The sequence below is a fragment of the Pedobacter anseongensis genome, assembly GCF_037482965.1.
GTDB classification, from domain to species: Bacteria; Bacteroidota; Bacteroidia; order Sphingobacteriales; family Sphingobacteriaceae; genus Pedobacter; species Pedobacter anseongensis.
In genome coordinates this window covers 518,888-576,558 of sequence record NZ_JBBHKB010000004.1, presented here as the reverse complement: position 1 = coordinate 576,558, position 57,671 = coordinate 518,888, and the positions used below count along the sequence as shown (strand labels likewise).

Annotated in this window: 46 protein-coding genes (2 of these 46 running past the window's edge); 21 read left to right on the top strand and 25 right to left on the bottom strand. The window is 37.4% G+C overall.

Annotation, left to right across the window (positions count from 1 at the left end; all coding sequences use genetic code 11):
• The 3 genes from WG904_RS16560 to WG904_RS16550 form a co-directional block, all read left to right on the top strand.
• On the top strand, positions 1-227 hold the end of the coding sequence (locus WG904_RS16560; RefSeq protein ID WP_339580450.1) for an alpha-amylase family protein. 1,549 nt of this gene lie to the left of the window's left edge; only the last 227 of its 1,776 coding nucleotides appear in the window; its start codon lies off the left edge, out of view; it ends in the stop codon at positions 225-227.
• Positions 228-341: 114 nt separating this feature from the next.
• Complete coding sequence (locus WG904_RS16555) at positions 342-1,712, top strand: MFS transporter (RefSeq protein ID WP_339580449.1); 1,371 nt, start codon at positions 342-344, stop codon at positions 1,710-1,712.
• Positions 1,713-1,745: 33 nt separating this feature from the next.
• Positions 1,746-3,632 carry an alpha-amylase family glycosyl hydrolase gene (locus WG904_RS16550; protein ID WP_339580448.1) on the top strand — a complete coding sequence of 629 codons (1,887 nt, stop codon included), beginning with the start codon at positions 1,746-1,748 and terminating at the stop codon, positions 3,630-3,632.
• Between the two features lies 1 nt (position 3,633).
• Here the strand turns inward: WG904_RS16550 and WG904_RS16545 are convergent, their stop codons facing one another.
• Together WG904_RS16545 and WG904_RS16540 are read right to left on the bottom strand one after the other, a co-directional pair.
• Positions 3,634-4,044, bottom strand: a complete 411-nt coding sequence (locus tag WG904_RS16545) for an organic hydroperoxide resistance protein (protein WP_339580447.1) — start codon at positions 4,042-4,044, stop codon at positions 3,634-3,636.
• A gap of 48 nt (positions 4,045-4,092) precedes the next feature.
• Positions 4,093-6,276, bottom strand: coding sequence for an FUSC family protein (locus WG904_RS16540; protein ID WP_339580446.1), 2,184 nt, complete (start codon positions 6,274-6,276; stop codon positions 4,093-4,095).
• An 807-nt stretch (positions 6,277-7,083) separates the two neighbouring features.
• On the opposite strand from WG904_RS16540, the gene WG904_RS16535 reads away from it, so the two are divergent.
• A complete protein-coding gene (locus tag WG904_RS16535) occupies positions 7,084-8,418 on the top strand; it encodes a PhoH family protein (protein ID WP_339580445.1) in 1,335 nt (444 codons plus the stop codon).
• Here WG904_RS16535 and WG904_RS16530 read toward each other — a convergent pair.
• The 8 genes from WG904_RS16530 to WG904_RS16495 all read right to left on the bottom strand — a co-directional run bounded on the left by WG904_RS16530 (position 8,415) and on the right by WG904_RS16495 (position 20,752).
• Entirely contained in the window at positions 8,415-9,623 is a 1,209-nt protein-coding gene (locus WG904_RS16530; protein ID WP_339580444.1) for a TCR/Tet family MFS transporter, read from the bottom strand. The two genes, WG904_RS16535 and WG904_RS16530, sit on opposite strands and share 4 nt — an antisense overlap.
• Before the next feature lie 145 nt (positions 9,624-9,768).
• The gene (locus WG904_RS16525) at positions 9,769-10,908 is read right to left on the bottom strand and encodes a tetratricopeptide repeat protein (RefSeq protein WP_339580443.1); all 1,140 of its coding nucleotides are present in this window, start codon (positions 10,906-10,908) and stop codon (positions 9,769-9,771) included.
• A gap of 90 nt (positions 10,909-10,998) precedes the next feature.
• Positions 10,999-12,270 carry a tetratricopeptide repeat protein gene (locus WG904_RS16520; protein ID WP_339580442.1) on the bottom strand — a complete coding sequence of 424 codons (1,272 nt, stop codon included), beginning with the start codon at positions 12,268-12,270 and terminating at the stop codon, positions 10,999-11,001.
• Between the two features lie 28 nt (positions 12,271-12,298).
• Positions 12,299-14,869: a DNA gyrase subunit A gene (gene gyrA / locus WG904_RS16515; protein WP_339580441.1), complete on the bottom strand. Its 2,571-nt coding sequence runs from the start codon at positions 14,867-14,869 to the stop codon at positions 12,299-12,301.
• Between the two features lie 86 nt (positions 14,870-14,955).
• Positions 14,956-17,952, bottom strand: coding sequence for a DNA polymerase III subunit alpha (dnaE, locus tag WG904_RS16510; RefSeq protein WP_339580440.1), 2,997 nt, complete (start codon positions 17,950-17,952; stop codon positions 14,956-14,958).
• 81 nt (positions 17,953-18,033) lie between these two features.
• Positions 18,034-19,200, bottom strand: a complete 1,167-nt coding sequence (gene dinB, locus WG904_RS16505; protein ID WP_339580439.1) for a DNA polymerase IV — start codon at positions 19,198-19,200, stop codon at positions 18,034-18,036.
• A 196-nt stretch (positions 19,201-19,396) separates the two neighbouring features.
• On the bottom strand, positions 19,397-20,167 hold the full coding sequence (locus tag WG904_RS16500; RefSeq protein WP_339580438.1) for a M90 family metallopeptidase: 771 nt from the start codon (positions 20,165-20,167) through the stop codon (positions 19,397-19,399).
• 66 nt (positions 20,168-20,233) lie between these two features.
• Positions 20,234-20,752, bottom strand: coding sequence for a glutathione peroxidase (locus WG904_RS16495; RefSeq protein WP_339580437.1), 519 nt, complete (start codon positions 20,750-20,752; stop codon positions 20,234-20,236).
• A gap of 305 nt (positions 20,753-21,057) precedes the next feature.
• Between WG904_RS16495 and topA the strand changes: the two genes are divergently transcribed.
• On the top strand, positions 21,058-23,607 hold the full coding sequence (gene topA / locus WG904_RS16490) for a type I DNA topoisomerase (protein ID WP_339580436.1): 2,550 nt from the start codon (positions 21,058-21,060) through the stop codon (positions 23,605-23,607).
• Between the two features lie 7 nt (positions 23,608-23,614).
• The gene (locus WG904_RS16485; RefSeq protein ID WP_339580435.1) at positions 23,615-24,019 is read left to right on the top strand and encodes a hypothetical protein; all 405 of its coding nucleotides are present in this window, start codon (positions 23,615-23,617) and stop codon (positions 24,017-24,019) included.
• Between the two features lie 7 nt (positions 24,020-24,026).
• Here WG904_RS16485 and WG904_RS16480 read toward each other — a convergent pair whose 3' ends face one another.
• The 4 genes from WG904_RS16480 to WG904_RS16465 all read right to left on the bottom strand — a co-directional run bounded on the left by WG904_RS16480 (position 24,027) and on the right by WG904_RS16465 (position 27,394).
• Positions 24,027-24,743, bottom strand: coding sequence for a lysoplasmalogenase (locus WG904_RS16480; RefSeq protein WP_339580434.1), 717 nt, complete (start codon positions 24,741-24,743; stop codon positions 24,027-24,029).
• Positions 24,718-25,953 carry a sterol desaturase family protein gene (locus tag WG904_RS16475; RefSeq protein WP_339580433.1) on the bottom strand — a complete coding sequence of 412 codons (1,236 nt, stop codon included), beginning with the start codon at positions 25,951-25,953 and terminating at the stop codon, positions 24,718-24,720. Before WG904_RS16475 ends, WG904_RS16480 begins: the two co-directional genes overlap by 26 nt.
• A gap of 276 nt (positions 25,954-26,229) precedes the next feature.
• Positions 26,230-26,535: an RNA recognition motif domain-containing protein gene (locus WG904_RS16470; RefSeq protein ID WP_339580432.1), complete on the bottom strand. Its 306-nt coding sequence runs from the start codon at positions 26,533-26,535 to the stop codon at positions 26,230-26,232.
• 88 nt (positions 26,536-26,623) lie between these two features.
• Complete coding sequence (locus tag WG904_RS16465) at positions 26,624-27,394, bottom strand: queuosine precursor transporter (RefSeq protein WP_339580431.1); 771 nt, start codon at positions 27,392-27,394, stop codon at positions 26,624-26,626.
• 64 nt (positions 27,395-27,458) lie between these two features.
• Here WG904_RS16465 and WG904_RS16460 point away from each other — a divergent pair, with 64 nt between their 5' ends.
• From WG904_RS16460 to WG904_RS16430, 8 genes are all read left to right on the top strand, one after another.
• Positions 27,459-28,604, top strand: a complete 1,146-nt coding sequence (locus WG904_RS16460; RefSeq protein WP_339580430.1) for a methionine aminotransferase — start codon at positions 27,459-27,461, stop codon at positions 28,602-28,604.
• A 16-nt stretch (positions 28,605-28,620) separates the two neighbouring features.
• Entirely contained in the window at positions 28,621-29,427 is an 807-nt protein-coding gene (locus WG904_RS16455; protein ID WP_339580429.1) for a nitrilase family protein, read from the top strand.
• 16 nt (positions 29,428-29,443) lie between these two features.
• The gene (locus WG904_RS16450) at positions 29,444-30,466 is read left to right on the top strand and encodes a glycosylasparaginase (protein ID WP_339580428.1); all 1,023 of its coding nucleotides are present in this window, start codon (positions 29,444-29,446) and stop codon (positions 30,464-30,466) included.
• Positions 30,467-30,482: 16 nt separating this feature from the next.
• Positions 30,483-31,214 carry a copper homeostasis protein CutC gene (locus WG904_RS16445; RefSeq protein ID WP_339580427.1) on the top strand — a complete coding sequence of 244 codons (732 nt, stop codon included), beginning with the start codon at positions 30,483-30,485 and terminating at the stop codon, positions 31,212-31,214.
• Position 31,215: 1 nt separating this feature from the next.
• Positions 31,216-31,647, top strand: coding sequence for a hypothetical protein (locus WG904_RS16440; protein WP_339580426.1), 432 nt, complete (start codon positions 31,216-31,218; stop codon positions 31,645-31,647).
• Positions 31,644-34,565, top strand: coding sequence for a GH92 family glycosyl hydrolase (locus WG904_RS16435; RefSeq protein ID WP_339580425.1), 2,922 nt, complete (start codon positions 31,644-31,646; stop codon positions 34,563-34,565). Before WG904_RS16440 ends, WG904_RS16435 begins: the two co-directional genes overlap by 4 nt.
• A gap of 345 nt (positions 34,566-34,910) precedes the next feature.
• Positions 34,911-35,078 (top strand): IS3 family transposase, encoded by a 168-nt coding sequence (locus WG904_RS19665; protein ID WP_431844433.1) that lies wholly within the window; start codon positions 34,911-34,913, stop codon positions 35,076-35,078.
• A 3-nt stretch (positions 35,079-35,081) separates the two neighbouring features.
• Positions 35,082-35,321: a SymE family type I addiction module toxin gene (locus WG904_RS16430; protein ID WP_339580424.1), complete on the top strand. Its 240-nt coding sequence runs from the start codon at positions 35,082-35,084 to the stop codon at positions 35,319-35,321.
• Between the two features lie 60 nt (positions 35,322-35,381).
• On the opposite strand, the gene WG904_RS16425 is transcribed toward WG904_RS16430, so the two are convergent.
• Together WG904_RS16425 and WG904_RS16420 are read right to left on the bottom strand one after the other, a co-directional pair.
• Positions 35,382-35,606, bottom strand: coding sequence for a hypothetical protein (locus tag WG904_RS16425; protein ID WP_339580423.1), 225 nt, complete (start codon positions 35,604-35,606; stop codon positions 35,382-35,384).
• Between the two features lie 2 nt (positions 35,607-35,608).
• Positions 35,609-37,429 carry an RHS repeat domain-containing protein gene (locus WG904_RS16420; RefSeq protein WP_339580422.1) on the bottom strand — a complete coding sequence of 607 codons (1,821 nt, stop codon included), beginning with the start codon at positions 37,427-37,429 and terminating at the stop codon, positions 35,609-35,611.
• A gap of 343 nt (positions 37,430-37,772) precedes the next feature.
• On the opposite strand from WG904_RS16420, the gene WG904_RS16415 reads away from it, so the two are divergent.
• Complete coding sequence (locus tag WG904_RS16415; protein WP_339580421.1) at positions 37,773-37,895, top strand: hypothetical protein; 123 nt, start codon at positions 37,773-37,775, stop codon at positions 37,893-37,895.
• Positions 37,896-38,106: 211 nt separating this feature from the next.
• Here the strand turns inward: WG904_RS16415 and WG904_RS16410 are convergent, their stop codons facing one another.
• From WG904_RS16410 to WG904_RS16390, 5 genes are read right to left on the bottom strand one after another with little or no spacing between them, the layout of a single operon-like run.
• On the bottom strand, positions 38,107-38,484 hold the full coding sequence (locus WG904_RS16410; protein ID WP_339580420.1) for a hypothetical protein: 378 nt from the start codon (positions 38,482-38,484) through the stop codon (positions 38,107-38,109).
• Positions 38,485-38,494: 10 nt separating this feature from the next.
• A complete protein-coding gene (locus WG904_RS16405) occupies positions 38,495-39,151 on the bottom strand; it encodes a hypothetical protein (RefSeq protein WP_339580419.1) in 657 nt (218 codons plus the stop codon).
• A gap of 22 nt (positions 39,152-39,173) precedes the next feature.
• Positions 39,174-39,638, bottom strand: a complete 465-nt coding sequence (locus WG904_RS16400; RefSeq protein WP_339580418.1) for a DUF6843 domain-containing protein — start codon at positions 39,636-39,638, stop codon at positions 39,174-39,176.
• Positions 39,635-42,889 carry a DUF6443 domain-containing protein gene (locus WG904_RS16395; RefSeq protein WP_339580417.1) on the bottom strand — a complete coding sequence of 1,085 codons (3,255 nt, stop codon included), beginning with the start codon at positions 42,887-42,889 and terminating at the stop codon, positions 39,635-39,637. Before WG904_RS16395 ends, WG904_RS16400 begins: the two co-directional genes overlap by 4 nt.
• Positions 42,890-42,900: 11 nt before the next feature.
• The gene (locus WG904_RS16390) at positions 42,901-46,425 is read right to left on the bottom strand and encodes an RHS repeat domain-containing protein (RefSeq protein WP_339580416.1); all 3,525 of its coding nucleotides are present in this window, start codon (positions 46,423-46,425) and stop codon (positions 42,901-42,903) included.
• 473 nt (positions 46,426-46,898) lie between these two features.
• Between WG904_RS16390 and lepA the strand changes: the two genes are divergently transcribed.
• On the top strand, positions 46,899-48,686 hold the full coding sequence (gene lepA / locus WG904_RS16385) for a translation elongation factor 4 (protein ID WP_339580415.1): 1,788 nt from the start codon (positions 46,899-46,901) through the stop codon (positions 48,684-48,686).
• Between the two features lie 6 nt (positions 48,687-48,692).
• A complete protein-coding gene (locus WG904_RS16380; protein ID WP_339580414.1) occupies positions 48,693-49,574 on the top strand; it encodes a bifunctional 5,10-methylenetetrahydrofolate dehydrogenase/5,10-methenyltetrahydrofolate cyclohydrolase in 882 nt (293 codons plus the stop codon).
• A gap of 37 nt (positions 49,575-49,611) precedes the next feature.
• Here the strand turns inward: WG904_RS16380 and WG904_RS16375 are convergent, their stop codons facing one another.
• Entirely contained in the window at positions 49,612-49,941 is a 330-nt protein-coding gene (locus tag WG904_RS16375; RefSeq protein WP_339580413.1) for a Rieske (2Fe-2S) protein, read from the bottom strand.
• A gap of 85 nt (positions 49,942-50,026) precedes the next feature.
• Between WG904_RS16375 and WG904_RS16370 the strand changes: the two genes are divergently transcribed.
• Genes WG904_RS16370 through WG904_RS16360 form a run of 3 tightly spaced genes read left to right on the top strand, consistent with a single transcriptional unit; the run spans position 50,027 to position 53,007 of the window.
• Positions 50,027-50,650 (top strand): 7-carboxy-7-deazaguanine synthase QueE, encoded by a 624-nt coding sequence (locus tag WG904_RS16370; RefSeq protein WP_339580412.1) that lies wholly within the window; start codon positions 50,027-50,029, stop codon positions 50,648-50,650.
• Between the two features lie 43 nt (positions 50,651-50,693).
• On the top strand, positions 50,694-52,589 hold the full coding sequence (locus WG904_RS16365; protein ID WP_339580411.1) for an OmpA family protein: 1,896 nt from the start codon (positions 50,694-50,696) through the stop codon (positions 52,587-52,589).
• Position 52,590: 1 nt separating this feature from the next.
• Positions 52,591-53,007 (top strand): DUF6526 family protein, encoded by a 417-nt coding sequence (locus WG904_RS16360; protein ID WP_339580410.1) that lies wholly within the window; start codon positions 52,591-52,593, stop codon positions 53,005-53,007.
• 164 nt (positions 53,008-53,171) lie between these two features.
• On the opposite strand, the gene WG904_RS16355 is transcribed toward WG904_RS16360, so the two are convergent.
• From WG904_RS16355 to recQ, 3 genes are read right to left on the bottom strand one after another with little or no spacing between them, the layout of a single operon-like run.
• Positions 53,172-53,726: a YqjF family protein gene (locus tag WG904_RS16355; protein WP_339580409.1), complete on the bottom strand. Its 555-nt coding sequence runs from the start codon at positions 53,724-53,726 to the stop codon at positions 53,172-53,174.
• Positions 53,727-54,536 carry a 3-deoxy-8-phosphooctulonate synthase gene (gene kdsA / locus WG904_RS16350; RefSeq protein ID WP_339580408.1) on the bottom strand — a complete coding sequence of 270 codons (810 nt, stop codon included), beginning with the start codon at positions 54,534-54,536 and terminating at the stop codon, positions 53,727-53,729.
• A gap of 12 nt (positions 54,537-54,548) precedes the next feature.
• The gene (gene recQ / locus WG904_RS16345) at positions 54,549-56,738 is read right to left on the bottom strand and encodes a DNA helicase RecQ (protein WP_339580513.1); all 2,190 of its coding nucleotides are present in this window, start codon (positions 56,736-56,738) and stop codon (positions 54,549-54,551) included.
• Positions 56,739-56,826: 88 nt separating this feature from the next.
• Here recQ and WG904_RS16340 point away from each other — a divergent pair, with 88 nt between their 5' ends.
• On the top strand, positions 56,827-57,671 hold the 5' portion of the coding sequence (locus WG904_RS16340; RefSeq protein ID WP_339580407.1) for a KpsF/GutQ family sugar-phosphate isomerase. The gene runs 121 nt beyond the window's last position; the window shows 845 of its 966 coding nt (coding positions 1-845); the start codon lies at positions 56,827-56,829; its stop codon lies off the right edge, out of view.

Genomic DNA, 57,671 nt, shown 5'->3' with positions numbered 1-57,671 from the left:
TGTATGCCTATATCCGCTATACAGCAAATCAAAGGTTATTAATCATTGCTAATTTTGATAGACATAAGGCAATAACCACAGACCTTATTATTCCCAAAGAAATTTTAAGTATAAAGCAATCTAGGCTTACCGAAGACTTATTGACGAATAAAAAGATAGAAGGCGCAACTAAACATAAAATACCGGTAAACGTTTTACCAGCTTCTGCACAAATCATCCAGTTCTAAACCAATGCAACACACATGAACCGCCCATAATTAAATTATCATTAAACACACAAGGGAATGATAATTTACTCATGGTAAGGAACATCTGACAACTAAAAACAAAATTATAAACAGATGAAATCAATAACAGAAAACCCTAAATTATCGCTCGTCCAAATTATCAATATGAGCGTAGGCTTTTTTGGTATACAATTTGGCTGGGATTTACAACGCGCTAACATGGGCAGAATCTACGAGAATTTAGGGGCCAATGCAGATCAAGTGCCTTTATTATTCTTGGCTGCGCCATTGACAGGCTTATTGGTTCAACCTATAGTTGGCTATATGAGCGATCGTACTTGGCATCCAAGATGGGGTAGAAGAAGGCCTTATTTTATGATTGGTGCAATTATAAGCAGTATTGCGCTGTTATTTATGCCACATAGTAGTGTGATATGGATGGCTGCAGGCCTTTTGTGGATTTTAGATGTTTTTGGAAACATTGCAATGGAACCTTTTCGTGCATTTGTGACCGATAAATTACCGGATAGCCAAGTAAATAGAGGCTTCATTATGCAAAGTTTGATGATTGGTTTGGGTGGAAGTGTAGCCTCGTCACTCCCATGGTTGATGAAAAATATTTTCCATTTGGAAAATACAGCCGTGCAGGGCAGTATTCCCGAAAACGTAAAATTCTCCTTTTACATTGGTGCTTTTTTCTTTTTTGCTGCCGTTCTATATACCGTTTTTACAACCAAAGAATATCCGCCTTCGGATGTAAACTTTAAAGAGAAAGTTCGAGAAAGCAATAAAGGTTTTTTTGGGGGAGCGAAAGAAATTATGCATGCCTTAGTTCATATGCCCAAAAGAATGAAAATTGTATCGTTGGTTCAATTTTTTACTTGGCCGGGCTTATTTCTTATGTGGTTCTATTATACCACTGCGGTAGCGATCAACGTTTTTGGAGGTAAAGATGCAAGCGATCCTGTATATGCTCAAGGAGCTGATTTTGGTAGCTTAACGCTTGCTTTCTATAGTGTGATTACCTTTCTATTTGCTTTGGTTTTACCTAAAATTGCCGATTCGTTAGGTAGAAAAAATACACACGCACTCTGTTTAATTTGTGGTGCGATTGGATTGATTAGTGTAGCCTGGGTGCATGATAAAAATATGTTGTATTTATGTATGACTGGGGTTGGAATTGCTTGGGCAAGCATCCTATCCATGCCATACGCCATGTTAAGTGGCTCGCTACCAAAGAATAAAATTGGTATTTATATGGGTATTTTTAATTTTTTTATCGTATTACCTGAAATTATGGCCTCATTGGGTTTTGGTTGGTTAATGCGCAATGTCTTAAATAACGATCGCCTTTTAGCCGTTCAAATAGGTGGTGCATTGATGATTTTAGCCGCAATGATCTGCTTTGTATTTATCAAAGAACCAAAGCGAGTAAATGATATTTTAACAGCTCAGCTCGAAGTAGAAGAAAATAGATCAGTTTAAAGTAGTTTATCACCTTTAAATACAAGTATACGCATGAAAAAAATAATATATATTTTACTTCTTTTTACGTTAATAGTTGCCTGTAAAAAAAGTTCAACACCCCCAATAGCTATTCCTACAAACCCAACAAACCCAGCTACAGACCTTCCTTCTGGTGCTAAAGATGGGGTTACATTTATTAACAATGGAACTTCAGCGATCTTTACCTTATATGCTCCTGGAAAGACATCGGTAGCGGTAATTGGAGATTTTAACAATTGGTCTTCCACAGCCTCACCTATGAAGAAAGCAAACGACGATCAAACATGGTGGGTTCAAATAGATAATCTGAACGCCAATACTGAATATGGTTATCAATTTTTAGTGAATGGAAATTTAAAGGTTGCTGATCCATATTGTGAGAAAATATTAGATGAAGCAAATGATAAATATATTTCAGCTACAGTGTACCCAAATTTAATGAGCTACCCAACGGGTAAAACTACAGGAATTGTAAGTGTGCTACAGGCTAACCAACCAACCTATACGTGGAAAAATAATTCGTTTACCAGACCAGAAAAAAATAATCTAGTAATATATGAGTTGTTAATTAGGGATTTTACAACCGAACATACGTATGCATCCACGTTGCAAAAATTAGATTATTTAGTAGGCCTTGGTATAAATGCAATCGAATTAATGCCGGTTAACGAATTTGAAGGTAATCTAAGCTGGGGTTATAATCCATCGTTTTATTTTGCGCCGGATAAATATTATGGAACTAAAATAGCATTGAAAAATTTTATTGATGAATGCCATGGTAAGGGTATTGCAGTTATATTAGATATGGTATTAAATCATTCCTTTGGTCAATCCCCAATGGTACAACTGTATTTTGATGGCAGCAAACCCACCTCAAATAGTCCTTGGTTTAATGTAGATCCCAAGCATCCTTATAATGTTGGTTACGACTTTAACCATGAAAGTGCGGCGACAAAATATTTTGCGAAGAATGTGATTAAATTTTGGATGCAGAACTATAAAATTGATGGTTTTCGTTTCGATCTTTCAAAAGGATTTACACAAAATTCTTCCAATAACGATGCAACATTTAGTGCGATGGATGCGAGTCGGATAGCCATTTGGAAAGAGTATAATAACTATATAAAGAGTATAGATCCGAACAACTTCTATGTTATCTTAGAGCATTTTGCAGATGTTGCAGAGGAAAAGATTTTAGCCGATGAAGGCATGATGCTTTGGGCAAATCTGAATTACAACATAAACGAAGCGACAATGGGCTGGCTTGCCAGTTCTGATTTTTCTTGGGGATTTTTTACACGTCACAATTTTAGCAAATCCGAAAATTTGATAAGTTTTGGCGAGAGCCACGATGAAGAGAGGCTAAATTATAAGAACATTTCTTTTGGAAATGCAGCTGGTAATTATGTTATCAAAGGAAATCTTGTTACTTCGCTAAAACGTGAAGAGTTAGCTGCTGCATTTTTGTTTAGTATACCTGGCCCAAAAATGGTATGGCAATTTGGAGAATTAGGATATGATGTTAATATAGATTATAATGGTAGAACGGGCGATAAGCCAATTAAATGGGAATATTATACCGATGTTAATCGCAAAGCATTATATGATGCTTATGCAAAATTTATCAAGCTAAAAAGGAACAATTCTATTTTTAATACTGCCAATGTTAACTATAACTTGGCTAATGCCATTAAATACATTAAGCTAACGGAAGGAACCAACACCGTTGTGGTAGTGGGGAACTTTGATGTAGTCAGTCAGACTGCCAGCATAGATTTTGGATCTTCCGGTGCTTGGGTAGATGCCGTTGGAAATTCCATAAATCTAGCTAGCGCTACTTATGCTGCCACATTAGCACCAGGAGAATATCATATTTTTAGCAGAAGTACATTAAAATAAGCTATACTGCGGTAACTCTAACTTCAATATTTCCTCGTGTTGCTTTTGAATAGGGGCAGGTCTTGTGTGCTTTCTCAGCAAGTTGTTGCACCTCATCATGTGCTATTCCAGGAACATGAACATCAAGATCGGCCGACAATGCAAAAGCACTTCCGTCTTTATTAAAAGAAATTTGAACATTTACGTTTGCATCGGTTATATCGATTCCATCGCGTGCCGCAACACTACCTAAAGCCCCTAAATAACATGCGCCCCATGCGGCCGCAAATAATTGTTCAGGGTTGGTTGTACCTCCTTGACCCTCGAGTTCTTTTGGTTTTCTTAATTCTAAATCTAGAACGCCATCACTTGATTTAACGTGACCATCTCTTCCGCCGGTAGCGATTACTGATGCGGTATATAACTTTTCCATGATAATACAACAAAACGGGGGGCGAGAAGTTTTAAGAAATGCGATTAACTACGCTTTTATCTTCTCTGTTAATTTAAATATATCATAGGCCACTTTCTGGATGAGTTCAAATTGCTCCGCAATCATCATATTCTCATTAGCTGCATCTAATTCAGGAGAAATTTTTCGTCGGATTAAAGGAACGTTACTGATTTCCTCTTTATTAACGATTAAATTTTCCTCCGATTGAGAAAGTAGATAAATGGTATTGGTTGATACTGGTTTTAATTCCTCAAAATTAATATGTGTATAATCATGTTCTCGGTAGAAAAGTGACAGTGTTGCTACGTACGATGAAAGCAAATGATTGAGTACCGTAAATTGATGCAGCTCTTTAATATATAATTGCTTACTTTTTGGTTCAGAGAACATCCGTTGAAACAAGGAAGCCAGATTGGCCGTATTTACATAAACTTCTTTTCGTGCAACTTTATATTTTGTTAAGCTATTATGTTTTTCAAAATATAATAGGGTAACCTGTTCGAAATAATTCATGTTCGCTTTTATGATACCCACCATTGCCACTTTAAGTTTCTCATGTTCCCAGTTAGGGAACAAAGAATAGCTTGCTAATACGGCTATTCCAGATCCGATCAACGTATCGTATATTCGTTCTCTGGCAAGGGAAAGACTCCCCATTCCCAAAAAATCGAATAGCACTAATATATAAGGTGTCATAAATAGTACGCTAACAACATAATTTTTGCGTTGAAAACTATAACTCCCAATCATGCAAATTAGCAAGATTACAAATAAAGCATTTTTATCGTTAACGTAAACTAAAATGCCCATTCCGATAAAAGCACCTGCTATAGTACCGATTAAACGCTCATAATTTCGTTGTTTGGTTAGGGTATAACCTGGTTTTGATATTACTAAAATAGTGAGCAAAATCCAGTAACTATGTGCGAAATCAAAGCTTTTGGCTACTACAAAGCCAATCAACATTGCAATGGCTACACGCAAAGAATGCCTAAATGTTGAAGAACTAAAAGTTAAATTCTCACGAAACAATTTAATATCAAAATTTTGCCTAGTCACAAATTTATTTATATCAATATCGTTCCTTTTTAGCTTTTTCTTTTCTTTCTCGTTAAAATAACTGTTAATGGTTTTAACTCTTGCTAAAATATTTTCAATATTAACTTCAATGTTTTTAAGTGCAATTAAGCCTAAAGTATTATAGTCGTGGTTTATTTTGTTTTTCTCCAATACTAAAATTTCTTGTTTAAGCTGTTCAATATCTTCGGCTAAGCCTATTGATAGGTTAGGAATGCCACCAGTTTTTAAGGCAAAGGCAATATCTTCTAAAGAATCGGCAAGTTTATAAATTACTTTTTCATAATGGGTCAGAATTCCCACTTCATCAAACTGTTGATGTAATTGTTTGTAATTATAATAGGTCGACATAATTTGTTCGAATAAATCGACCATATCTATAAAAACAAGTAATAAAAATCGTCCTTCTGGGGTCGATTCATTTACTATTTCTCTTGTTTTGAAGAGAACTTCTCTAACTTCCTCTTGTTTTTCGTGTACGATTACTTGTAATTGCAATAATTCGGCATAATTTTTTTCATAATTTATACCTTGGTGATAAAATTTTGCCTTTGCCCTTAAAAATATGCTTACCTCATATATAGAATCGCTTAAAGTTTGCTGAACTAGTCGGTAGGGGCGAATTCTGTATATGAAATAGCTGAGCATTGTATACCAAATGCTTCCGCAGAAAATGAGCATTGCATACAAAATTACTTCTTTCCAAGGTCTAATGTCGTCTATACTTAGCACCATAATTAGGAGAACTGATGTTCCGATCGATGCAGCACGTGCTCCGTATAAAAAAAGCATGGAAAATACAAAACTGCAAATCACTAGTAGTGTGCCCGTAACGTAGATATTTTTGTTGGTTATGCCCACTAAAATAGAAATGATTACGATAAGCCCAGTGGTGATGAGCATGGCATTTCTACGGTGAACAATTGGTCCAGGGGAATCGACAACACTAACGCATAATGCTCCTAAAGATAAGGTCATACCATATTGAAGCATTCCAAATTGCGCCATAATTAAAGAGGGGCACAGTACACCGAATGTGATCCTTAACCCATCAGCAAAATAGGTGCTTAATAGAAAGTCATGGATATTTCGAATTGGCCTGTTAAGCATATACAAATCTACAGTATTGCGCACCAATTTTATTGTTAATTTCGAGATGAATTATTAATTTTTTAGCAGGAGAGGTGAAAAATAGGCAGAATTTATAAGTATAAGATTGGGTAAAAAATAGAGAAATGTGAATAATGTGACCAATTCTTAATGTTAATAACCTTTCACTATATTCGAATAATGGTAATTTAAGCTAAAGATCTTATGCATTTTTAATGTTGATAAGGCTGAATTAAAAGTGCAAAACTTGTTAATAAAATAATTCGATTTTTCTTGTCAATTATCGATTTGCACCCTAAATTAGATGATATCAATAACGAAGTACTTTGACAGTTTGATAGAACAATCCAAAACAAAAATGAAGTCGCAAGACTAAAATTTTTGGGATCGTTCAACAGTTATTCAAATCTGATACGCATTGCAAGATGCAAAATCGGTTTTACATTAAGAAGCCGCAAGGTAGATAGCATGTAAAAGAATGGAGTAATATAAACTCGATCACTCGCAAGGGCAGATAGGTTTAGAAGGACTAACCGGTTGCAAAACCGATGGTTCATTTGGTAACTAATATCGAACATGATTGTAGATTGTGGCATTTTACGGAGTAAAGCAAACATCAATCATAAGTAAACGAGTAGTAGGATTCGCAAGAAAACTACAACCACGAACGGGTTAAGTAAATCGTATTGGTGCCTTCTAATTAACTACGGTTAACTAAAAGGTTAAAACGGAGAACCAAATCGAAAGACGCGGATCTCCGTTTTGCTTTTAAGCCTTTTATTCTCAAATAAACTATAATCTTTAAATGCTAAATGGTAATTTTAAATCACCATGTCAAAAAAAGATTTTCCAAAAAAAATATTCGTTTTAGATACTTCGGTTATTCTCTATGATCACGATGCTATAAATAATTTTCAAGAACATTATGTTGCTATTCCCGTATTGGTTTTAGAAGAACTAGATAATTTTAAAAGTGGAAATGATACGCGAAATTTTGAAGCTAGAAGTTTTATTCGCCTAATCGATATCGCAGCAAAAAACAACTCGATAAATGATTGGTTTCCAATCCATAAAAAAAGTCTAGGTAGAATTAAGATTATTTTGAACGAAAATCCGAAAGTCTTAAATGCCGAGACCTTATTTGGGAAAGGAAAGTTTGATCACCGAATTTTAAATTCTGCCTTAGTCTTAAAAGAAGAAAATCCAGAGAGCAAGGTTATTTTAGTTTCAAAAGATATTTGTTTACGTTTAAAAGCAAAATCGCTAGATCTATATGCGGAGGATTATGAAACAGGAAAAATTAAAAATCTAGATGAACTTTATACCGGAAAAACAGATTTTTTATGTGATTCGGAACTAATTGATGAGTTAAGAAGAGAGGGTTCAATTCGCTCAACAGGAGTTAATTTGAATTATACCGATCGAAATCATTTCTATACCTTAAAGCATAAGAAAAAAAATTCAATTGCTTTTTTTGATGTAACGACAAAGCGTTTACGAAAAATAAATCAAGAAAAAGTTTTTAATATCATTCCTAAGAATGCTGAGCAATCGTTCGCAATCGATGCTTTGCTAAATCCCGAGATAAAATTAGTTACCATACAAGGAAATGCGGGTACCGGTAAAACCTTATTGGCTTTAGCGAGCGCTTTAGAACAACGAAAAAATTTTAGACAAATTTACATTACACGACCAATTGTTCCGCTCAGTAATAAAGATATTGGTTACTTACCTGGTGATGTAAAAGCTAAAGTAGACCCTTATATGGCTCCAATTTGGGATAACTTAAAATTTATAAAAGAACAATTTGCGCAGGATGAAAAAATGTTATTTCGGATTGATGAATTGATCAGAACTGAAAAGATTGCCATTGCGCCACTAGCATTTATCAGAGGGCGTACCATTACGAAGATATTTTTCATTGTGGATGAGGCCCAAAATTTAACACCCCATGAAATAAAAACCATTATTTCGAGGGCAGGGGAGCATACTAAAATTGTATTTACAGGAGACATTTATCAGATTGACACGCCTTATCTTGATTCGGAGAGCAATGGTTTATCGTATCTCATTGAAAACGCGAAACATCATCCCCTGTATGCGCACATTACGCTTCAGAAAGGGGAGAGGAGCGAACTGGCAAATTTGGCCACGGAATTACTCTAGTGATGCTTTATTAACGCAGCAATAGCTATAAACAAAGCAATTAATGTAAGTAAAACACTAAATATAAATGGTGCACCAGGAAAATATATCACATTACTTTTATCAATAAAGTACGCAAAGATATATGCCATGGAGAATGGGCCTAAAATTGCTCCAGCGCTTTGCATACTTGTAACAATACCTTGAATTTCGCCCTGAGCATTATTGGGTACTTGATTTGAAATAATACTTTGCATTGCCGGATTTCCAATTCCAGCTAAACAATAAGGAATAATAAAAATCATCATCATAAGGCCATTTGGTGCAAAAGCAAAACAGGTGAAACCTATGATGTATAAAATTAAACCCAAAATAATGGCTTTCTTATTTCCGATTTTTGGGATAATAATTCGAATTAAACCCCCTTGTACAACAGCTACCGCAACGCCTACAATGCTTAATGAATAGCCAATCATTGAAGAATCCCAATTGAATTTTTCAATTACATAGTAGCCCCAATTTGATTGCACAGAATGGCTTGCTATAAATAGCAATAACAAAGCTAATACCAATCCTATAATTGCAGGGAATTTAGCTACGCTCATAATTGCGCCTATTGGATTGGCTCTTTTCCATGAAAATTCTCTACGATTTTCTTTTTTTAATGATTCTGGCAAAATAAAATAACCATATAACCAGTTCAATAAAGCCAACCCTGCAGAAATCATGAATGGAACCCTAAGTCCCATATGGCTAAATAAGCCACCAATTAATGGCCCTATGATGAAACCAATTCCAAATGCAACTCCGATCATTCCAAAATTTTGAGCTTTTTTTTCTGGGGTACTAATATCTGCGATGTAGGCCATTGCAGTGGTAAAACTAGCACCTGTAATTCCAGCAATAACTCTTCCAACAAATAACCAACCTAAAGTAGGCGCAAATGATAAAAATATGTAATCTATACCTAGACCCAAAAGTGATATTAATAAAATCGGTCTTCTTCCATATTTATCGCTTAAACCGCCTACAATTGGAGAGAAAATGAATTGAGCTATTGAATAAGCAACTAATAATAAGCCTCCGTACTCAGATGCATCAGCCAAAGATTTACCAGAAATCTCCTTTATTAGATTTGGTAGAACCGGGATAATGATTCCAAAACCGATACAGTCGATTAATATGGTAATAAATATGAAACCTAGGGCTGATTTTTTTGTGCTCATTTTAATGTTTACTGTAAAAATATAATTTTAAACAATATCCTTACGGATTTTTGTAGAAATAAATAATGATATTTTGTCATATAATTAATATTATGTTAAGTTCAAATTTAAATATACCTCACTCACCTGTAGTATTGATTAAAATCTAAAATTCGTTTAGTTTTCTTTTTAGTTCTTGAACCTTATCTAGCCTATTCTTTCGAGTGTAAACTTCAATTAAAAGATGAATAGTGTTTAAATCGTTTATATTAATCTCGTGTGCGCGCAATAACGTAAATTCTGCTCGGTTAGCAAAACTAGTGAATTTTGGTTTGTTGTTTTGTTTTAGTGCCTCATTGGCATTGCTAACATAAACTAGTGCTAGTTGGTACATGGCATCGAAATAGTTTTGATCGAGTGCTAATGCTTTTTTATACGCGGTTTCAGCTTCTGTGTAATTTTTAAGTTGAGATTGCTGCAAATAACCAAAAAGAAAATAGAGCAATTTACTACTACGGCGCTCTGTTCCTAATGTGCCGTTAATTGCTTTAATTGCCTTTTCATATTTCTCATTATCCAACAATAGATTAATATAATCATTTGTTAAAAGAGGATTTTCTGGGTTAAGTTTTAAGCCATCTTCAAGTGATTTAATGGCTAATTCATTTTCGAAACTTGAGACATACAAATTGGCAATGGTTTGATGAACAATCGGATTTCTTACCCCATTCTCTTTTGCTCGTAAAAAATAAGTTAAGGCTTTATTGTAGTTTTGGATTTTCTGTGCACAAAGCCCAACATTTGTGGCAAGAATTGTATCTTTTGGTAAATAATCGCTTACATCTTTTAAGATGGTATAAGCCATTAAGAAATCATTTTGGGAATAAGCCTTGTTCCCCTCAGTTAATTTTTTTACGTTAATGTTATACGTAGAGGCCTTGATTAATTCGGAGTTTGCTTGAAATTTATCTAAAATTTTTGCTGTATCTAGTGCTTTTACTGCTAAATCATAATATCGATCGCTATTTGCTTCGTTTGCATCAATAACCGCAACGTAAGAACTCAAATACGATTTGATGGCCCATGTTTCTGGCCAATTTTTTGTTTTTTTATCTTTTTGTGCAGCTTCAATTGCTTTAATTCCCTCTCCTAATATAGAAAGTTGCTTTTTTGCATCTTCTTTTTTTGCAATGCTAGCTTTTAGTTTACCAACACTATTTTGAGCTAATAAAACTTGGGTTTTTTGGGCATTCGCTGATAAAAAAAATACAAATATGATAAAGAGGAAAGGCAATAATCTGTTCATTATAAATATCCTATTTAGGTGTAAAATAATAAAAAAAGAGGGATAAAATTAATCGTCCCTCTTTAGGTTTAGCTAAAATTGTAATGAACCTTAGTTTTGAGGAAGGGCATCCAATTTTTTCTTGACGTCTGTGAAATTTGCTGTATCATTTTTGAAACCATAAATCTGCTTTAAAGATTCAAGTGGTGCAACAAATTTTGGGTCTAATTCGTGTGATTTTTTATAAAATGGCAAGCTTTGATCAATTAAAACCATCATTTTAGCGGAGATCGCGTCGTATTCTTTCTCATTCTCCTTCTTTTTCTTAGGATCGGTGCTCTTCAGGTCAATTTTATTTCGCACTTCCTGCATTCCTAACGCCTGCTTGTAATAAGTTTCTCCCATTAGATATTGATACAGCGATTTATTAGGCTCTTTAGCGATCAGTTTTTGAAGCGATGCTTGAGATTTGGCGATATCTCCTCTAAGGATATAAATATCCGTTTCAGTACCAATTAACTGAGGGTCGTCTGGAAACTTAGCACTTGCCTCACTAATTAATGCTAATGCTGAGGTAGTATCTTTAAGTTGCTCTAAGGTAATGTTAATCATTTCTAAGTAATAGTTCTTAGATTCAGGAACGTTAAAGTTTACCAGCTTTTTGAAATTTTGAACTGATTCTTGATATTTTCCAGCCAATTTTGCAATCACGCCTGCATTTAGGTACATCGAAGTGTCTTGAGGGTTCCTCTTAAGTACGTCTATGAAGTAATTATAAGATGTATTATAATCCTTATCATTGTAAGCTCTTAATCCCCTACCCACCATGGTATTACGGATATTTACTTGTGCAACAGATAGATCTTCTTTAAATTCACCCTTAGTATCTAAGGCCAAGGTTTTTTCAATGGCTTCTTCGGCATCTTTTTGATATTTAAGCGAATTATCCATATTAAGCGTATCTACATACGCAATAGCAGAAGAAAATAAGGCTTTATAAAGCCATGACTCGGCTAAGTTTTTTGTTTTTTCATGCTCCAACGCTTTATTAACGTGTACTAGACCCTCTTTTAAGCTAACAATTTGTTTATCAACAAAAGAAAGTTTAGGTGCTTCACCAGTAGGACGAGGTGCACTGCCTCTGGCCGCTATGGTTTTACCAACTTTTGTATCACCTTTTCCATCAACGCCGAAACCACCTGTACTTGCTGGGCCTGCTTGAATTCGTTTTTTTGGAGCCGATATTTTAGGAGCATTCGGATCTTGACTCATCGAGAACTGAAAAATCCCCCATAGTCTTTTTGCTTCAGCTACTTCACTCTTTTGTGCATTAGCATAGGTTGCAACCCCCATGAATAATATACTAAAAATTATTTTCTTCATCTTTATTTTAATTTTATTCTAAATTATATTAATTCTCTTCTATTTTTTCCTCAGTATCAGGATTGTTATTATTTTTAGGCTGATTTTCCGCTTCCGCTGTATTTTCAACAATCTCGGCATCGTCAATTTCCTCTATTTCTTCGTCTTCGTGCTCAATCTTAGCTACTGATGCAATCTCATCGCTTCCTTTTAGGGTAATTAATCGTACGCCTTGTGTAGCTCTACCCATTACCCTTAACTCACTAACGACAATTCGTATTACAATACCCGATTTGTTGATAATCATTAAATCATCTGCATCGGTTACATTTTTAATAGCAACAAGTGCGCCAGTTTTGTCGGTTACATTTATCGTCTTAACCCCTTTTCCTCCTCTATTAGTAACGCGATAATCGTCGATATCAGTACGTTTGCCATATCCTTTTTCTGATACTACCAATACTGTAGCCGATGGATCATCAATGGCAATCATCCCTACAACCTCGTCTTTATCATGCGCAAGCGTAACCCCTCTTACTCCAGTAGCGGTTCTGCCCATTGGTCTAACCGTACTTTCGTTAAAGCGAATTGCTCGACCTGAGCGTAATGCCATCACAATTTCACTGGTTCCTGTAGTTAAACTTGCCTCTAACAGTTGATCGCCCTCGTTAATGTTTATAGCATTAATACCATTTACACGTGGACGAGAATACGCTTCTAAAGAAGTTTTTTTAATGGTACCTTTTTTGGTACACATAATGATAAAGTTGTTCTCAAGATACTCTTGATCTTTAAGATTTTTAACTTTAATATAGGCTTTAACTTTTTCTTCTTTTGGTATGTTGATGATATTTTGTAGGGCTCTTCCTTTGCTTAGACGACTTCCTTCTGGAATTTCATACACTCTTAACCAGAAACAGCGCCCTGCTTCGGTGAAGAACAACATATAATTATGGTTAGAAGCAATTAGTAAATGTTCAATAAAATCTTCATTTCTCGAATCGCTACCTTTCGAACCCTTTCCTCCCCTTCCTTGTGTACGATATTCTGATGCTGGAGTACGCTTGATGTAACCTTCATGTGAAATAGTGATGACAACTTCTTCGTCTTCGATAAAATCTTCCATGCTCATGTCTTCTGCTGAATGAACAATGGTTGTTCTACGCTCATCACCATATTTTTCAATCATTTCGGCCAATTCATCCTTAATAATTTGCATACGTAAAGATTCATCTGCTAAAATAGATTTTAAGTACTCAATGGTCTTCATCAATTCTGCATACTCGTCTTTGATTTTATCACGCTCGAGACCAGTTAATCGACGTAAAGTCATATCTAAAATCGCTCTTGCTTGAATATCGCTTAAACCGAATGATTCCATTAAGCCTAATCTTGCTTCTTCTGGAGTATTCGAAGCACGTATCAATTTGATAACTTCCTCAATATGATCCAACGCAATAAGTAATCCTTCTAAAATATGAGCACGTTTTTCTGCCTCTAATAGTTCGAATTTTGTTCTACGAACAATTACCTCATGTCTGTGATCAACAAAATGACGGATAAGGTCTTTTAGGTTTAACATTTGCGGGCGACCATGCACCAATGCAATGTTGTTAACACTAAAAGAGGTTTGTAATGCAGTTTGCTTAAATAAATTGTTTAATACGATACTTGCATTTGCATCACGTTTAATTTCATATACAATCCGAATTCCGTCTTTATTCGACTCATCCTTAATATTCGAAATGCCTTCTAATTTTTTCTCTCCAACCAATTCAGCTGTACGCTCAATCATCTGGGCTTTATTAACTTGGTAAGGGATTTCGGTAACGATAATCGTTTCTCTGTCTTTAACGGTTTCAATTTCTGCTTTCGCACGCATTACAATTCGACCTCTGCCCGTTTCAAATGCATCCTGAACTCCCGCATACCCGTAAATAATTGCTCCTGTTGGGAAATCTGGCCCCTTAACATACTTCATCAACTCAGGGATCGTTATCTCATTGTTGTCGATATACGCAACCGTAGCATTAATAACCTCTGTAATGTTGTGTGGTGCCATGTTGGTTGCCATACCCACGGCAATACCGGATGAACCATTAATTAAAAGATTTGGAACTTTTGCTGGAAGAACAGTTGGTTCTTGTAATGAATCATCAAAGTTTAACTGAAAATCTACAGTATCCTTATTGATGTCAGCGAGCATATCTTCTGCTATTTTCTGAAAACGAGCTTCGGTATAACGCATTGCTGCAGGCGAATCACCATCAATAGAACCATAGTTACCTTGTCCTTCAACCATTAAATAGCGCAAGCTCCATTCTTGTGCCATACGTACCATGGTCATATATACAGACGAATCGCCATGGGGGTGATACTTACCAAGCACCTCTCCTACGATACGTGCTGATTTCTTGTACGGTTTGCCGGCCCCTAAACCCAAATCTAGCATACCGTACAATACACGGCGATGCACGGGCTTTAAGCCATCTCGTACATCAGGCAAAGCCCTACTTACGATAACCGACATCGAATAATCGATATAAGCAGATTTCATCTGCTCATCTATGTTAATTGAAATAATTTTGTCGTTCTCTTGATTTTCTAAATCTTCTGCCATAAATAATTTGTTCGCTAAAAAACGAATTTAAAATTGGTTTTACTATAACCTTGCGAATTTAATAAAATAACGGGCAATATGCACCTTTATGTGGAAAAGTTTTGCAGCACCGGATTCTCTATAATCGGCAGTTTAGCGAACTTTAACACTTCTAGGCTAGGCACACCAAAATCTAACACTACTTTACCTAAAATTAGGTAACATCCCTTCCCTTTAAAAGGGTAAATTGGACTTGAATTCGGAAAATGGGTGGTATCGAAGAAATTACCCTCATAATCTATAAATGTACCAAACCACATTTTGGTATTTTTTACCGTATGCACTGTTTTATCACACACAAAATTTCCTAACATTTTTACCATTTTTCCTTCCATGTTCTGCAAATCTTTTGCAAGAACATCCCCCCGATATCCGGTTTTGAGTAAATCGAACATGCTAAGCGTAATAGGGAATCCCAGTAATTCTAATTCTTGGTAGGCATCTTCGATGAGATTACTTTCTAAACTTGGTAAATTATAGGATTTTGAGGGTAAATGAAAAAGCTCTTTTCCAATTATGGGCTTTGATGTGTTTCCTAAATGGTTATGGACTTCCCACAATAACTCCTTTTTTGTTTTGCCCGAAAAACGTAAGGCCCCAATCCTTATCAATATAAGTGCTTGTTCTAGATTTAAATAAGTGCGTTTAATTAAATCTTCAAGATCGATATACAGGCCATTTTGTTTTCGCTCTTGCGGGATGATTTCAATTAATCTATTTTCCAAACCCTGTACCCCAACAAAGCCCAAGTACACCTCATCACCACTAATATTAACCACGCTATCGCTGTGGTTAACGCAAGGTAGATTAACTTTTGCACCGGTTTGTTGTAAGACCTGCACATATACCCAACGTTGATAAAAGCCACCGTAATTATTTAAAACAGCAACCATAAATTCCATTGGAAAATAGGTCTTAAGATATAAACTCTGATAACTTTCTACCGCAAAACTAGCCGAATGTGCTTTGGAAAAACTATAACCTGCAAAACTTGATACCTGACGCCATACCTCTTTAGTTACCGTTTCATCTCTCCCTTTTTCTTTCGCCCGATCAAAAAAGCGCTGTACAAGTTTATCGAATTCTATTTTAGCACGGTATTTTCCGCTCATTCCGCGACGAAGAATATCTGCATCGGCCATATCTAAACCTGCGTAATGATGGCAAATTTTAATCACATCTTCTTGATAAACCATTACCCCAAAAGTTTCCTGTAATTGCTCTTTCATTACCGGATGTAAATACTTTACGTCATTTGGTTTATGATAATTTTGTATATACATTTTCATCATCCCTGAACTGGCCACGCCAGGTCTAATGATCGAACTTGCTGCTACTAAAGTGAGGTAGTTGTCGCAAGTTAGTTTTTTGAGTAATTGTCGCATCGCAGGCGATTCGATATAAAAACATCCAATGGGCGTTCCTGCTTTTAATTGTGAATTTAGATTCGGATCGTCTTTAAAAGACTTAAAATCGTGAATATCTACTCGCTCTTTTTTATTTTTTAACACTAACTGAACGGCTTCTCTTATATGCCCAATTCCACGCTGACTAAGGATATCATATTTATCTAGACCTATTAATTCGGCCTCGTACATATCCCATTGTACGGTTGGCATGCCCTTGGGTGGTAAATCTAAAGCGGTATAATACGTTAAAGCCTCCTCACTAATTAATATCCCACCGGCATGGATGGAGCGTTGATTTGGCATCCCATTCATCATGCGATTAATAAACATCAACTTGTTAAAAACAATGTTGTCTTTATGCAATTGGTCTTTTGTGGGATCTGTAAAATCGTCAATTTCACTTTTTGGCAAGCCCATTACCTTACCTATTTCTCTGATAATTGCTCTATCCTTAAAGGTGCTCATTGTACCTAAAAGAGCCGTATGGCTGGCTTGATAACGCTTAAAAATATAATCTTGCACATCTTCTCGCTCATCCCAACTAAAGTCGATGTCAAAATCGGGAGGCGAGCTCCTTTTATGATTTAAAAAACGTTCAAAATAAAGATCTAAGGCAATCGGATCTACATCCGTTATTTTAAGGCAATACGCTACAATGCTATTTGCTCCCGATCCTCTCCCAACATGGTAATATCCTTTTCGCATTGCATAACAAACCACATCCCAAGTAATTAAAAAATAAGCGCAGAAATTTAGCTCCGCAATAACCTTGAGTTCCTTTTTAACTCTTGATAAAGCTTCTTTGTTATTTTTTCCGTATCGGTAAGTGGCACCTTCTACTGCCAATTTGGTTAATAACGAAAGGTCGTCTTTTTCATCTCCGGTAAAAGTTCTTTTATTTTTCTTGCCAAAAGTATAATCATCCATACAGCAGCTATCTAACAATTTTTGAGTGTTGGATAAGATGAATGAATAATTCTCAAATTTCTTTTTTAGTTCTCCCTCTGGGATTAGCATTTCGTCTTGTTGACAATAATCATTTTCTGTCAATTTCCCTAGCACTGTACCTAAACCAATAGCTCTTAAATATTTATGCAAACGGTGTTCAAGTTTATTTTTAATCGTTACAGGATGTAACACCACTAATTTTTCTTTAATTTTAGTTAGCGGCTTCCCCGTAATTTTATGGAGTTCATTAGCCCTAATACCCAGGTATTCATTTTCCCTTAAATTAATCCTACTTCCATATGGATAAATTACATATGCAGCGCTAAACGCAAAGGGTTCATCTGGCAAAGGCAAGTTACCAAGGTTATGATGTGTTAAAAAATCATTTAATTCCTTCATTCCTTCCTTGTTTTTGGCAATTCCGATATATAAAAGTTTATTATCCCTTCTAAATTCTATTCCTATCGTAGGCTTAATCGTATAGGCCGGAATTAATTTACCATCTACATCTTCTTGGTCAAAACCTGCTTTGCGGCAAAGCCTGATAAATTCCATGCAACCGGTAGAATTGTTGATATCGGTTAGCACCAGCTGATGTACACCCTTCTCTCTTGCTTCGTTAAGCAAATCTTTAATATCAATTGTTCCGTATCGTAGACTATATTGAGAATGAGTATTTAAAAACATGATAATTAGCGAATGGGGTTGCGATTCTTTTTTGGCGTTTACAAGTCTGGTTGCAATCTAAATGAACCAATGAGCAATGAACTAATCTCTCTTTGGGGGCATTACCACTGCCAGTTTGATGGCATCAACTCCATACCGAGAACGCATTTTATCCATGCTTTGATAGAGGTTATAGATTTTCTCTGATGGTCCGTATAAATCGATTTGCTCATGCCCGCTTACCAAATGGGACAGCTTTACCCCGACCAATCGCAATAACATACGTTTCTGATATACCTTATCGAACAAATCTTTCGCTTTTTTTATTAATAAAGAATCTAGCGAGGTATAGGGAATTTTAGCCTGTTGCGTAACTGTTTCAAAGTTTGCATAGCGGATGGTGACGGTGATGCATGCGGTAAGCTTTTGTTTTTGCCGAAGTTCAAAAGCAAGTTTCGTAATCATATCGGTAAGGATAATTTTCATGCCAGCCACGTCCATACTATCGCTCTCGAAAGTAGTTTGTTTGCCTATCGATTTCTGCTCTCTATACGGAACTACTGGCGAATAATCTATTCCGTTTGCCTTTTGCCAGAGACTAAGGCCATTTTGCCCCAATATTTTGAACATTAAATCTTGAGGGATTTGAGTGAGCGTATGAATTTTTCGAACGCCCATTTCGCTAAGCTTTAAAAAAGTAGAATCTCCCAAGCCCGGTATTTTTTTAATGGAAAGTGGGTTTAAAAAACCTTGTACATTGAGTTTTTCTACATGAAGCTCTCCATTGGGCTTACATTCGTTGGTAGCAATTTTAGAAACGGTTTTATTTATAGATAAGCCAAAAGAAATGGGCAAACCTATTTGGTTTAAAACATGACTGCGAAGTTCCTGTGCAAACTTCATACACCCAAAAAACCGATCCATCCCCGTCATGTCGATATAATGCTCATCAATACTTGCCTTTTCTAGTACGGGTACTCTTTCTTGCAAGAGCTCGGTAATTTGATGAGAATAATTACTATAATCGTCCATACTCCCCTTTACAAAAATAGCGTGTGGACAAAGCTGCCGGGCCATGCGACTGGGCATGGCAGAACGAACCCCATATTTACGTGCCTCGTAACTACAAGATGCCACTACTCCCCGATCAGACAAACCACCAATAATTACAGGTAATCCAGCCAGCTTACTATTTTTTTTTATTTCTACTGAAACAAAAAAAGCATCCTGATCCATATGAATAATATGTTTATTGGCAAATTCCGTCATTGTAAAAGCAAATATAATACTAATATAATTAGTATTGCAAATAAAATAAAAACTAAATAATTTAGTAATTTAGGATGTGAATTGTTGTTTTTGATCTAATTGACCAAAGAAACGGAGTTTAAGATATTAGGAAAAATGAAGTGTTTTCTGTTTTCTTCATCATGTAAGGAAATCTGGGCTCTGCTGTTTTTAAACCTCAATCCAAATCCTGAGAAAATATATTGCTTAAACGTTCATACAAAGCCGGATGCTTATCTTTAAGTATCTCAGGTTGTTCAAAAAAATATTCGGATACTACAGCAAAAAACTCTGCCTCGTTAGTTAATGCATAAGGATTTATGTCTGATTTGTTGTTTGCAATGCTTTCCATTTCTTCGTGCATCATTTTTAACCAGGGCAATGCATATTTATGCGCCAATAAATTTTCTGGAATACCATCTGTAGCGCCATCTGATTTATCTAAAAGGTGAACAAATTCGTGGATGCCTGTATTTTCTTTTCCTGCACTTTTAGAAAAACCGTGCCTTAATGCAGTTTGTGACAAAATCATTTGCCCATTCATATATCCTGTACCAACCATTCCCATAATGTTTCTTTCGCTTCCTTCGAACTGGAAGTCTTTATTAAAGGTATCGGGATACAGTAATACACTGGTTAAATTTTTATACTTCCACTTATCCATGCCAAAAATCGGGATCACTGCGCTAGATGCTATTAGTAGTTTATCTAGTGGTTTAATTTCTAAACCCACGCCTTCAATTTTAACCTCAGACAGAAAAGTCGCGATCTTTTGTTCAAAAATTTGTCTTTTAACTTTATCAAGGCGTACATAAAAATCTACATTAGTACGTAATAGCTCCAGATCAGCCTTGCTTAAATTCCCTTTTATTATTTCTTTTTTTTTGAAAATAAAGTACAATGCACTACTTAAAGCTAATAAAAGAATGAGGTAAGGCGAATAATTCATCACCAATAATAACTAAAAAAATCCCAATGCGATAAGCGTTGGGATTTTACTAGGTAAAGAATAAATTTATAAATTTTTTGTAATCACAGCATCCAATGGTTTGGTTGCCGAACGGTAACGGTGTACCAATTCTCCTTTTTCGTTGATTAAGAATTTCTCAAAATTCCACTTAATGTCTCCTTTGAAATCAGGGTTGTCTTCAGTAGTTAAATACGCAAATAATGGATTAATATCGGTTCCTTTAACACTTACCTTTTCACTCAAAAGAAAAGTAACACCGAAATTCTTTTTGCAAAAATCTTGGATTTCAGAATTTGTTGCTAATTCTTGTCCGCCAAAATTCCCAGCCGGAAAACCAATTAACACTACATCTTTACCATATTGTTTATGCAACTTCTCTAAATCTTCGTATTGAGGCGTATATCCACATTTCGAAGCTGTATTTACAATTAATATTTTTTTGCCTTTAAATTTAGAAAGTTTTACTTCTTTGCCATCGATGGTTTTAATGGTGAAATCATAAACCGATTTTGGTGGATTTGGCGTAATCCATAAACTAAGTACTAATAATAAGGAGTTAATCATGTTTTTGGGTTTTATAATTATAGTTAATTGTTTTATTGCTGAATTGTTGGCAGTGTGCCTAAACATCAAGTCTTAATCGCTCAATATTTGCATATACGAAGTTACTCACAAAATGGTTGTCTCAAATAATAATATCGTAAAGAAATTGATAAGTTTAAAAATAGCTTAACCTGTTCATATTAAGTGTTTAAGTTGTGAATTTCATCTTAAATATGCTAAAATTATCTCGTTTTTTTAAAAAAAATTACTAAACCAATTTTGATTTTAGACTTATTTATAGTTTTATTTGCAGAAAAACGTTCTGAATGGCAAAAAATTTACTAATCGTCGAATCACCAGCAAAAGCTAAAACCATAGAGGGGTATTTAGGAAAAGATTTTTTGGTTAAGTCTAGTTATGGTCATATTCGCGACTTGGTAAAAGGTGATATGGGAATTGATACTGCCAACAACTTTAGCCAAACCTACGAAGTTCCTGCGGACAAGAAACAGGTGGTTACCGAACTTAAAAAACTCGCTAAGGAAGCCGAAATGGTATGGCTAGCATCCGATGAAGACCGTGAAGGGGAAGCCATATCTTGGCATTTATACGAGACCTTAGGTCTTAAGGAAAGTAATACGAAAAGAATTGTTTTTCATGAGATTACAAAGCCTGCCATTCTAAAGGCAATCGAAAATCCGCGAACCATAGATTATAATTTAGTGCAGGCGCAGCAAGCGAGACGAGTGTTAGATCGTTTGGTGGGTTTTGAGCTTTCACCTGTACTTTGGAAAAAAGTTAAACCGTCGTTATCGGCAGGTCGTGTTCAATCTGTTGCTGTCCGATTAATTGTGGATCGCGAAAGAGAGGTTAATAAATTTAATTCAACAGCTGCATTTAAAATTACTGCTCAATTTACAACGGGTAAGGAAAAAGAAAGTGTACGAGCTGAACTTCCCCAGCGTTTCGAGAAAGCTGCTGATGCGGAAAAGTTCTTACAAGATGGCATTGCAGCCAGCTTTTCGGTAAGCAATTTAGAGGTAAAGCCAGCCAAAAGAAATCCTGCAGCGCCTTTTACCACCTCTACTTTGCAGCAAGAAGCTTCAAGAAAATTGGGTTTTTCGGTAGCTAGAACCATGCAAATTGCTCAAAGACTGTATGAAAGTGGTAAGATTACCTATATGAGAACAGACTCGGTAAATCTCTCTCAAACTGCAATTGATGCCGCATCTGCCGAAATTAGGTCGGCATGGGGCGAGAAATATCACCAACCAAGAGTCTACAAAACTAAGTCGGCCGGCGCACAAGAAGCCCACGAAGCCATTAGGCCCACGTATTTTAACCAACACAGTGTGGATGGTGATAATTCTGAAAAGCGCTTATACGACTTAATTTGGAAGCGTGCCATTGCCTCTCAAATGAGCGAAGCGGTATTCGAGAAAACAACTGCTGCCATTAGTATAAGTACCAGAAAAGAAGAATTAATTGCCGAAGGTGAAGTGATGAAGTTTGATGGTTTCTTAAAGGTATATTTAGAATCGACAGACGATGATGAAGATGAGCATGAAGACACCAACTTACTTCCGCCATTAACGAAAGGACAAACTTTAATCCTTAAGGAATTAGCCGCAACAGAGCGATTTTCTCGTCCACCAGCCCGCTACACAGAAGCAAGTTTAGTTAAAAAATTAGAAGAATTAGGAATTGGCAGGCCATCTACATATGCGCCAACCATTTCTACTGTACAAAACCGTGGCTATGTGGTTAAGGAAGATAGAGACGGTAGGAAACGAGAGTTTGTAAGCATGGTTTTAGCAAATGGAAGCATTACTAAAGTAGTCAAATCTGAAATTACGGGCGCCGAAAAAGCAAAACTTTTCCCTACTGATATTGGTGAAGTGGTGAATGACTTTCTAGTAGAACATTTTAAAGGAATTGTAGATTTTAACTTTACAGCTAAAGTTGAAAAGCAATTTGATGAGATTGCACAAGGATTACAGGAATGGACAAAAATGCTCCATTCTTTTTATACTCCTTTTCATAATGAGGTAGAAGATACCTTGGAAAATGCAGATCGGGCAAATGGCGAACGGTTATTGGGCATTGATCCGCTATCGGGTAAAAATGTATATGCAAAAGTTGGTCGATACGGCCCGTTAGTTCAAATTGGGGAGCTGAGTGATGATGAGTTGGCCGATAAGCCCCGCTATGCTAGTTTGTCTAAAAATCAATCCGTTGGTACCGTTAGCTTAGAAGAAGCCCTAGATCAGTTTAAGTTGCCTTTCCAGCTGGAAGACTACGAAGGCAAGGAAGTTTCTGTAGGTGTAGGTAGATTTGGACCCTATGTGAAATGGGGTGAAGCATTCATTTCTATCCCGAAAAATGAAGATCCATTAACGGTTGATCAGGCAAGAGCCCTTGAAATCATTGGCGAGAAAATTACGGCCGATGCCCCAGTTGCTGCATATGAAGGATTGCCTGTAACTAAAGGAACTGGCCGTTTCGGACCTTTTATAAAATGGAATAGCCTTTTTATCAACGTACCTAAAGCGTATAACTTTGATGCTTTATCGGCCAATGATATAAAAGAGTTGATTGAGAAAAAAATAGAGAAAGAAAACAATCGCTATATCCAACAATGGGAAAGTGAAAAAATCGCTATCGAAAATGGCAGATGGGGACCATTTATCCGTTTTGGCAAGGAAATGTTAAAGTTGAGAAATAATCCGAAAACCAAAGCGAAATATACTCAACAAGAATTAGCTGAGATTTCTTTAGAAGAGGTTAAAAAATTAATTGTAGATCAATTGCCTAAAGCATTCGAGGTTAAGAAAAAGGCACCTGCTAAGAAAAAGGTTGTAGCCAAGAAAAAATAGTTTTACCATGAAAGCCGATTTACCAAATAATATCGTAGAAGATATTGCCATTGCTGTGGTTTTAATGAGTGAAAGCCCAGAGGTTAAGAATTGGACAGTTTATGTTATTAATCTTAAGAACAAGGCCATTACCAATGTGCTAATTTCTTCTAAAGGTTATGGCGAAAAGGAGGGTAAACAAGTTAAAACTTCTCTTTTAAGGCATTTTATTGGGGATTTAGCTCCAAATTCTTTCGCCGGAGTTGAAGCTATAGATACGCAAGTATTCGGATTAACTAACGAGTATTGGTTAAGTTATTATATAGACAAAGAAATTTTCGACAAAAAATTTATATTTCTGCCAGAGAGCATCGTGGAAGGAAACATGATCCGTATTCCAATTTTAAATAAGCCTGGGGTTATGATTAAATAGGTAGAACTTATATCTCTTCTACTTTCTTTTTCATTTTTCGTTCTATGTTGCCCATGGTGATTAAATACTGAGCAGCCATATAGGTAGCCATTACAATTATCCCCGATACTTTAAATTCGTATACAAACCGATTGATTGCTAAAACTGAATCGGAAAGAATAAATAATAATGATCCATAGAAAATGAGTTTAAAGCTTAAGGAGTTTACTCTTCCAAATCGATTTACGGCCATTATCCCCATTAAGGAAATCGCAAGTGCATAAATTATAACCGGAAATCTAAGATCACCTAAATAAGACCATAATAAAGCGCAAAAAACGACACTAAATAGGCCGAATCCAATCATTGCATGTTTAGTATACTTCTGATATACCGTCTTATTTACGCGATAATCTAAATAAAATGCACTCATATATGCGATATGTCCCAATAAAAATGCGACTAAACCAAAGATGAAAAATGATTCGTTTTGATCTTCAAATAAAAGAAAAACATCTCCTGCTAAACCAAAAAGTAGTCCCGCCCCTATTCGTTTAGAAAAACGACCTCTTAAGCCTGTATGGTAAAGCAATAAAGTAAATAGAGATATCGTAATTAATGGTTTAACAAAATAATGGATGTTAGGGATTAGAAATAAATGAGTTAACGTATCTGATTCAGTAATAAGTTGAATGATAAAAACTAAAGCAAATACAAAATTAAATCCTTGGTGTTTTTTGAGCATATAAAATAGAACTTTGTAAATAATAGAACCAAAATATCGAAATAAGTTGTATGCTAATGGTGGTAACAACTAGCCAAATTATACCTATTTCTTCTTTTAAAAGGTAAACAGCAACAATGCTGAGGAATAAGCGGGAAAACTCAAAGAATTTTAACCAGTTTCTTTTTTCGAGTATTGCCCCACAACTTAGTAGGGTAAATATGATAAAGGTAGCGGCAAAACTTAGATAGTTTATAGGCATTTTAGCACTTAAAAATAATAATGCAGAGCCGCAGAGTAAGGCAATTAAAAATTGAAATGAAACGTATAAAACCACATTATAATGATAATTATCATCATACTTTTTATAGTTTTCGATATCAATTTCAGGTGGGTGTTTAAAGCCCCCTAGACTTGACGGATACCAACCCGGAGGCTTCGTAAATACTTTAATTTTGTCGCTTAGCGTAGACGACCGTTTTGCAGTTTGCCAGAGTTCTATCCAATAATGAAAATTTGCCCAAACCGGGTTCCAGCTTGCTAAAGGCGTAGTTATTCCATAATAAACTTCTTCATCTTCCTTTTGGAATGTGCCAAATAACTTATCCCAAATGATTAAGGTACCCGCATGATTTTTATCGATGTATTTCGGGTTAGAGCCATGATGAACACGATGATGAGATGGTGTGTTTAAGATATGCTCTAAAAAGCCCATACTTTTAATGGCTCGAGTATGAATCCAGAATTGATATAATGTGTTAAAAGCACTTAAAGTAACAAATAAGAGAGGATCGAAGCCAATAAAAGCCAAAGGCAGATAAAATACCCATGCAAACCAACTCTGAAACCAAGATTGCCTTAATGCGACCGTTAAATTGTATTCTTCAGATTGGTGATGAACGATATGCGCAGCCCATAAGGCATTAACTTGATGGCTCATCCGATGAAACCAATAATAAAAGAAATCTACTCCAATAAATAAAATAACTAATACGAATATTGTGTTTGGTAAATCAAATAATCGCCAATGCTTAAAAATGTAAGAATAGCCAAAAAACAATGCGGTTTTCATAAATAAACCCGTAATCTGGGAACCAATGCCTTGACTTAAGTTTGAGATTGAATCGTTAAAGCGATAATATTGAAGCTTCTTATAAAATGCATAGGCTAATTCTACTCCAATTAGGATGAAAAAAATGGGTACAGATAACGCTATGTAGTCTACTTTCATCTCTTAGTATTCCATTTCTTTGATTACGAAATGCATAAAGTTTTTATTCCTATCCATTTTCTTACTCTAATTAAGAATAAATATCATTTTTTGAAGATACGTATTTAACTACTAATCGAGAAATAGAAAAATGAATGCTGATGTTAAAAAAAAAGCGAACCTAGGTCCGCAATACTTTATAAGTTAGCTATCTAGTTGTTACTGAAAACTACTTTTAAGAAAAATTAAGTTGTAAAAAATTTCGCTAAAAATGCTTTATCACTAAAGCGTTACACTTTAGAAGCTACGTTCTCTGCTGTTGTTACGTTTAAAACCACCTCCAGCACCGCCACCAGTATTTGGTTTTTCTTGTGCTTCAGCAACCTTAATCCGGTTACCATTATAGTCGCCACCATTCATTCTTTTGATAGCTTCTTTAGCTTCCTCATCATTTGGCATCTCTACAAACCCAAAGCCACGGCTCTGATTGGTTTCACGATCTTTAATAATTCTAAGTGATTTTACTTGACCGAAATCACCAAATACGGCTGTTAATTCTTCTTCCCCTACTTCTAAAGGAAGGCCTGTAATAAATATCTTCATTAATGTTTAAAAATTTGCACAAAGATACAAAAAATAATGGTCTTTTTGCTATATGAATGTCACTAAATTGGGTTTATAAGGGATTAACCTACCCCCTTCCTGCCATTTTTATCATGCGTTGCGCAAGATCTTTCCCTAAATAATTATCAATTAAGGTATGAACAATATATAAAACCGGAGTCATCACTAAAGCAATTATAAATTTATAGGTATAACCTACCAATCCGATTGCTGCAACCATTTCCCAACTCCAATTGTAGGCAGGGTTAAGATAAAAGGCAATAAAAATAACCACAAAACTATCTACAAACTGAGAAATTACTGTAGATCCAGTTGCCCTTAGCCATAATCCTCTTTCACCTGTAAATCGTTTAATCCTGTGAAAAACCAATACATCAACCATTTGCCCAATTAAAAAAGCTATAATTGATCCAACAATAATCCACATACCCTGACCAAAAATGGCATCAAAAGCAATTGGCATACTAATATTTTGTCCATGAACATTTTGCAACTGCCAAAAATCTGCAGGTTGAAGTTTCATGGCCAAACCCACAACTAAAAATGCGAAACCAATAAGAATACAGGTTAATACGGATAAAAAACGCACTTGCTTCACTCCAAAATACTCATTTATAATATCGGTCATGATAAATATAATTGGCCATGTAAGCACGCCGGCCGACATATTAAAAGAGAGATTGGGTACGCCAAATAAATTCACGTCGAACTTTCTTAAACCTAATGTACCTTCTACAGTAAAAATCTTTACTCCAATAAATTCAGATAAAATGGCATTGGCTACGAAAAAAGCACTTAAAACTAGGAGCAGCCTGCTTTCTTTGGTTTTAAAAGTCATGTAGCTAAATTATCAATTATTTAACAGAAAAGAAAATGGGGAATTATTTCTATTTTCGTACTTAATGTTTCTATTAAATTCGAAATTACCTACTGTAGGCACTACCATTTTTTCTGTAATGTCTAAATTGGCGCAAGAGCATAATGCGATTAACCTTTCTCAAGGTTTTCCAGATTACGGTGCCTCAGAAAAATTAATCAATTCTATTGTTGAAGCCATAAAAGCTGGTCACAATCAATATGCTCCTATGGCTGGACTGATGCAGTTAAGAGCGCTAATCGCCACTAAGATCAATCGTTTTTACCAAGCAAACTATGACCCCGAAACCGAGATCACGATTACTGCTGGAGGTACCCAAGCCATATTTACCGCTTTGGCCGCAACGATAAATTCGGGCGACGAAGTAATTATTTTCGAACCTGCTTACGACTGTTATGCTCCTGCCGTTAAATTGTTTGGAGGATTGGTTAAACCCTTTGAGTTACATGGACCCGATTATGAGATTGATTGGGAGATGGTAAAAAAGCTTTTTACAGCAAACACGAAGATGATTATATTAAACAATCCACACAATCCAACAGGTAGTATTCTAACTAAAAAAGATATCGACGCTTTAATTAAACTCACTAAAAATACAGATATAATTATCCTAAGTGATGAGGTTTATGAACATATCATTTTTGATGGTGTAAAGCATCAGAGCATCGCACTTTATCCTGAGTTAAAAGAACGCAGCTTTATTGTTGCTTCTTTTGGTAAATTATTACACACAACAGGTTGGAAAGTTGGATATTGTTTAGCACCAACTAAACTAACACTTGAATTAAGAAAAGTACATCAATTTAACGTTTTTAGCGTAAATACACCCATGCAGGTGGGTATAGCCAACTATCTGAAGAATGAAGATATTTACGATGAATTAGCTGTTTTTTTTCAACAAAAAAGAGATTTGTTCTGCAGCTTAATGGCGCAAACAAAATTTAAATTATTACCTTGTAAAGGTTCTTATTTTCAATGTGTAAGTTATTCGCATTTTAGTGATGAAAAAGATACGGACTTAGCTAAGCGATTGGTAATAGAACATGGTGTTGCCAGTATTCCCTTGTCTGCGTTTTATACAAAAGGCACAGACGAGAAGATATTACGATTTTGTTTTGCTAAACAACAAGATACCTTAGAAAAAGCTGTTGAAAGTTTAATGAAAGTTTAAAATTAATTGCAACTACATGGAAAGTGAAAACTATTTGAACCTACAAAACTTAAAGATCACCGTCTTTCAGGCCTATTTGTTTTGGGAAAATGTAGATAAAAACCTTCAAAATATTTCGCTCAGGCTAGCTAGTGGGGTTAGAGAGAAAACAGATTTAATTGTTTTGCCCGAAATGTTCAACACTGGGTTTACCATGAAAGCCCAAGAACTTGCTGAAGAAATGGGTGGTAAAACTATGCAATGGTTAAAAAAGACTGCAATTCAGTACGATTGCGTGATTACCGGAACGTTAATTATCAATGAAAACGGAAAATACTTTAACCGTATGATTTGGATGCTGCCCAATGGTGAGTATCAATTTTATGATAAGCATCACTTGTTTGGTATGGGCGATGAAGACAAGCATTACACGCTAGGTACGAAGCAATTGATCGTAGAATTAAAAGGATGGAAGATTAGATTGGCCATTTGCTATGATTTGCGTTTTCCGGTTTGGCTTCGCAATAAAAATGCTGAGTATGATGTTTTGTTGCTGGTGGCAAGTTGGCCAGATAAACGCTCATCGCATTGGCGCACGCTGATTCATGCGCGTGCCATCGAAAACCAGAGCTATGTAGTTGCAGTTAATCGTGTTGGCCACGATGGTAACCAAGTTTATCATAGCGGACACTCCATGTGCATAGATCCACATGGGAATACCATTTATTACAAACCAGAAGATGAAGATTTATATACATTCAGCATTAATTATGCGGAATTAGAAAAGATCCGCAGGCAATTCCCTTTTTTAAGGGATGCTGATGATTTTAAGATAAATTCGTAGCTATTCAAATAAATACATGATAAATAGAAGAAAATTCATTAAGACGACTGCCCTATCGGCAGGATTATTAGCCTTGGATAAAAAAAGTATCGGATCTGGTTTACCAAGCGATGTGAATAAACCTATTGTAATCTCAACTTGGGATTTTGGTGTTGCCGCAAATGCGGATGCATGGAAAGTATTAAGCAAAAACGGACGTGCTTTAGATGCGGTAGAGCAAGGCGTTTGGGTGCCTGAGGCGGATGAATCAAACCAATCTGTTGGTTATGGAGGATTACCCGACCGCGATGGGCGAGTAACACTAGATGCATGCATTATGGATGAGAATGGCAATATCGGGGCAGTGCTGGCAATAGAACACATTAAACACCCTATTTCTGTGGCACGTAAAGTGATGGAAAAAACGCCTCATGTAATGCTAGCAGGTGATGGAGCATTGCAATTTGCATTGGAGCAGGGTTTTAAAAAAGAAAACTTACTTACTCCAGCGAGCGAAAAGGCTTGGAAAGCATGGCTAAAAACTGCAAAATACGAACCTGTAATGAACATCGAGAACAAACTTTATGATAAAGCTGCTCCTCAAAAGTTACCTGGAAATCAGTATAATCACGATACTATTGGAATGATTGCGATGGACTCGAAAGGAAATCTTTCTGGAGCATGTACTACGAGTGGCATGGCGTATAAATTGCATGGCAGAATTGGCGATAGCCCAATTATTGGCGCTGGTTTGTATATAGATAATGAAGTTGGAGGGGCTACCTCTACGGGTGTTGGGGAAGAGGTGGTACGTAATGTCGGCTCTTTTTTAGTAGTCGAATTAATGAGACAAGGCTACTCTCCAGAAGATGCCTGTAAAGAAGCCGTGATGCGAATCATCAAAAAGAAACCAGAAACCGCAAAAAATATTCAAGTTGGCTTTTTAGCCTTGAATAAGAATGGCGAATATGGTGCTTATGCAATTCAAAAAGGCTTTAGTTATGCGGTTTGTGATTCCATGAAGCAGGATTTGGTGATAAAAGGAAAGAGCTATTACTAGGAAATGGGAAATAGACATGGAGCTTGAAGTTTGTGCCAACTCTTTTGCATCTGCGTTAGCAGCCGAACAAGGAGGTGCTGTGCGCGTAGAATTGTGTGAGAATATGGCCGAGGGTGGGACTACCCCAAGTTATGCAACGATAAAAATGGCTACCGAACGACTAAAAATCGAAGTTTGGCCCATCATTCGTCCACGAGGAGGCGATTTTTTGTATACTGCCGATGAATTTGAACTGATGAAGATCGACATTCAATCTTGTAAAGATTTGGGTTGTAATGGTGTTGTTTTCGGTATTTTATCGCCAAATGGCGAGATAGATAAAGAACGCTGTAAACTACTACTAGACACCGCTTATCCCCTGCCCGCTGCATTTCATCGTGCTTTCGATATGTGTAACGACCTAGAAAAGGCCTTAGAAGATGTAATAGATTTGGGTTTTGCAAGGATATTATCTTCCGGCGGAGCAGAAACCGCACTTAACGGACTTGAAAAATTAACCAAATTAGTGCAGTTAGCCAATGATAGGATCGAAATTATGCCAGGTTCCGGAATTAATCCACAAAACATTAAATTTATTAAAGAAAAAACGGGTGCAAAGGTATTTCATGCTTCTGCACGGATAAAAATGGCAAGTAAAATGCACTATCGCAACAAAAATGCTAAAATGGGAAGTATTGAAGACGAATTTGCTGTAGAGCAAACTTCTGAACAACTTGTAAAGGATTTAATTTTAGCTTTAAATGCATAAGATGAAATATAAGTTAATTTTAATACTGTTCTTCCCACTTTTTACCTTCGCTCAACGTACGAACCTCCAAGCACCTGCATTTGCTTTAGGGAGCTTTACAGACGATTATGGGATAAGCTATTCGATTAATGATAGCCTTTGGATTCAAAATCCATCAACGAAATTCCATATTATAAAATGGAATATTGAAAAGCAATATTTAGTTGCCAAAAACGATGTGGGGAATAAAGAAGATGCCAATAAGTACACCCGTATCGATTACATGACTTTCACTGGGATGGAACCCTATAAATGGGGATTTTGTTTAACGGCCTACAATGCCGAAAGTGACGAAATAGCTGAAAAAACAGCTTATGTAGACCGCTTAAATCCTAAAAAAGGATGCAATGGATATCCTTTTTCGAGAATGAAGAAAATAGAAATAAAAGAATGAAACCGTACCACTTATTTATAGCTGCTTTACTCCTAGCGAACTTCACGTTTGCTCAGAAAAATTATACTACTTACGTAAATCCTTTTATTGGAACAGGAGGTCATGGGCACACCTACCCTGGTCCGGCGCTACCCTTTGGAATGATTCAACCTGGACCAGATACACGTTTAGATGGTTGGGATGGTTGTTCTGGCTATCACTATACCGATTCGTTGGTGTATGGCTTTTCACAAACGCACTTAAGTGGTACAGGAATTGAAGACTATTGCGATTTCTTATTTATGCCAACTGTTGGGAAGCCCCAGTTTTCTAATAAACAATATTCCTCTCCATTTCAAAAGAAAAATGAAAAAGCGAGTCCGGGCTACTACCGAACGTTTTTAGATAAATATAAGATTAGCGCAGAAATAACCACAACTAGAAGAGCTGGATTATATAAATTTACCTATCCAAATACGAAACAAGCAAACATAATTATAGATTTAAAGCATCGCGATAAAGTTTTAGCTAGTTGGGTAGAAATTGTGAACGACCGCGAAATAAAGGGCTATCGAAAATCGAGTGCTTGGGCTAAAGGTCAAGAATTGTATTTTCATGTGCGTTACAGTAAACCGTTTAAATCGTATGGCATAGCAATTAATGATGAAATACAACCTGGTTTAAAAAAAGCAAAAGGAACTAATATTAAATTGTTTATTCAATTTGAGACGGATCAGCAAGAAAGTATTTACTCGCAAGTAGCTATTTCAGCAGTTGATGCAGCTGGTGCATTAAAGAACTTAAATAGCGAAAAAGATGGTTTCGATTTTGTAAAAACTGTTTCAAAGGCTGAGTTAGCTTGGAATAAGGAGCTCGCCAAAATCGATGTAGAAGAATCAAACAAATCAAAATTAACTACCTTTTATACAGCATTATATCATTCTTTTCTTAATCCAAATCTTTATATGGATGTTGACCATAGATATAGGGGTTTAGACAATAAGGTACATACAGCGAATGGCTTTGAATACTATAGTGTGTTCTCTTTATGGGATACCTATCGTACAGAAAACCCACTTCTAACACTGCTCGATCGAAAAAGGACATTAGATTTTGTTAAAACTTTTTTAGCCATGTACCAAGAGGGTGGATTATTACCCATTTGGCCATTAGCCAACGAAGAAACCTATTGTATGATAGGAAATCATGCTATCCCAGTTATTACGGATGCCTATGCAAAGGGAATTAGGGATTTTGATACCAAATTGGCTTTACAAGCAATGAAACATGCGGTTAATCGTAAACAATTTGGTATTGATTTGTATGCGAATCAAGGAGCCGTAATGGCCGATATAGAGCATGAAAGTGCATCGAAAACGGTAGAATATGCATACGATGATTGGTGCGTTGCTCAGTTTGCAAAAATGATTGGTGAGGATGCTGACTATCAGAATTACATTACTCGTGCACAAAACTGGAAAAATGTATATGACCCATCAACTGGCCATATTAGAGCGCGTAATAATGGAGGTTGGTGGAAACCGTTTAATCCAACGGAAGTAAATAATAATTACACAGAAGGAAACTCATGGCATTATAGTTTTAGCACGCAGCAAGACATTAATGGGCATATGGAGCTAATGGGAGGTGAAAAAAATTATCAGCAAAAGCTAGATGAATTATTTACAACAAAACTAGGTTTAACTGGGCGGGATCAAAGTGATATTACAGGTTTAATCGGACAGTATGCTCATGGCAACGAACCCAGTCACCATATGGCTTATTTATTCAATTTCACTTCTCATCCAGAGAAAACCCAGTTTTACATCCACAAAATTATGAATGAGCAATATCATGATCAGCCAGATGGTTTATCAGGTAATGAAGATTGTGGACAGATGAGTGCTTGGTTAGTGATGAGTTCGATGGGGATATATCCCGTTTCACCAGGTAATAATATGTACACGATTGGGACACCTTGGTTTAAAAAAATGACGATTAGTTTAGAGAATGGAAAGAAAGTGATGATTTATGCTCCTGCTAAAACAGAAACAAATTATTATATAAAAGGAATTACATTGAACGATAAGTCTTATAAAAAATTATTTTTAGGTTTTTCTGATTTGGCAAATGGAGCAAACTTAACCTTCGCTTTATCGGCTACGCCAGATCTGAAATATTTGAGCACTTTACAGAAACCAGTGATGAAAATCACCGAAAACTTAATTGTTCCAAATCCAATTATAGACGGTCCGCAAGAAACGTTTAAAACGAGTGCCGAAATTTCGCTTAGTTCTGCCTTACCTGGAACAGAAATTTACTATACACTAGATGGTTCATCACCAAATGAAAAGAGCTTTGCCTATGTTAAGTCATTCACTATTAGTGATGCGGTTACCATTAAGGCGATTGCTTATAAAAATGGCTATATAACGAGTTATGTAAGTAGTGCAACTTATCAGAAAATAACGAATAATTATACAATAAAAATTAACAGTGAAATTAATAAGAGCTTTACGGCCGGGGGAAACGAAGGTCTAATTGATGGAGTTAGGGGCACACTGAATTGGCGGGTTGGGAATCGCTGGCAAGGCTTTTGGGGCAAAGATTTCGAAGCGATTTTAGATTTAGGGAAAATGCAAAACGTAAATACGGTTAGCATTGGTGCTTTGCAAGATACGCAGGCTTGGATAGTTTTTCCGCCAGATACTGAGTTTTATGCAGCTGGAGCGGATATGAACTTTAAGTTAATAGGAAACGTTAAAGCACCAGTAGAAGCGAAAGATTATGCTGTTCAAATTAAAGAGTTAGGCGTAAAAGTAAATTCAGATTGCAGGTATATTAAAATAATAGCTAAAAACTACGGTGTGCTTCCTGCCTGGCATGAAGGTTCTGGTGGTTTAGCACATAGCTTTTTTGATGAGATTACGGTGAAATAAGTTTGCACTGTGAATTGCTCAAGGCATCGTAGCCCAGTGGAATTCCAATTGCAATTCCAACCCGTTTAAGCACTACCCTATCTTCCATATCCTTGAATTCTTCGCTGGTACCGATCTTTCCAGTGGTACAGTTCTCGTCTTTGGTTTATTTGGGCGTTAGGGCGTGCTGTTCGCTGTATCTTTTGGCATAATTTTTCTACCAGAAAATGTGTTCTATTGCCAAAAGGATGCCGCTGCCATCACTAACGCTGAATTAAGAAGGGATATAAGCCGATAAGTTTGGGAAATCCTGTGTGCCGGTCACGAGTTCTACAATTGCTTTAAGGGATTGCCTGTTTACAGCGAATGGGCAGAATTTTTTTCAAAACCTTAGAAACAGAAATGGTGTACCATAGAAAATTTGAAACAAAGACACAGGCAAAACTGCAAATATTCGACTATATCGGGGTCTGGTACAATAGAAAAAGAAGATATTCATCGTCAGGTTACTTGGCCCCAGTTCAAGTTCAATAGATGATGGAGAGAAAGAAAGAGAAGCTGCCTAAAATGTCCCTACTCAAAGGTAGCAACTCCAATTGCAACTCCAGGCTGAAGGTCTACTACAAGTGGCCACCCTCGGATGGTGGCACGGTTCCGCTCATCATGCTCCAGGGGGAATGGCTCCGGAGCTCCGGCTTCGACATCGGAGACGAAGTGCTCGTTACCGTGGAAACCAACAGGCTAACCATTGACTTCGAGAAAAGGAAAGAAGATTAACTTTATCAAACAGCAAGGCCCGAACTTGAAAGTTCGGGCTTCATTTTGTAATATCAAAGACTATTCAATTTTCCCCTTCACTTTCAATTTCAAGGCTTCTTCTAGAATTTCTTTGGCAAGCAGATCATCTTCAACAAAAAGTTCAACCGTTTCATCATTATCTACTAATCTGTCTTTCATTTTTTTAGCCTCGCCTAATGATAGGCCCGCTTTATCTTGCAAAAGATGTATAAATGGTATTTTTCGCATACCAACCTCCCATCCGTAGAAAATTATTTTTGCCATTGCTATTTATCTATGTTAAACGTTAGTGGAGAAGGAACTTTGCCCGGATTCGCACCAGTGGTTCTTTTCGCACCTTGGATTATAACCTTCTCTACACCTTGACTCTTACCAAATGCTTTTATGATGTCGGATAATGCTTTAAAGCCAAGCTTATTATTTAGGTTACCATCAATATCAAAGTTACCTATCGTCAACACACCCTTTGATTTTGAGAAGTCGCCACCAAATTCTATGACATCATTCCCAATCTTTGTTGAATATAGCAATAAGTTCCCATCTTTCGCTGTCTGGGTAAAAGTATAGTTTTGAAAGCCCATAGCCGTTCTAGCCCAAGGATTAACATACTGACCATTACCAAAATCAAACCCAATCTCCTTATGGGCATTAGAGATTGACGTATTTATATATCCTAGCCAACCCTCTTCATCATAGGCATCCAATGCCCTCCCAGCGTTCATTACCTCTCTTCCAGCAAATATCCTTAAAAACCAATTATCCTTTAAAACCTTTTTTGCAGCTTCAGTTCCACTTTCCTTCTTTTTAGGTTTGTTTTGCTTCTTTGGACCTGGACCATCTCCTCCACCTACTAAATTATTTTGTATCTGCCGGAACATATCCTGTGCTTCCTGTCCATAATAGGTCTCCATCCCGTTCGGGTCGATGTTGTTCACACGATTGTTGTCGGTATAGTTGTACGGGCTCACGCTGTAGAACTTCTCCGCCAAAGGGTCAACCACATTCCACCTTCCTATCACCGGATCATATATCCTTGCCCCGTAATCATACTTCCCAAGCTCCGTTTGCAACTCCTTACTGTTATAAAGATAATCATTATTGCCAACAGTTGCAACTTTTCTTAAGCCAAAAGGGTAATAGTCGTCGGCCTGAAGCTTCCGCAACACCCCTGCGTTCTTATCGAAACTATAGCGTACATTGCCCAAGTGGTCGGTCAGGTCGTATTCGTAAACATAGGTACCACTGCTGTTCCTTGCCCTGCCCTCTTCGGTCCGGATAAAGTCTATCGCTCCATTGGTATATTGGATCCCGTCCACATAATCGGTTACCACACTCCCGGCAGTCAGCACCTCGCGCCTCAGCTTGGTGCCAAGGGCATTATAGGTATAGTATACGTTCAGTCCCGTGGTGTTGGCATGCTTAAGCTGGTTCAGATGGGTATAGGTCTGGGTAAGGTTCATCCGCCCATCGATGGTGGTATTCCCGTTCTGGTCGTACGAATAGGGATTGGTAACCGCATCGACATGGTTGAGCCGGTTGCCCGTATAAAAATACGGATGTGCCGTGCCCCCGTCGCGCGACAGGGTGGTCATATTGCCCATCACATCATAGGTAATCACCTCGCTCATCGCTATACCGGTACTGCTGCCCTCGGTTAAGCGGTTCAGCCTATCGTAGGTATAATCGAAGCGGTTGGGATAGCTGCCCGCCGTACCCCATAGTTGTGCGCTGATGTTGCCGTTGTACTGTGGGTAGCTTAAGGTATCATAGCCCAGTTTCATACCGAACTCGCTACTGATACTGCCCTTTAGCCATGCCCTTTCGTTATAGGCATATTTGGTAAGCTGCAGGTAGGTAGATCCTCCATCGGTACTATGCAGCTGCTTTTGCTTTAACTGACCGATCTCGTTATAGCCCAGTTTGTTCAGTACCACCTCTCCCTGGCTGTTGATGTTCTCTTTGGCATTCAGCCTGCGCCCGGCATGGTCGTAAACATAGCCATTGGCAATGGTGGTGGTGGTTGTTTTGATGATCTGGGCGTTCGGGCGTGCTGTTCGCTGTATCTTTTGGCGATAAACTCTTGTCAAAGATCAAAATTTCCTTGCCAAAAGGATGCCGCTGCCATCACTAACGCGGAATTAAGAAAGGGATTAAGCGATAAGCTGGGAGAATCCTATATGCCCGTCACGAGTTCGGCAATTGCTTTAAGGGATTGCCTGTTTACAGCGAATGAGCAGATTTTTTTTCAAGACCTTAAAAACAGAAATGGTCTACCATATAAAATTTGAAACAGGGGCACACAACACTGGAAATATTCGACTCTATCGGGGTCTGGTACAATAGAAAAAGAAGACATTCATCACCAGGTTACTTGGCCCCAGTTCAAGATGAACAGATGATGAAGAGAAAGAAAGAGAAGCTGCTCTATAAATGTCCCTACTCAAAGGTAGCAACTCCATTGAAGCCCTGCCCAGTGAAGAAAAGGATAAAGTCTATTACCTGATCGATATGGCACTGGCCTATAAAAAAACAAAAAAAGCCTTCGCCCTTTAAGTAGCACAAGCTCCGCCATTGCAGTAAAACCCTAAGTTGCGCAGGGTTTTCTTCCTTCGCCCCCAAGCGAAGGCAAGATAGTTTTATACGTCAGTCCAGCCGAAGGCGGGATGTACGTACAAAAACACAACTTGCAGGTATAAAAACAACAATAGGCTGCATAAATAGATATGCAGCCTATTGCTTTATCAGCAAAGCTCCTGCTAATAATTTAAGATAAACAATAATCAAGAACTTCTTTCGCCACTGACTTAGTCACAGCTCCGTTTACGGGTGGGTCTGTCATTGTTTCCGTAAGTTCTAAAAGCTTCTCGTTTTCAAAAGATACGTTTTCAGATAATAATAAAGCATCTATTATATAATATACCTCATACTCTGATAATTCATCATTTAAATAATGACTACATAATTCCGACATGTGTGCCTTAGTTAAATACAAATCAATGTCGGCTTCTAACAGAACCTCCGAACTAGCCCCTTTTTTTGAAAGCTGATTTTTATATCCTGTAACTTCTTTGTCAATACCTTTTCTAAAGTTTTCGATTCCAAGTTTTTGTTCCAAAAAAGATCTTAATTGACTTAGCTTCATATTTATCATTTTATTGTTCTCTGCCCTCTGGGCCGCCTCTTAAAGGCTTACGACCCTGATATTTATTACCTCTATCATAACTATCTTTGTAAGTCTTTACAGTCTTACCTTCTTTATTTTTATACGTACTATATTCAGCTCTTGATTGACCAGGGCCTTTACCTGGCCTTACTTCGGTTTTCTTTGTAAACTTGTCGCCGATATTTTCTACTGTCTTGCTTTTCTCAACTTTTGATAGCTTTTGAGAACCTGCTTCAGCTGACTTCACAATAGACTTCTCTACCTTAGCTTCAGTTTTTACAGCCTCAACAGCATTACTGATAATTTTTACATCTTTCTCAATTTTACCTGCTTTTGCCAAATCTCCTGCCAGCGGGATAACACCCATGGCACTTATTCCTGCATTTAACCAATCACCTTTTTTAGCAGAAATACCAGCATTGACACCATCTGCGATACCTGTTGGATCAAATATACCTACGACATCTAAACCAGCTTGTAAAATATCATCCCCCTGTAGTGTATAATTACCTCCAAAATTAACTCCTAAAGAACTGGCATTAACTTCTATATCGATAAGTTCTGTCTTTATCGTTACACTGGAGTTTCCCGCTCCTCTTAAAATAATATCAGTTGGCGCGTTCCCGTCAGGATCGGTATAACGCATTGGATTGATTGGGCTTTATTAGTTACTGTGCCAGTTTAATTATATCCAATTTCGGAACTTGCTCCCGAGCAACACTTATCTGATCTTTATTACCGACATAATACTCCAAGAATCTTATATATTCTTTTCCTCCCGCTTCCTTTTTTATACTGCCGGCTGTACCACCACTTGCTACAACGGTGTCTGCGGGTATAATTCTTGGATCTAGTTTAAAGAGTATTTTATTTTCAGGCGAAATACTTTCATAATAGAACTCTGTAAGTCCTATCCATCCCGGATTGGGTGAAAATTTAGTTTTTAAGATACCGTTTGAAGGTATTTCATACACCCGTTTCCCATCTTGAAAAACAGGATCTGCACCATTGGGCTGATCATAAATGATCAGAATAAGGCCCGTGTAATTTCGAGGAACAACAACTATTTCTTTCTCACCTTTGTCACAGCCTAGTAAGATAAAAGCTACCAATAATAAACCTAATGTTTTCATCTGTTAAATTCCTCCTGTACTTTCTTATTCCATTCATCCACAGTATAATTAGTCTTCCCTTGTCGAACACCCGTAAAGTTACCATCCTTATCAAAGTAAATCTGCATATTCACTTTGAACATTGGCTTCTTATTATTGAAAAACAAATCTTTTATGCCCCCTTTTTCCATTTGAGCTCCCAAAAACAATTTGCCTTTACCTGATTGATCAGTAATAAAAGCTTCTGTGCTTGGGAAAGTATCTCCTGTAAATGAACCGCTAATTGACAATATACCTTTCTCTAAATTTTCCTTTAAAGTAAGACCAGCCTGCACATCTAATGCCGGAGTAAGAAATCCCGGAGTAAGGGGATCTTTTCCTGTATGGCTAAAGTCAAATGAGGCTGTTCCATTTGAAAATCTCATGTTATCGTTCGAACCGGAAGGAGTACCGACTCCCACATCTGGAGGTAGGTATCCTAATTGCCCAGTCATACCCATACCGTAAAAGATCGTAGGATCACTACGTGATATAGGTTGCGAAACATTACCCTGAGTAGGATCTACAATAAAGGATGATTCTACCCGTGAAGTCCCAACAAATGAGGGCCCTCTTCCATCCCCATAAAATCGACCCCCTGCAGTAGTTGGTGTAGAAATAAACGACCTAACGGTAACAGGCCATGGATATTCACCCCCAACATCAATAAACCTTATAGGATTATTGAATGCATACGTATATGGTGACCAACTCATCATCTTCTCCGCCATCGGATCTACGCTGTTCCACCTACCAATTATTGGATCATAGAACCTTGCGCTATAATCATACTTCCCAAGCTCCGTTTGCAACTCCTTGCTGTTATAAAGATAATCATTATTGCCAACAGTTGCAACTTTTCTTAAGCCAAAAGGGTAATAGTCGTCGGCCTGAAGCTTCCGCAACACCCCTGCGTTCTTATCGAAAGTGTACCGCACATTGCCCAGGTGGTCGGTCAGGTCGTATTCGTAAACATAGGTACCACTGCTGTTCCTTGCCCTACCCTCTTCGGTCCGGATAAAGTCTATCGCTCCATTGGTATATTGGATCCCGTCCACATAATCGGTTATCACACTCCCGGTAGTCAACACCTCGCGCCTCAGCTTGGTGCCAAGGGCATTATAGGTATAGTATACGTTCAGTCCCGTGGTGGTGGCATGCTTAAGCTGGTTCAGATGGGTATAGGTCTGGGTAAGGTTCATCCGCCCATCGATGGTGGTATTCCCGTTCTGGTCGTACGAATAGGGATTGGTAACCGCATCGACATGGTTGAGCCGGTTGCCCGTATAAAAATACGGATGTGCCGTGCCCCCGTCGCGTGACAGGGTGGTCATATTGCCCATCACATCATAGGTAATCACCTCGCTCATGGCAATGCCCGTACTGATGCCGCTGGTCAACCGGTTAAGCCTGTCGTAGGTATAATCGAAGCGGTTGGGATAGCTGCCCGCCGTACCCCATAGTTGTGCGCTGATGTTGCCGTTGTACTGTGGGTAGCTTAAGGTATCATAGCCCAGTTTCATACCGAACTCATTGCTGATACTGCTCTTTAGCCAGCCTCGTTCATTGCGGGCATATTTCGTGCTTTGCAGGTAGCTGACTCCGGAATCTTCACTGTGCAGCTGTTTCTGTTTCAGCTGCCCGATCTCATCGTAGCTGAGCTTGTTCAACACCACCTCTCCATGGCTGTTGATGTTCTCCTTGGCATTCAACCTGCGACCGGCGTGATCGTAAACATAGGCAGTGGAAATGGTGGTGGTACTGCCCAACGCTACATGGGTTCGCAAGCTTGCCGTTAGCTCGCCGGCAAAGTTGTAGGTGCTCTCGGTACGGTCGGCACCGCCCAAATGGTTCTCGGCAACAGTTTCTCGTGCACGGCCCTCTCCATCGTAGTAATAGACAGTCCAACGAGGCACTGTGCCATCGCTCTGGTAAACCCTGGTGCCGGTAAGCAGCCCCTTAACCTTTGCACTCACCAGCACAGAGGGAGGTATGGCAGCCCCAATCCCCAGAAAATCATAATCATCGTAAAAACTCGCCGTTAAATAAGCGGTTATCGAAGTAGTGGGGTACGACACATTGCTATAGCCCGTAGCTATACCATTATCCCGTATCTCCCAAAGTGGGGAGGTGATGGCAGATATACTTGTCTGCAGGGTGGCACGGGATGAAGCATCCTGGTAAAATCCGGTGAGCACCGTCCTGCCCATGGAATCGTACTTGGTAAAGGTCCACTGGTAATTGCCACGCTGGTTGGCATCCTGGGTAAGGATAGCCTGATCAAGCCGGTTGTACACCATATATTCCCAACCCTTGCCGGGGATCTTCTTCTCGATAAGCCGCTTGCGCCCATCGTAATGGTAACCGTAGATATACTGGTCGAATACCGCATCCGCCTCGATAAAACTGGTAACCGTTACCGCAGGCGGAATTACATAGCGCAACAGCCCAAGGTCGTCGTACACATAATACGTATCCAGGGAAAGGCTTTCGGTTTCCCAAACCCGTTTAAGCACTACCCTACCTTCCATATCTTTAAATTCTTCGCTGGTACCGATCTTTCCGGTGGTCCAGTTCTCGTCTTTACTAATGGTTTTGTACAATTTTCCTGAAGGATAATAGCCGCTACCAGACGCGCCACTGGCATCTACCACCCACAATCGAACTTCGCTAGCGAGGTTACTTTCGTAAGCCTGAACTAATGTTCTTCCAGCACTGCTGGTTCTACTACCTGCAGGTTGCCATATGGCACCTGGTGCGCCTTGTTCAAGTACCCGGTTTAATGGTGATTTCTCGAACACCGTTTGGCTAAATGGATATAGCGTTTTTGCGATGTTAGCATCCCAGCTACTTCCTGTGCTATAAAAATTAGCTAGATTAGTGGTTACGGAGGTTTTAAAACTGGCATCAGCGCTACTTTGCTCGGCATAAGGCTGGTATTTCTTTTCTTCTCTACCAAAGGCATCGTAAGCAAAGTGTTGTACAAGGTCTTTTTGTAACGGACTCCCTTGCCATTGTACGCTTTGGATAGGTCTCCCCAAACCGTCGAAATAATTGATCATACGGTTGGCCGAATCGACCGGGAGGCCCACCAATGCTGAAGTTGTTTTTTTATTGCCCGCTTTAACAGTGGTTTCGAGTATATAATTTTTGCTACTGGTAGGGCTTTGTGCCGCTACATTTAAGCCAGTTAACCATAAGGCCAAGAGACTTATATATATATTGAATTTCATCTGCTTCGCTTTTAAGGTTTAAAGTGATAGGTATAGGTTTTCAAAATGTTGCCATTTTGATCTTTAATTACGCTTAGTCGCTTATGTTCGTCGTATTCGTAGTACGTAGTCATCCCTTTAGCATCTGTTTTACTGCTTATCCCTACTAATGGATTATAGGTAGAAGTTGTCATTAGCGTCCCTTTTGGATGGAGTCGTAGTTCATCAATAGCTACCGTTCCCGAAAGGGTTACAGCTGTTACTCCGGTTACAAAGCATTCGTATCGGCTCCAACCATTTTTCGCATCTACAATAGTGGCTGTTGTTCCACTGAGCGTAGCTGATGAACTATTTTTTGCCCAGTAGGATAATAAATAAGTAGTACCTGAGCTTAAACCCGTTTTAACTACGGTTGTTGAAGGTGTTAAACTATAGGCATATTTTCCAGTTGGTGCTGTAGCATCAACAACGCTAGTTCCACTATAAATCCAATTGCCTTTTCCTTGCGCTTCGAAAGAGGTGTAGGCAATATCGTTTTGAACCGCACCAGATACTTCTGCAACTGGATAAGCAAAACTATAATCGTACAAATAAGACAATGTTGGCCCGTCTGCTTTCTTTTGTTGCAGCAGGTTCACCCCATTATTATAAATATCGTATTCATTAAAAATAACGTTCGGCTCGTATGCGGCTGCTTTACTAAATGTACTTGCTGTTGCAGTTAAACCACTATAATTTAATACCGCCGAATTCGGTAGGTTATAGGAGAAAATGCTGTCCAACAAGCCATAATCAGATCGGTACGAGTAATAATTTGCCCCGGTTAATCGCTTATCTGTACTCGGCAATACTTTATAACTATACTGCTCTATTGGTAAATTAACCGTATTTAAGTCTTGTAGTTTCAAAATCGATTGGCTATCGGGATGGGTAGCGCCCGTAACCGTATAATCTAATGGATACTTGGTAACTACGCCGAGCTGCTGTCCATCGCTTGTAGAAAGGGTTTCGACTGTCGGTTTAAGATTTCTAGTATTGTAGGTGTAATTTTTAATCGTTTCAACATAATTGCCACCATTATAAGTTCTACTTGTTGTTTTCTTAAGGTATATAAAATCAGAAAAAGCAGGGTAATATTCATAATTTGTAGCGATAGCACCCAAAAAATAATAATCTTCTCCAGGCCAATCTACATCTACATCATCGTAAGTGTATTTAAATATACCTCTAATGCCTTCAAAGGTTTTCTTTTGGTTACCCAGCAAAGTGGTATCATATTCATTTACCACAGACTGTATAAGTTCATTGCTGCTACCATTAAACTTAAAAACTTTGCGTTCGGTTTCCAAACCACGTTGCCATTGAAAACTAACCGGTAAGCTCGAACTAAGGTTCATCATTTCGATATCGGGATACTCACTATAATTAGTAAATTTATATTGTGTATATCCATTCGTATCATCTTCACCATTTAATTCAATTACATTACTATAACCAACACTTTTACCAATATCATCAACTAAGGGGTAATTAGACTGCGAAGATCGTTTTATACACAACTTAGGTTCAACCGAAGTCACATCTGGCGTATAGCTAACGTAGCTAAAGTAGCGAGGATAAAAACGTGATTGACCACTAGAGAAAGCTTGGTTTTCTTCTTTTACATATTTGTAATACTTCATCGTGGTGAGACTATTATTCTCATCGTAATTTTTGATTTTCTTTATCCGAATGCCTCCTACTGGCCTATTATTAGCCTCCATATCCGTAATGGGCAAACAACTATCCCAAGTAAGATGAACGTAAGTATTTTGGTATGAATCGGGGTAAGGGTTTCCAACGCAGTCGATAATGATTTTATAATTCCCATTCGGTAATGCAAACGAAAGGGGATCTAGGGTATCTGGCCGTCCGTCGCCTACCCAATAAATAGTACCTGTAGCATGTGTATCTGTATTTTCATAACTCACCTTGATCCATAAGCCAGGGTATCCACCTGGAAGATAGAAGGGGTCGAAACCTAAAACGGATACGTTAATAATTCCGTTACAATTACCAAGCATTGTAAATTCTCCTTCGGCATAATCTGAAGATCCAATAGGGATATCGATACCCGTTGGTTTGGGGATTATGGGTGCTTCTAATGAGCTCGATGTGTTACTCTCTAACTCAAATGTGGTATACCCTTTAGTTGGATAGGTAATTTTATTAAGGCTACCAGCTATGGCATAGGTTGGATTAACTTCTCTATAACCACCGGGTAAATTAACAACTGAACCCGAAGAAATCACATATTGCATTGGTGGATATAAATTACTATTCCCATCTGCACCATTATAATATCCCCAATGATCTTGTCCAAACGATAGTCTAGAAGTTAAGCCAGAATTATACTCAAAAGCATGCGTTTCAGGGTGGTTATGGTTTCCATCAACCGAGTACTCACTTACCGACAATAGCTTTAACCTAGCTTCGTAAGCAGCTGTTGGAGAAATACATGTAGTAGTAGAGCCGCCATTATAGAAATATTCGTAGTTCAAATCAAAATCTTTAATCAACTGGTTGTCGATGTCGTACACTTTAACTTCAGTTACCGCAGAGTCGCCAGGCAGATCACACCTAGAAAGGTTTCTAAAAAATTTTACTTTTCCTGTATTAAAATTGATTTCGTTGATTTTGGTAATGCTATGGTCTATATTTTGTTTATGACTAATCTCTTCACTTATTGCTGGGTTATAATAATGGGCCACCGAGCTAAAGGTTTGGTAACTAATTACGTTGTGGTTATACGAAAAACTAACCGTTCTACTTGTTAATGGGTCTACAATTGTACTTAGGTACCAAGCAGTTGTGGTACTTACCGTAGCAGTAATACCCCTGGTGCTAATTTCCATTTCCCCAAAGGTGTAAATGATGCCATTTTCGTCGGTTATGGTAAAAGAGGTTACGCCTCCAAAAGAAGCGGTGAATTCTATTTTTAATTTACTGAAGGGAAGGCTGTAGAACTTTCCATCATTTTGATGATACATAAATTTACCAGATTGCCCTCCAAAATTGAAATAGAAAATATCGGGTTCTGCATCTAATTTTGAACCAACTATTTTCTTTAACATATCACCTACCCCTGGCGCAGCTGTGTTAATCAGCGTTTTCATGCTGTCTACCGTTTTTGTAGTACTAAAGAAACTCGCCTCACCTGGCGGAGCGATTTCATCTGGAGCCCCCCTAACCGACCTCGTAATCACACCTCCTGCATTTAACGCCCAGCCCAAACCAACAGACGAGGCAATCTCTTCAACCTTAATACCACCCGCATTGTACGAAATACCAATTGGAATTTTTATTCTTCCACTATTTATTTCATAAAAGGGAATATTGATACTCGGAATTCCCGTATACAGCCCCACAGGATATTCACCGTACTTCCCCAAGGCAGCGGCATCTGGAGAAACCTGTGCGATTTTATTCAATTCTACCTCTTGCATGGTTTGGCCATTGCTAATCAATGGGAATAGCAAGAGCATCGCTAACGATGTCATTAATTTTATGTTCTTCATAGGTTAAATAGATTAAGATTTGCTTAGTGATTTCTATTTAGGAGCGATATTTTATTAACTTAAAATTAAAGTTAGACTTTTAAAAGCAGAATAGCAACGGGAAAATCCCCATATTTTTACCGTAAAAACACCCTAAATTATATCATTTCTAACGTTTGATCTTCTGATTTTCTTCTTGTCCGTTAACCATTAAATGGAATGGGGTTAACTAACTTTAGGACTATATCTTTTATTTTTTTAAGTATATTCCTTACACCTCAAGCATTTTCGCAAAATAAAACAGAGAATATTGCCGAAATCGTTGCTATTGGGGAAATTGCTAAAAATTTCGACATCGTTTTTTATTTTAATAGGTCATCTTCATCGCAATTAATACCACTTATAAATCTTTTATTGTTGTAAATAATGTTTCTATTTGCTCTTCTATTTTCCGCTTTCCATCTTACTGTAAAAAACCTATCTTTGCACCAAAGATGAAGCACATACGTAATTTTTGCATTATTGCACATATAGACCACGGCAAAAGCACCTTGGCCGATAGGTTATTAGAATATACCGCCACCATTTCGAAACGCGAAGCCCAAGCACAATTGCTTGATAATATGGATTTAGAGCGAGAACGTGGGATTACCATTAAAAGTCACGCTATTCAAATGAACTATGCCATAGACGGGCAAGAATATGTGTTTAACTTAATTGATACACCTGGGCACGTCGATTTTTCTTACGAAGTTTCGCGTTCTATTGCGGCTTGCGAAGGTGCTTTATTAATTGTTGATGCATCTCAAGGCATTCAGGCTCAAACCATTTCTAATCTTTATTTAGCTTTAGAGCACGATTTGGAGATTATTCCTATCTTAAATAAGATGGATTTACCAGGTGCAATGCCTGAGGAAGTAAAAGATCAAATAATCGATTTAATTGGTTGTAAGCGAGAAGAAATTATCCCAGCTTCGGGTAAAACCGGAATGGGTATACCCGAAATTTTACAAGCCATTGTAGATCGTGTTCCATCGCCAGTTGGCGATCCAGAAGCTCCATTACAAGCCTTAATTTTTGATAGTGTTTTTAATTCCTTTAGAGGAATTATTGCCTATTATAAGGTAGTAAATGGCGAAATAAAAAAAGGGGATAAAGTTAAATTTATTAATACGGGTAAAGAGTATTTGGCAGACGAGGTTGGAATTTTAAAATTAGACATGTCGCCCCGAAACATTGTTAAAACCGGTGATGTAGGTTATATTATTTCAGGCATTAAAGAAGCCCGAGAGGTGAAGGTTGGCGATACCATTACCACGGTTGGTAGACCCTCATTAGAGGCTATCCAAGGTTTTGAAGAAGTGAAACCCATGGTATTTGCAGGTATCTATCCGGTAGATACCGATGAGTTTGAAGAATTGAGAGAAGCCATGCACAAGCTGCAATTAAACGATGCTTCGATTGTTTTCGAACCAGAAAGTTCAGCGGCACTAGGCTTTGGCTTTAGATGCGGATTTTTGGGCATGTTGCACATGGAGATTATCCAAGAGCGTTTAGAGCGCGAGTTCGACATGACCGTGATTACCACTGTTCCCAACGTATCTTATATAGCTTATACCACTAAAGGTGACGAAATTACCGTTAACAACCCATCTGATTTACCTGATCCTAGTAAGTTAGATTCGGTTGAAGAGCCATTTATCAAAGCGAATATTATTACCAAGGCAGATTTTGTTGGCCCAATTATGTCGCTTTGTATTCAAAAAAGAGGAACGATTACAAATCAATCTTATTTAACATCTGACCGTGTTGAATTGGTTTTTGAAATGCCTATGGGCGAGATTGTATTCGACTTTTATGACAAGTTAAAAACCCTCTCTAAAGGATATGCTTCATTTGATTATCATCAGATCGGTTACCGTAAATCTGATTTAGTACGCTTGGATCTGTTATTGAATGAAGAACCAGTAGATGCTTTATCGTCTTTAATTCACAGAAGCAATGCGTATGATTTTGGTAAAAAAATCTGCGAGAAATTAAGGGAATTAATTCCTCGTCAGCAATTCGAGATTAAAATCCAAGCTTCTATTGGCGCAAAAGTAATTGCCCGCGAAACTTTAAGTGCGTTGCGCAAAGATGTAACGGCCAAATGTTATGGTGGAGATATTTCGCGTAAACGAAAACTACTCGAAAAACAGAAAAAAGGTAAAAAACGTATGCGCCAAGTAGGAAATGTTGAAATTCCCCAGACAGCTTTTATGGCGGTATTAAAATTAGACTAAACCTAAATGAACCTACTCGACGGAAAATTCGCTTCAGAAAAGATAAAAACTGAAATTGCTGAAGAAGCAGCAGCATTTTTAAGAGAAAATGGCCGTAAGCCCCATTTAGTTGCCATATTGGTTGGTAATGATGGAGGAAGCGAAACGTATGTAGCCAGCAAAATGAAAAACTGCGAAAAAGTAGGTTTTCTATCTTCTTTAATTAGATACGACATATCTGTAACTGAAGCTGAACTTTTGGCTAAAATTGAAGAAGTTAACCAAGATGCGGGTGTTGATGGATTAATTGTACAATTACCCTTACCAAAGCATATCGATCCCGAAAAAGTTACTGAAGCCATAGATTATCGCAAAGATGTTGATGGCTTTCACCCAGTAAACTTGGGCAGGATGATGCGTAATTTACCATGCTTCATTCCGGCAACTCCATACGGTATTCTTTTGATGCTTAAAGCTTATGATATTGATACCACTGGTAAACATTGTGTGGTGGTTGGGCGTAGTAATATTGTAGGAAGTCCGATGAGTATTTTAATGGCACGAAATGCAAATCCGGGTAATTGCACCGTAACATTAACCCACAGTAAAACGCATAATTTGAAAGAAATGGTTTTACAGGCCGATATTATCGTTGCAGCCATTGGGCGTAAAAATTTCGTAACTGCAGATATGGTAAAACCAGGCGCAATTATTATTGATGTTGGTATAAATAGAGAAACATCTACTGAAACTAAATCAGGTTACAAATTATATGGTGATGTAGACTTTGATAATGTGGGCCCAAAATCGTCGTGGATTACTCCTGTACCAGGTGGCGTTGGTTTGATGACTATCGTGGGTCTCTTAAAAAACACCTTAGCTTCTGCGAAGAAAGAGATTTATAGCTGAAATTTAACCTCGCAGGTTCCGAACCTGCGAGGTTAAATTATTTAAAAAAGCGCTTCCAAAGCGCTTCCTTAAAGCCTACATAAATACCATCTTCTCTTATTTCTGTAGGGTAAATGGTGATGTAATCTCCTTGTCCCTCGGCACCCCTACCCGTTGCTAAGCTATATTCCCAGCGATGAACCGGGCAAACGATATGTCCTTCCTTACACCATCCTCCACTTAATAGGCCACCTGCATGTGGGCAGGTATTTTGTATAACATGAATTTTATCTTGACTTTTTACCAAACATAGTTTCTTTCCATTTATAAAAACCTGACCTACAAATTCATCGTCAGGTATAGCAACATCAATTTTGAACCACTTCATGATCAATTAACCGTCAAATATTAGCAAGCAAGATACACAATATCACTATATACCCCTACATTTTAGTATCTTTGTGAATTAGTTTATGGCACATATAATACCAGAGAATGGCACATTGCTTCCGTTGATGGAAGAATTTTATACGATACAGGGAGAAGGATTTAATACCGGTAAAGCGGCATACTTTGTCCGTTTAGGGGGCTGCGATGTGGGCTGTCACTGGTGTGATGTAAAAGAAAGTTGGGATGCAGAATTGCATGCGCTTACTTCGGTAGACGATATCGTAGAAAAAGCTGATTCTTTTCCTGGCAAAGCGGTTGTGGTAACTGGTGGCGAACCTTTAATATACAATTTGGATTATCTCACGCAGAAGTTGCAAGCAAAAAATATATTAACCTTTATTGAAACTTCAGGTGCTTACCCCCTTTCGGGCACATGGGATTGGATTTGCTTATCGCCTAAAAAATTTAAGGCACCCCGGCCCGACATCACTCCTTTTGCAAATGAACTAAAAGTGATCGTATTTAATAAAAGTGATTTTGAATGGGCAGAAAAGTATGCAGAATCGGTTTCGCCAACTTGTAAACTGTATTTGCAGCCCGAATGGTCGAAGGCAAAAGAAATAACGCCATTAATTGTAGAGTACGTAATGGCAAATCCGAAGTGGGAAATCTCCCTGCAAACGCATAAATTCTTAAATATTCCTTAAAATTTATCTACATTAGTTCATCGATAAGCGTTGAAAGACTATAATGAATAAATTTTTCGTATTTCTTTTGTTTTGCATTACACTTCAAGCAAACGCTCAAAATTCAACCATAAAGAGAGCTCAGGAAAGCTATGAAGATGCGCAGCAGTTTTTACGGCAAAGTGCGTACGATGAAGGAATTAAATATTTAGATCAAGCCATTAAAGCCGATCCGAAGTTTCAAGCAGCTTACATCCAACTTGGTGATGTATATCGAAAAATTAGGCAGTTCCCAAAAGCAATTGAAAATTATAAAAAAGCCATTTTATCTGCACATGTTACTGTAGAAACTCGAATTTACTTTGTGTTAGCAGAAAGTGAACTACTAATTGGTAATTACGGAGAAGCAAAAGCAAGTTTATTGGAATTTCAGTCAAAATATCAAGGTCAGGATGCCGATTTTCTGTTAAAAACTAAGAAGTACCTGCTAGATTGTGATTTTGCGATCAACGCTATAAAATCACCTACAAATTACGAACCTATAAACATGGGTTTTAACGTAAATAGTGAATATCGCGATTATTTTCCAGCGTTAACAGCCGATGGGGAAACGATCATTTTCTCGAGAGTAGTACAGGGAAACGAAGATTTCTATACCTCAAAAAAGAAAGATGGAAAATGGCAAAAAGCAGAACCACTTAGTTCAAACATCAACACACCGATGTTTAATGAAGGTGCACAGTCTATTTCCCCAGATGGAAAATACTTGTTTTTCACAGGTTGCAATCGCCCTGATGGTTTAGGTCGCTGTGATATCTATTTATCTCGCAAGGAAGGAAATAAATGGGGAAAGGCCATCAATTTAGGCACAACCATTAACTCAGAGTACTGGGAATCGCAGCCATCGATTAGTCCAGACGGGAATACACTTTACTTTGTAAGCAATAGACCTGGAGGTATCGGAGGATACGACATTTGGAAAAGTACTTTAAATGATGAATCGAGATGGAATCTGCCAGTTAACTTAGGTCCAGCAATTAATACCCCATTCGACGAAAGTACGCCTTTTATGCATTCAGACGGTAAAACCTTATATTTTTCGTCGGATGGCTGGCCAGGAATGGGAAATAAGGATATTTTCTTTAGCAAATTAGAAAATGATAAGTGGAGCAATCCACAAAATTTGGGGTATCCAATTAATACTTTTAATGAAGAAACCGGCTTAATTGTAAGTGCCGATGGAACAGAGGGACTATTTTCTTCGAATTTAGAAGGTGGCTTTGGCGAACTCGATATTTATCGCTTTAAATTACCAGAAATCGCTAAACCCATGCCAGTTACCTATGTGAAAGGCGTAGTTAGGGATAAAGAAACGAATGAACTTTTGGAAGCTAGCATTGTGGTAATCGATTTAAAAACTGATTTGGCGCTATTTAATGATATTACCTCGGCCGAAACCGGTGATTTTTTAACGGTGTTACCAATAGGAACTACCTATTCGTTTGATGTTGATGCTCCAGGCTATTTATTTTATTCGAGGCATTACGATTTAAAAGAGGTTTCGGAAACGAATAAGCCATTTGAAGTAGCACTTTATTTGGATAAAATAAAATTAGGGGCGAATGCTGCCCTTTCTAATATTTTCTTCGAATCAAACAAATTCGAATTGTTGCCAACTTCAATGGCTGAGTTAAATTTACTGCTCGACTTTTTAACTTCAAACGATAAAATTAGCATTGAAATTCAAGGACATACCGATAGCAGTGGAGAAAGCAAATTTAACGAGAAACTCTCTGAAAATAGGGCTAAGGAAGTCTACAATTATCTAATTAATAATGGAATTGCTGCAAAAAGGTTAAGGTACAAGGGATACGGATCTACAAAACCAAGAGCCGATAACACCACAGAAGAGGGAAGACATCAAAATAGAAGAACAGAATTTATAATTACAAAAATTTAATATGATACAAAACTTTAAAAACCACAAGAGATACAGCATTACATATCACTTTATTACTGTTCCATTAATGATCGCTGCGATTTGGGTGGCTATCGATTTATTTATAGAAAATCAGGATGTATTGCATGGATTAATGGTTTGTTCATTTTTTCTAATAGCTATAGTAGCTGCATTCGCTAGAATGTTTGCTTTAAAAGTTCAGGACCGTGCCGCAAGGGCAGATGAGCGATTGCGTTATTATATCTTATCAGGAAAAATGCTTCCTGCTAAGTTAAGAATGAGCCAGATTTTAGCCTTACGATTTGCTAGCGATGAAGAATTTGTAGCTTTAGTAGATCGTACACTATTTGATAAATTATCGTCAAAAGAAATTAAGCAAGCCATAGTAGATTGGCGAGCCGACCATGACAGGGTTTAATGCGTTAGCTTTTTCCCCTTCATTACACGTATTTCAGATCCTTCTGCGAGCATAACCGATTGAGGTTCACAGCTATTGAGAAAACTAAAATCTTCCCCATAGTTCTGTTTAAAGTCTACATCGATTTTATAACTTTTTATAGGGTATATCTCCCAGCGGGGATGTTATACTTCATATTCTGAAGATTTATAACTATTAATTTTGGTGTAACCCCAATAATGTTCGGTAATAAATTCTTCATCACTATTTTCTTTTATAGCTTCGCTTTTTGTAGCCGACACTACGGTAAAGGTATTCCAATTTTTAACTTTCCACGAATAGGCGATTTCAAATTGATCTTCTTTCAGTTGCCAATTATGCTTCATGGTGCATGTTTGGTACTTTTCTTTATAAATGGTATTTGCCACAAGTGTTATTGCTGGCATAGGAACAATTTCTTTGATAAAGACTGCACCTCTTTTCCAAACCCCGTTATCATTATATTTTACATAAAATCTAAGGTTAACTTCTTCGAAATTATCATGAAAGGGAACTTTAATCCCTAATAATTTCGTGTTTAAAAACATGAATCCCACTAAACTCACATAATATTTCCCATTCCAATCGTCTAATTCTGTGAAAGTTGGGAGATATTTTAGTAGAATTTCTTTATCTATACTATAGTTGGCTAGCGCCAATTTTCGCCATTCGGCAGTTAGGAAAATTGTTGATTTAGACATTTAAATAACTGCTTGACGCACTCTTATTAACTTAACCAACAAATCTTCGAGCAGGGCTAAATTAAGCATATTAGCGCCATCAGATTTAGCATTAGCCGGGTCGGGATGGGTTTCGATAAATAAACCATCAGCACCCACAGCAATTGCCGCCTTCGCTATCGTTGTAATTAATTCGGGTTTACCTCCGGTTACCCCACTAGTTTGATTTGGTTGTTGCAGCGAATGGGTGCAATCCATCACTACAGGCACACCAAAACTTTGCATTTCAGGTAAACCACGATAATCTACAATTAAATCTTGATAGCCAAAAGTGTTACCTCTATCCGTTAAGATTACCCTATTGTTGCCTGAATCGACGATTTTTTCGACTGCAAACTTCATAGAACCTGCAGAAAGAAATTGACCTTTTTTTACATTTACCACTTTTCCCGTCTGAGCGGCAGCGATTAATAAATCGGTTTGTCGACATAAGAAGGCAGGAATTTGTAAAACGTCTACATAAGCCGCCGCCATTGCGGCTTCATTACTTTCATGAATGTCGGTAACTGTTGGAACATTAAAAGTTTGACCTATTTTTTCTAAAATTTTTAATGCTTTCTCATCACCAATGCCAGTAAAAGAACTTCCTTTGCTTCGATTCGCCTTTCGATAAGATCCTTTAAATATAAAAGGTATCTTAAGTTTATCGGTTATAGTTAAAATTTTTTCGGCAATTCGAAAAGCAATATCTTCGCCCTCAATGGCACATGGCCCTGCCATTAAAAAGAAATTATTAGAATTTTGGTGTTGAAGTTTATCTATACTTAGCATCTTTCTTTAATGTTAATTTCCAAATTCTGACATGAATTTAATGCGCATTAATTGTATTTCTTCTCTGGTGTAGTCACTTTCTCCCAAATCGCTTAATGCTTCATCAATTGAGTCGCTATCTGCAGCCTTAAAATAATCGAAAACTTCATCTTGTCTGTCCTCATCGATCAATTCATCTACAAAATAAGAGAGATTAAGCTTGGTACCTGAGTTTACAATGGCTTCTACTTCTTTCAATATTTCTGAGTACGTTATACCTTTTGATTTTGCAATGTCTTCTAAGCCAATTTGTCGATCTATATTTTGAATAATCGACACTTTTAAGGCCGATTTGTTAGCTTGGGTTTTAATTACAAGGTCAATTGGACGCTCAATGTCGTTATCCTCAACATATTTTTTAATCAATTCAATAAATGGTGCGCCGAATTTAAGTGCTTTCCCATTTCCAACGCCAGAAATTTGCTTTAATTCATCCATTGCAATCGGATAATGTGTACACATTTCTTCTAATGATGGATCTTGAAACACTACGAAAGGAGGAACATTTTTTTGTTTAGCAATTTTTTTTCTTAGGTCCTTTAATAAACCTAATAATTGTGTATCGAGTGCGCCAGAACCTTGTTTTACATCATCCTCATCTTCATCTCCTACACCCTCAATGAGTTCATTTAAAATGAATTTTAAACTGTAAGGATTTTCGATAAAGTCATTTCCGATAGTGGTTAACCTTAATAAACCATAATTATCGATGTCTTTTGACACAAAATTATTGAGTATGGCTTGTCTAACTAATGATTTCCATAAAATTTCTCCATCTTCTTTTCCCATTCCAAACTCAGGAAGCTTGTTTTGCTCGTATGCTATAGTTTGAGCAGTCTCGCTACCCATAAAAATATTTAACAAGTGTGTATCGTCAAATTTCTCGCCAGTAGAAAGAATTAATTTTAAGAAGGTTAATAATTGGGATTCAGCATCGAAATATTGTTTAGGTTTCTTGCAATTATCGCACATGCAATTACAACCCGTTTCATTAAAGTTCTCGCCAAAGTAATGAAGAATTTGCTTTCTTCGGCACACACCTGATTCGGCATAATCAATTACCTCTTTTAATATCTGGGTACCAATTTCGCGTTCCGAAACAGGTTTATCTTTCATAAACTTAGCCAGTTTATCAACATCTTTTTGCGCATAAAAAGCCAAGCAAACCCCCTCACCCCCATCACGTCCTGCCCTGCCGGTTTCCTGGTAATAGCCTTCCATGCTTTTCGGAATATCGTGATGAATTACAAAACGAACATCTGGCTTATCAATTCCCATTCCAAAAGCAATGGTGGCCACTATTACCTCTACATCTTCCATTAAGAACTTATCTTGTGTATCGGCACGAACTTTAGGTTCTAAACCAGCATGGTAAGGCAGCGCTTTTATTCCATTTAAATTGAGGCTCTCTGCTACTTCTTCAACTTTTTTACGACTTAAGCAATAGATAATTCCCGATTTTCCGGTATTATATTTTATATAGCGAATAATCTCTTTTATTACATCCTTTTTGGGTCTGATTTCGTAAAAAAGATTTGGTCTATTAAACGACGATTTAAACAAGGTTGCATCGGTCATTTGCAAGTTCTTAATAATATCTTGCTGTACCTTCGGGGTGGCGGTTGCCGTTAATGCAATAATTGGAATTTCTTCTCCTAAACCACTAATTACCTGTCTTATTTTGCGGTATTCGGGTCTAAAATCGTGCCCCCATTCTGATATACAATGTGCTTCATCAACCGCTACAAATGAAATTTTTAATAAACGTAAGAATTCTATATTTTCTAACTTTGCTAGTGATTCGGGGGCAACATAGAGCAATTTTGTCTGTCCACCCAACAAATCACTCTTAACCTGCGTAATTTCTGCTTTATTTAATGATGAATTTAGGAAATGTGCAATGCTATCACTTCCTCCAAATGCTCTTAACTGGTCAACTTGGTTTTTCATTAATGCGATTAACGGTGAAATTACAATGGCTGTACCCTCACTCATTAACGCAGGTAGTTGGTAACATATCGACTTTCCTCCGCCTGTAGGCATAATTACAAATGTATTCTTACCCTCCAATATATTTGTAATTATCGGCTCTTGATCACCCTTAAAATTATCAAAACCGAAGAAAGTTTGTAAATTATCAAACAACGACTTTTTCACGTCCATTTTTTGTATCAAATATTCTGTGCTATTATTGTTCAAAATAACATAATTTTGCATGAATTAAAGCATTAATATACTAATAATTTTCTCTTTGAAAAGTAAAAAATCTATAATCGAAATAGCAGTTGCTACATTTAGGCTCGAATCTGAAGCAATTTTGAATTTAATACCTCATATTAACGACGATTTTGTTGCTGTTGTTAATGCAATATTAGAGAATAAAGGACGAGTAATTGTTACTGGAATTGGGAAAAGTGCCATTATTGCACAAAAGATCGTAGCTACATTTAATTCTACAGGCACTCCTGCTATTTTTATGCACGCTGCTGATGCTGTTCACGGCGATTTAGGGATGATTCAACAACATGATATTGTAATTTGTTTATCGAAGAGTGGAAACACTCCAGAAATTAAATTATTAGCACCCTTATTAAAACAGTCTGGAAATCTGTTGATTGGAATGCTAGGGAAAGTAGATTCTCATTTGGCACGTTCGGCAGATTTTATCCTGAATACAAGTGTAGAAAAAGAAGCTTGTCCACATAACTTGGCCCCCACTACGAGTACAACTGCTCAGTTGGCCATGGGCGATGCCTTAGCCATTTGTTTATTGGAAGCGAGAGATTTTAATACCGAAGATTTTGCAAGGTACCATCCGGGTGGTTCTTTGGGAAAAAGATTATACCTAAAGGCAGGCGATCTTGCAGTAAAGAATAAAAGGCCTATTATTTCTCCTTCTGCTCCTATTAAGGACGTCATTACAGAAATTAGTAAAAACAGAATGGGTGCTGTTGTTGTACTAGAAGATGAAAAAGTATTGGGCATAATCACAGATGGCGATATTAGGAGAATGCTTGAAAAACAGTCTAATTTAGCGCATATTAAAGCTTCAGATTTAATGAATCCTAATCCAAAAAAAATAGATAAGGAAGAACT

Bases quoted from the DNA above. Each gene is read 5' to 3' on its own strand.
- WG904_RS16555 (WP_339580449.1), top strand. From the start codon at position 342: ATGAAATCAATAACAGAAAACCCTAAATTATCGCTCGTCCAAATTATC.
- WG904_RS16550 (WP_339580448.1), top strand. From the start codon at position 1,746: ATGAAAAAAATAATATATATTTTACTTCTTTTTACGTTAATAGTTGCC.
- WG904_RS16545 (WP_339580447.1), bottom strand. From the start codon at position 4,044: ATGGAAAAGTTATATACCGCATCAGTAATCGCTACCGGCGGAAGAGAT.
- WG904_RS16535 (WP_339580445.1), top strand. From the start codon at position 7,084: ATGTCAAAAAAAGATTTTCCAAAAAAAATATTCGTTTTAGATACTTCG.
- WG904_RS16530 (WP_339580444.1), bottom strand. From the start codon at position 9,623: ATGAGCACAAAAAAATCAGCCCTAGGTTTCATATTTATTACCATATTA.
- WG904_RS16525 (WP_339580443.1), bottom strand. From the start codon at position 10,908: ATGAACAGATTATTGCCTTTCCTCTTTATCATATTTGTATTTTTTTTA.
- WG904_RS16520 (WP_339580442.1), bottom strand. From the start codon at position 12,270: ATGAAGAAAATAATTTTTAGTATATTATTCATGGGGGTTGCAACCTAT.
- gyrA (WP_339580441.1), bottom strand. From the start codon at position 14,869: ATGGCAGAAGATTTAGAAAATCAAGAGAACGACAAAATTATTTCAATT.
- dnaE (WP_339580440.1), bottom strand. From the start codon at position 17,952: ATGTTTTTAAATACTCATTCTCAATATAGTCTACGATACGGAACAATT.
- dinB (WP_339580439.1), bottom strand. From the start codon at position 19,200: ATGACGGAATTTGCCAATAAACATATTATTCATATGGATCAGGATGCT.
- WG904_RS16500 (WP_339580438.1), bottom strand. From the start codon at position 20,167: ATGAATTATTCGCCTTACCTCATTCTTTTATTAGCTTTAAGTAGTGCA.
- WG904_RS16495 (WP_339580437.1), bottom strand. From the start codon at position 20,752: ATGATTAACTCCTTATTATTAGTACTTAGTTTATGGATTACGCCAAAT.
- topA (WP_339580436.1), top strand. From the start codon at position 21,058: ATGGCAAAAAATTTACTAATCGTCGAATCACCAGCAAAAGCTAAAACC.
- WG904_RS16485 (WP_339580435.1), top strand. From the start codon at position 23,615: ATGAAAGCCGATTTACCAAATAATATCGTAGAAGATATTGCCATTGCT.
- WG904_RS16480 (WP_339580434.1), bottom strand. From the start codon at position 24,743: ATGCTCAAAAAACACCAAGGATTTAATTTTGTATTTGCTTTAGTTTTT.
- WG904_RS16475 (WP_339580433.1), bottom strand. From the start codon at position 25,953: ATGAAAGTAGACTACATAGCGTTATCTGTACCCATTTTTTTCATCCTA.
- WG904_RS16470 (WP_339580432.1), bottom strand. From the start codon at position 26,535: ATGAAGATATTTATTACAGGCCTTCCTTTAGAAGTAGGGGAAGAAGAA.
- WG904_RS16465 (WP_339580431.1), bottom strand. From the start codon at position 27,394: ATGACTTTTAAAACCAAAGAAAGCAGGCTGCTCCTAGTTTTAAGTGCT.
- WG904_RS16460 (WP_339580430.1), top strand. From the start codon at position 27,459: ATGTTTCTATTAAATTCGAAATTACCTACTGTAGGCACTACCATTTTT.
- WG904_RS16455 (WP_339580429.1), top strand. From the start codon at position 28,621: ATGGAAAGTGAAAACTATTTGAACCTACAAAACTTAAAGATCACCGTC.
- WG904_RS16450 (WP_339580428.1), top strand. From the start codon at position 29,444: ATGATAAATAGAAGAAAATTCATTAAGACGACTGCCCTATCGGCAGGA.
- WG904_RS16445 (WP_339580427.1), top strand. From the start codon at position 30,483: ATGGAGCTTGAAGTTTGTGCCAACTCTTTTGCATCTGCGTTAGCAGCC.
- WG904_RS16440 (WP_339580426.1), top strand. From the start codon at position 31,216: ATGAAATATAAGTTAATTTTAATACTGTTCTTCCCACTTTTTACCTTC.
- WG904_RS16435 (WP_339580425.1), top strand. From the start codon at position 31,644: ATGAAACCGTACCACTTATTTATAGCTGCTTTACTCCTAGCGAACTTC.
- WG904_RS19665 (WP_431844433.1), top strand. From the start codon at position 34,911: ATGGGCAGAATTTTTTTCAAAACCTTAGAAACAGAAATGGTGTACCAT.
- WG904_RS16430 (WP_339580424.1), top strand. From the start codon at position 35,082: ATGGAGAGAAAGAAAGAGAAGCTGCCTAAAATGTCCCTACTCAAAGGT.
- WG904_RS16425 (WP_339580423.1), bottom strand. From the start codon at position 35,606: ATGGCAAAAATAATTTTCTACGGATGGGAGGTTGGTATGCGAAAAATA.
- WG904_RS16415 (WP_339580421.1), top strand. From the start codon at position 37,773: ATGTCCCTACTCAAAGGTAGCAACTCCATTGAAGCCCTGCCCAGTGAA.
- WG904_RS16410 (WP_339580420.1), bottom strand. From the start codon at position 38,484: ATGAAGCTAAGTCAATTAAGATCTTTTTTGGAACAAAAACTTGGAATC.
- WG904_RS16405 (WP_339580419.1), bottom strand. From the start codon at position 39,151: ATGCGTTATACCGATCCTGACGGGAACGCGCCAACTGATATTATTTTA.
- WG904_RS16400 (WP_339580418.1), bottom strand. From the start codon at position 39,638: ATGAAAACATTAGGTTTATTATTGGTAGCTTTTATCTTACTAGGCTGT.
- WG904_RS16395 (WP_339580417.1), bottom strand. From the start codon at position 42,889: ATGAAATTCAATATATATATAAGTCTCTTGGCCTTATGGTTAACTGGC.
- WG904_RS16390 (WP_339580416.1), bottom strand. From the start codon at position 46,425: ATGAAGAACATAAAATTAATGACATCGTTAGCGATGCTCTTGCTATTC.
- lepA (WP_339580415.1), top strand. From the start codon at position 46,899: ATGAAGCACATACGTAATTTTTGCATTATTGCACATATAGACCACGGC.
- WG904_RS16380 (WP_339580414.1), top strand. From the start codon at position 48,693: ATGAACCTACTCGACGGAAAATTCGCTTCAGAAAAGATAAAAACTGAA.
- WG904_RS16375 (WP_339580413.1), bottom strand. From the start codon at position 49,941: ATGAAGTGGTTCAAAATTGATGTTGCTATACCTGACGATGAATTTGTA.
- WG904_RS16370 (WP_339580412.1), top strand. From the start codon at position 50,027: ATGGCACATATAATACCAGAGAATGGCACATTGCTTCCGTTGATGGAA.
- WG904_RS16365 (WP_339580411.1), top strand. From the start codon at position 50,694: ATGAATAAATTTTTCGTATTTCTTTTGTTTTGCATTACACTTCAAGCA.
- WG904_RS16360 (WP_339580410.1), top strand. From the start codon at position 52,591: ATGATACAAAACTTTAAAAACCACAAGAGATACAGCATTACATATCAC.
- WG904_RS16355 (WP_339580409.1), bottom strand. From the start codon at position 53,726: ATGTCTAAATCAACAATTTTCCTAACTGCCGAATGGCGAAAATTGGCG.
- kdsA (WP_339580408.1), bottom strand. From the start codon at position 54,536: ATGCTAAGTATAGATAAACTTCAACACCAAAATTCTAATAATTTCTTT.
- recQ (WP_339580513.1), bottom strand. From the start codon at position 56,738: ATGGACGTGAAAAAGTCGTTGTTTGATAATTTACAAACTTTCTTCGGT.